Source organism: Thiocapsa roseopersicina (assembly GCF_900106925.1).
GTDB classification, from domain to species: Bacteria; Pseudomonadota; Gammaproteobacteria; order Chromatiales; family Chromatiaceae; genus Thiocapsa; species Thiocapsa roseopersicina.
In genome coordinates this window covers 1-54,369 of the sequence record NZ_FNNZ01000025.1, presented here as the reverse complement: position 1 = coordinate 54,369, position 54,369 = coordinate 1, and the positions used below count along the sequence as shown (strand labels likewise).

Sequence of the window (54,369 nt, the reverse complement as noted above, 5' to 3'; positions counted from 1 at the left end):
CTGCCCGCAAAGGAGCGCCCTGACCCCACGCTGATCCGTTCAGCGGGCCGTAAATACACCACTGAGCGGTGTCCATGTAAAAGTCGCCATCAATCCCCTCGACAAACTCGTCCGGTGGGCCGCATCCATTCAAGATCGTGTTGCCATCGCTCCCTGCCGGTCCTACTGGTCCTTGCGAGCCATCCGTACCATTGGTACCTGCTGGACCTGCCGGACCTGTCGAGCCATCCGCGCCTGCCGGACCTGCCGGACCGATCGAGCCAACCGCGCCTGCCGGACCTGCTGGACCTTGCGCACCATCCGCACCTACGAGGGTGATCGGGTCGCCCCAGCCTGCTTCACTCTTTGGTCCATAGATGTCCTGTGTGGTGGTGTTGATATAAAAGTCACCGTTGTTGCCCGTTGCCGTATCATCGGGGGTGGTGGCGCCGCTCAGGACGGTGCGCCCATCCGTACCATCCGTACCATCCGTACCATCCGTACCATCCGTACCATCCGTACCTGCTGGACCCGCCGGACCTGTCGAGCCATCCGCGCCTGCCGGACCCGCCGGACCTGTCGAGCCATCCGCGCCTGCCGGACCCGCCGGACCTGTCGAGCCAACCGCGCCTGCCGGACCTGCTGGACCTGCTGGACCTTGCGCACCATCCGCACCTACGAGGGGGATCGGGTCGCCCCAGCCTGCTTCACTCTTTGGTCCATAGATGTTCTGTGTGGCGGTGTTGATATAAAAGTCACCGATGTTGCCCGTTGACGCATCATCGGGGGTGGTGGTGCCGCTCAGGACGGTGCGCCCATCCGTACCATCCGTACCATCCGTACCATTGGTACCTGCTGGACCCGCCGGACCTGCCGAGCCATCCGCGCCCGCCGGACCCGCCGGACCTGTCGAGCCATCCGCGCCTGCCGGACCTTGCGCTCCGGTCGCTCCGGTCAAACCTATTTGACCCGTTTCGCCGGTATCACCTTTTAGACCTTGCGATCCTGTCAATCCCTGAATTCCCTGATCGCCTTGCTGGCCCTTCGCGTTCCAGGTGATTTTTGTCTCCACGCCCGAACATTTTTGTCGAGTATTAGAGGTATCAATCAGCCGAATTGTTTTTAAGAAATTTGAGTAACAACCCGTGTAAACTCCGTTTGCGTCTGGAATGGCGGCTTGGGCGTTGTTGGTCATCGGCAGCAGGCCGATACAGGCGGCGGCGATCAATCCACCTTGAATCCTTCTGTTAACCATAAAATACTCCATGTTATAGTCATTTATCCCACATCTGGGGTCCTATGGAATAGCAGAAATGCGATAGAAATTGATCTGGCACGACATGGGTCCTGAGTTCGCGAATCACAATGACAGGTCATCTTGCCTGTCGGAAACGGATAGAGAGAGTCACCGCGTTAGGACAAGTTCGAAACAAAAAGTGCCAGCTCGTAAAAACCGTATCGCGTCATCGTCAAAGGGTTAACCGGCATAGCCGGCTGCAGGCACTGTAGTCCCCACGAAAAAAGTGCTTGCTATTACAGCAGAGTATACCGAATTATGAAGTTTTTTCATGTTGACTCCAATTAATATCATCCGGTTACATCGGAGGCTTTCGTCTGTTGGCAACTCGATGTGGCTATACGGAGTGGCCAAGGCGACTTCGCGGTTCTTGGGCGGCACGGACGCGGCGGATCAGCGCCAGAGCTCCGAAAGTCTTTTATGAACCAAGAGAACTACTTCACAGTTTGTAGACTCAAGGTGCACATGCAGATGTGAACGGCGTCACGTTTCAAAGAATCGAAAACTTTATCTGCACGGACACGGCCTTGCAGCTGCGCGCCATCGTCGGCCAGGCGCAGGAGATCGCGGCCCGCACCACGGACGCCAATATCATCCCCTTCGTGCCGCCGGCCATCCCCGGGCTCGGCAACTCCGGCGGCTTCTCCTTCGTCCTGCAGGACTACACGGGAGGCGATCTCCAGGAGTTCGCCGCGGCGATGCGCGGCTTCATCGTCGCCGCCAACGCCCGATCCGCCGTCGGCAGCGCCTACAGCACCTTCCGCGCCGATGTCCCCATGCTCTTTCTGGAGGTGAATCGGGACAAGGTGCAGACGCTGCAAGTCCCCATGACGGAGCTGTTCTCTACCCTCCAGGCCCAGCTCGGCTCCACCTACATCAACGACTTCAACAAATTCGGACGCACTTAGTGGGTCATGGCGCAAGCCGAGGGAGACTTCCGCAGCACGCCGAGCGACATCCTGCGCCTGTTCGGAGCATGGGGTCAAGTCTTGCGGGAACATGGGGTCAAGTCTCAATACGTAGGGAGCATCGGGGAGTGCTCGGCCTACTCAAAACCCCGATGCCTCCCTTTGAAGGGTGCCGGGAGGATGTCGCACGTCTAGCCTTTAGGATGCGATGAAGGAGCACGGGGTCATGAAGGAGCACGGGGTCAAGTCTTGAAATCACGCAATGCGAAGGGAACATCGGGGAGTGCCCGGCCTACTCACAACCCCGATGCCTCCCTTTGAAGGGTGCCGGGAGGATGTCGCACGTCTAGCCTTTAGGAGGCGATGTGCACGGTCTGGATCCGGGAGAATGCGGAAGACTTGGGTCAAGACTGGATCCCGATGCCCGCACGATCAACGCCGGCATCGCGGATGCACCGCCCGCGCGTTCCAAAACCCCGGATCCTACCGCGTAAACTCGCCCACGCTCCCGCCTCCGTCCGTATTACACAACGTCCTTATTTCGCAGTCATTACCCAACCCGTCAACCGACTCCCGCGCATTTTTTCTTGACAGAAATATATACGCAATATATATACAAGACTATGGAGTTCGAATGGGACGATGCGAAAGACGAAGCAAATATCAGGAAGCATGGAATCTGCTTCGCTGAGGCCAAGCATGTTTTCGACAATCCCGTTCTGACACGGATCGATGACCGCGCCGACTACGGCGAGGTTCGCGAGATCAGCCTTGGTCTGTTGTCGCCGGATGCACCTTTGATGGTGCTGCATACGGCGCGCGGTGAAAAAATCCGCCTGATATCGGCTCGAAAGGCAAGCCGCCGGGAAAGGGTGATTTACGATGACTATCGCGAAAGATCGTTTGAAACAGATTGAGTCTATTTCCGAGAAGGAGATCGACTACTCGGACATACCGGAAACCGATGAGGCGTTTTGGGCGAAGGCGGAGCTTCGTCTTCCGCAGACCAAGAAGGGCGTCTATCTACGGCTCGATCCGGACCTGATCGATTGGCTGAAACGCCAGGGTCCGGGCTATCAGACCAGGATCAACGCGATTTTACGCTCATATATGGAGACGCATGAGCCGCGCTGATTGATCCGCCTTTTTCGAAACGGACGCCGCGAACAGAGTCGCTGGTACCGTATAGCGATGGCAGAAGTGTTTGGCCCCCTCTCTACCTGGCAGTGATGACCGGCGCAGGATGATATGGATTGGATGTTCACCACGATTCTCGTCGGAGCCGGACTGATTGCCCTGTCCATTCTGACAAGTGCGTTGGCGTTTCGCTTCGGAACCCCCCTGCTGCTGGTGTTTCTTGGTATCGGACTTGTCGCCGGGGAGGACGGTCTTGGCCTTGTCTTTGACAATGCGGAGGTTGCCTATTTTCTCGGCAGTCTTGCGCTGTCAGTGATTCTGTTTGACTCCGGTTTTGGAACGCGCGTACAGACCCTGCGGCGTGCGGCGGGTCCCGCGTTCGTATTGGCTACGGTCGGTGTGTTGCTCACCACGATTTTGGTCGGCGGAGCGGCACGCATTTTGTTCGATTTGCCATGGTTGTATGCGCTGCTGATGGGCGCGGTCATCAGCTCAACCGATGCCGCCGCAGTATTTTTTCTGCTGCGTACCGGTGGCGTGAAGATTTACAAGCGCGTCCGCTCGATGCTCGAAGTGGAGTCTGGCTCGAACGACCCGATGGCCATTTTTCTGACTGTGCTGTTCATCGAGTTGATTCTCGCCGATACCGACGGCAACCTGATGGCGAGCTTTGTGACGGGTTTCGGTCTCCAGATGGGGCTCGGACTTGTGGCCGGGCTGCTCGGTGGCTACCTGATTGTCGAGATCGTCAATCGGGTCCACCTCGAAGAAGCGCTCTATCCGATCCTGGTCATGTCCTGCGCGCTGTCTGTCTTCGGGCTTACCGCGTCTTTCGGTGGTAGCGGATTCCTGGCGATCTATGTCGCTGGAATCGTGGCCGGGAATCGGTCGATGAAATGGGCCTCGGCCTTGCGTCGCCATCAGCAAGGCATGACCTGGTTGGCGCAGATCGTGATGTTTCTGGTCTTGGGGTTATTCGTCACGCCGTCTCAATTCGGCGCAGTGCTGCTGCCGGCGTTGTTGCTTGGAGTCTTCCTCATTGTCATAGGACGCCCACTTGCGGTTCTCCTGTGCCTGCTTCCTTTTCGGTACGACCGACAGACGATTACCTTCAGTGCATGGGTGGGGCTGCGTGGCGCGGTGTCGATTCTGCTTGGAATTCTGCCCACCGTAATGGGGGTCGAAGGCTCGGACATTTTCCTGAATGTGGCTTTCATTATGGTTGTGACGTCTCTAATCATACAGGGCTGGACGATCAAGCCAGCAGCGCGATGGCTAAAGCTCGTCGTGCCGTCCGGGATAGGGCCGCTCGAGCGTATAGAATTGGAGCTGCCGGGCAATCCGAAGCATGAACTGCTGATCTATCGAGTGCTGGAGGATAGCCCTCTTATTAGCCGTGCGGCCACCTTGCCTCGATGGGCACGCCCTTCACTCGTGGTCAGGAATGGTCGTTCGATGCAACCAGAGCACGCCGGAACACTGAGGGCAGGGGACTTCGTCTATCTCTTCTCACCCCCGGAATACACGACACTGCTCGATCGTTTGTTTGCGCAAAACAAGAGTCCGGACCAGAACGACAAAGAGTATTTTGGCCAGTTTTTGATCAATACGGATGCACAGATTGTCGACTTGCTCAACGCTTACGACCTGCACGCACCGAAGGAGCTTGCACCCGCTCTGACGGTCGGAGCGTTCATGACGTCCGAGCTCGGGGGGTTGCCGGTTGTTGGAGACCGCGTACCAGTCGGAACATTCGACCTGGTGGTCCGAGGAGTTCGCCAGGGAAGGATCATTACGGAGGTGGGTCTGGCGCTGCACCGTGAGAGCCGAGCCTCGGCGTATGTGCGTAAGTCTCAACAGCAGGCGAACAGTCTTCCCATGAAGCTTGCAAAGCTGTTGAGTTACAAGTCCTAGCGGCAACAAGGAAGACGCAAACAATCCGAACCCGGCTTCAGTCATTGTCGGGTGTAACCGCCACAAGTCGAATGGTCGATCAAAAAGGGGGCGTGCGGTTGATCTCGCCGCCAGTATGCAGTGTAGCGGTCATTGAAAGGGTTGCTTCGCAGGAAAGCGCAATAACCGCTGATGGCAGGGACTTCCGGATTGCCGCCCGAGCTGGGCGACAACTCCGTGGAACCGAGTTCCCTCCGAGCACTGCGAGGCGGGTGTCCGATTCGCGGCTCGCCATTTCTCCGGGGCATCAGTGAGCGCTGCGTGGCGTCATGGCAACGCTGATGCGACTTCGCTGACCGTCCGCGATGCTGCAGGTCATCGCGCAAGCCGAGCTGATCTTTCATGGTTGGACGATTCCCCGCCTGGCGCGGCGGCTCAGGCTCAAGGTGCCGGCGAAACCGGGCCCGGACGAGTGCCTGGAGCTGACGCCTGCGCCGGCGGACGGTCACGCCATCTCGGGCACCCGCGCGCTCGGACGTCGCGCGAGCGATCTGCGCAATTCCACCGATGCCCGGGCCGTGGCGGTGCTGGGCGACGACCGGATGCTCACGGCGTAGGTCGCGGGTCCCCTAGCCCCGGGTGACTGGCTCGATTTGGTTGCCAAGGATGCCGACACCGCGACGCTCGGCGATCTGCCGGTGTCTCGGGTAGCCCTTGAGTTCCTCGACGAGCGGGTGTTTCTTCGTTGATGTCGTTCTGAACGGCAGTGCGCCCCTCGGCGCGGTCGCGGCCCGATATGGCCATCCCGTCCGGGACGGGATGGAAGGCATGCCCTGGGAGCAATTCATGTGTGCCAAGCTCGACGAGCTGGCGGTCGTCGGGAACCGGGTTCGTTTAGGGAAACTCGAGCTTGTCATCCGCGACATTCGGGATGACAAGATCACTCGGGTCGGTCTGCGCATTCCGACTCACCTGGAATGATCAACTGTCTAAGGTGCCGCACCGCACCATGAGCCGAACAGGAGTCTGAGATGAAACGGTTCAGGAACATCCTCTTCGTCGTGGATCCCGAGAAGGGCTGCAGGTCCGCCTTCGAGCGTGCGGTCCTGCTGGCCGAGAACAATCAGGCGGAGTTCGTCGTCGTTGACGTAATTCCCCGCGTGAGCGCCGGATTCCGCCTTCGCGGCGGCGGCACAACTGCAGAGGAACTGCAGGCTGCAGCGACGGAGCAGCGCCTGCACCGTCTGGAGTCATTGATCAAGCCCTACGAGCCGCGGCTCGGCATCCAGCTAAAGATCCTGACGGGGACGCCCTACCTCGAGATCATTCGCGAGGTCCTGCGCAGCAATCATGACTTGGTGATCCGCCCGCCGGAGGATGCAGGCTGGTTCGGCCGTTTGTTCGGCAGCGACGACATGAACCTGCTGCGTCAGTGCCCCTGTCCGGTGTGGGCCGTCAAGTGCAAGGGCTCAGGGTCCTTTCGACGGATCCTGGCGGCAGTGGATGTGGACGAGAGCAGCCTGCGGCCCGAGGAGATGCGGCATGCGATGAACCTCCGGATCCTGGAGATCGCGGGGTCTCTGGCGCTGTCGGAATTTGCCGATCTGCATGTCGTCCATGTCTGGGACGCCATCGGCGAGATGCTCCTTCGCGGGACCGTTGTCAGTACCCCGGACGCTGAGGTCTCTGCCTATGTCGACCAGGTCCGAGAGCGCCACGCGAACTATCTGACGGTACTCCTGCAAGAGGTCACCGGCATCTTGGGAGCGGATGCGCTGGACTATCTAAAACCGAAAACGCACCTCGTGCGCGGAGAGGCCCGAAGGAAGATCCCGACGCTCGCACGCAAGATCGGCGCCGATGTTGTCGTGATGGGCACGGTCGGCCGTGGCGGTATCCCCGGCTTGCTGATGGGCAACACGGCCGAGGCCATCCTGCAACAGGTGGATTGTTCCGTGCTTGCGACCAAGCCACCCGGTTTTGTCACATCAGTTGCACTGGACGGCTGAGCGCGCGCAGCATCGCCGAAATTCGGCCCGCGTCGACGTCGAAATGGTTGTAGCCAAATCAGCTCTTGTCCAAGCCGTCCGACAAAGGTGTTGCACCCAAGTTGGACGGCTTTTCTCGTTGCGGCTCCGCAGCGGGGAGTCGGCGCGCGAGCGAGCGAAGACATCACGGTTGAAAGTAGACGATGTCTTCCAGACTCACCCGCCCTTTCGCCAGCCCCAACCGCATAGCCGGCGTTTGCTTGTCCATGCCAACGAGCACGTAGTTGTAGAAGACCCTGAACATTTCCAGGAGCTGCACAATCGAGCGCGGATTGTACGCACTGTACCCGTGCCAGACGCGGCGGTTGTTGCTGGCGGTCGCGATGGGGCGCTCCAGCAACGAGAGGCGCCGACGCACTTGCATGAAGAAGGTGTCGATGGCGTGCAAACTGGCCTTGTTGTAGAGCCGGGCTAAATGGTCCTCGTCATAGTCGTCATGGTCTGTCAGGTAGCAGACGGCCTTCTCAGGCTCGCTCATGCTCGGGAAGGGGTGCGTGAGCCACCGATCCTTCCAGTGACCGATAACGGACATGTCGGCGAGCGCTTCCTTGATGAGGAGCAAGCGTAGCGCCTGGCGATCCAAATCGGGGCGCTCTTCTTCCAGGGCGTGGAAACGCTCACGGCTGCGCTTCAGGGCATGCTTGCGATCATCGACGGTCATGTCTTTGTTGATGCGCACGTAGAAGGCATCGGCGGAGCGCTCAGTCACCCGTTCGGCGAAGGCGCCCAGCACGGCGGCGCGCATCCCCGAGTCCTGATCGAGGAACAGGCGGACTTTCTCCGCGCCCATGCTCAGGTCTCGCAAGAGGAAGCAATGGCCGTAGAGAGTGTATTCCGCATGGACCTGCATGCCACTCTTTGGCAGCTGCGTGGTCCGCCCTGGTTCCTCGAAGACCTCGACATCGGACCGAGACTCCGCGTCCTTATAGCGCGCGGCGACGGCGCCATTGAGGGTGCCGTCGGCGCTTGACAGAGCGCTCTTAGCCCTGTGCTGGGCCGCTGCGTAGTCGCTGGCCAACCATAAGCGGGCATGACGGCGGAACGGCATCTGCAACTCGCCATCGCCGAGGGTCGCGGCGTCCTGCTCGATGACGTCGGCCGCGACATCCGGGTCGAAGTTCAGGTGCATTCCGAACACATATCGGGTCACGTTGTCAGCGCTGCCGACGGCTGTGAGCTGGACGTTGCGCTTGTCTTCGCGTTGCGTCCAGTTCACGACGTAGTCCTGTCGGTCCACACCGATATAGAGCCGCGGGATCGAGAAACCTTCAAGCAGGCGCCGCTCCCGATGGCCGACGAAGGCCAGGCACTGACGATGAAGGAAGTCCAACTTCGGGTACAGCGTCCCGGGGGCGATATCGGCAATTTCACACAAGCGCCGGAATGGGCTCCTGTTCATCAAGAGCTGGAAAATCAGCCGGTTCTTGTGCGGCTGCTTCTGCCCGACGGTCGCGTCACCCACCGAAAAGGTCTTGGTGCAGGTGTTGCAGCGGTAGCGCTTGGAGCCAGAGCGGGTGGTGCCATAGCGGCGGTAGTGGGGTGAGCCGCGCGAGACTGAGATGCCATGATTGACACAATCGAAGTCAGGGCAAGATGGCTCCGGAGGCACACTCAGATAGACGCCAAGACGCTTGCGCTCCTCAGCGATGCCCTGGTTACTCTTGAGCGGCGGATACTCGCCGCAGGCATGGCACTTGAGCACCGGATACTGCCGACCAGCACTGACCACCGCATAGCGGTCACGTTGGGCGCCGCGCCCCGTGGTCTGGGCCGCTGGAATGCCATAATTCTCACAGCCGGGATTCTTGCAGAAGTTTACCTGGATCCCCTCGCATGCAGGCGGGATCCGAGGCATGAAACCTGCGGAAGAATTCTTCTCCAACGAATGATCCCGCTATCCCCAGTGAGATAGCGGGATCGTAGGCAGATGGCCACCCGAGCGCAACACCTTTGTCGGACGGCTTGGCTCTTGCCCCGATTCTTTCGTCAGGCGCGCATCAACATCTTACGCGAAGCCTCGGAGAGGCTCCTCGGGAGCTTATCAACAGCCCGATTCTTCGTCGGATCGAAAGCCATTCCAAAAACGACCGTTTTTGAGACGTCCACGCTCGGGGGTACCCTTCGGGGTGAGCCGCACCCTGCAACCTCAGAGCGCGCAACGGATCCAGAATCGGCGGCGTAGCAGTCCGCTTGTTTGCCGAAGAGAGGCACTGTCAGCGAATCCTACCTGCGTCTCCAATGCGTCCAGAACTGTCGCACACGACGAGGTGCCGAGCGGCAGGTCCGGGTCGGAAGCGGTCTGTCCCCATGCCGGTTCTGGTCGCCCCGAGCCGACTCGGTGATGGGGGGTGCACCCGACTTCTGAAATTTTGTTCAGTCCACCCCTGAAAACGACACTGTTGGCAAGGTATTTCTGACGGAAACCTTGGCCCGGAGGTTTTCCGTCGGCGAAATGGCGGCTGGTGATACGACTGTTGGGTCTACCCCATTTCGAGATGTTGTTGGGGCTGCCGCCGCCGAGTCGCGTGCGGATGCCGACGACGGTGGGGACAACGCCGTCGGCGACCAGCGCGTCGGCGGCCTCGTGGACCTGCTCGGAGGTGATGCCGGGACGTCCCATGACGTGACTCCGTAGGTGGTGGATCGGATCGCGGCGGGGTGCCGCCGTCGATAAATTAATAATACTTAATTAACGCCATATGTAAAGTTAAGATAAGGGCCGATTTCGGGTCGGAGGTCGGACACCGCTCGGTCCGCGGATGGGCGAGAATGCAGGGACCGTCGAAACAGCAGGACACCAACGCAATGAATCCCTATCGCCAGCCGGTCCGGTGCCAATGGCTGCGCGCGGGCCACCACGGCGGCGCTCGTGCGCTGCAGGATCTGGCCTTAGCACATCGACAACGGGCGTGCGTGGACGGTGGAGACGGGGCAGGTCTGCGGGCTGTCGGGCGAGGACCGGGATGCGGCGCTCTCGCTGTGCATGGACGCCTGATCCGCGGGGATCAGAGCGAGGCTTTCAGGGCGCTGTGTCGATCGGTTGCGGAAGCGTGACAGGGCGTGGGTGATGACTCGGAAGCGCACGACGGCGATCCGCAGTTTTGAGCGGGGTGCCGCTTAGGCCGAGGGTTGACCGCCGCCCTGCGGGCATCACCTTCGACGGAGTGACATGACGACATGAGCCAATCGATCGAAACCTCACCCCGCCTGTTGCTGGTCGATCGCAATCCCGAGCTGGTCTCGGTCCTGGCGTTGGCCTTCGGGGCGTATCCCGAAGTGCAGGTGCTCGAGGACGACATCCTGCGCGTCGCGCAGGGCTGTCTGGTCTCCCCGGCCAATTCGGCGGGCTTCATGGACGGCGGGATCGACCGGCTCTACCTCGAATTCTTCGGGCTGGACCTGCAGGCGCGGGTCCAGGACGCCATCCATCGGCGCTACAAAGGTTCCATGCCCGTCGGCGCCGGCTTGGCGGTGCCCACGGGACATGCGCGCATCCCCTACTTGATCGTGGCGCCGACCATGGCCTCCCCGGAGCGACTGGAGGATGCGCGCCCGAGCGGCATGGCCATGATGGCGGTGCTGGAGACAGCCTGGCGCAACCGCCGCGTCATCGATCGGGTCTATTGTCCCGGCCTGGGAACCGGGGTTGGCGGGCTGTCCCCGGCGGACGCAGGTGCCGAGATGGCGCTCGCCTACGGACGCTGGCGCACGTTGCGCCTCGGCGCCGGTGCCCATGAGGCAGTGAGCCGCACGTCGGGCGATCCGGCGTGATGAAATCGGCGCCCGAACTTGACACCTTTCGGCTCGTGAAGAGGACTCGACCATGATCCGGCCTTCGTTCCCGAACTGAGGCATCGGGTTCGATTCAACGCCGGTTAGGGGAAGGCAACAGGGATGAGCTTGTTGAACGGATCGCTCGACAAGACATCGAAGAGCGATGCCGAGCAGGCGGGCAGCGATCAAGCGAGCGTCATCGTCAGCTTTTCGTCAGCGCGCATCGGCTATCTTGCCCCCGAACCCGATTCAACCGAGGAGACACCCGATGATGAATCCACGTATCCCGGCCATGACCCTGGCCTGCTGCGCCCTCGCCGTTTCGCTCGGCGCTGTGGCCGACGACGACTTCTACGGCACCGTCGAGAGCCGACCCGCGGACGGCTCTGTCGGTGAATGGGTCATCGGCGGACGAACCTTTGCGGCTACCGCCGCGACCAAGATCGACACCGACGACGGTCCGCTCGACGTCGGCGCGTGCGCTTCCGTGGACAAGGAAGGCGAGCGCGTAGAGGAGATCGAGAGCGAGCCGGCGGGCAAGTGCCCGTGAGCGAATCGGAACGAAAGGCGAGGACTGCGACATGATCGACGCGAAGCGTTTGCTCGATGAATTGGTCGGCAGCGGTGTGGCGGGTGGCCTGGCCGGCGGTCTCGCCGGCGGGACGCTGGCCGGCCTGCTGAGCGGGAAGACGGGCAAGAAGGCCCGGAAGTTCGCCGGCTCCGCCGTGAAGCTGGGCGGGGTGGCCCTGGTCGGCGGGTTGGCTTACAAGGCGTGGCAGACCTATCAACAAGGCCAGCAGCCGGACGTCACGACGGCGATCGAGCCACCTCCGAGCGGTAGCGCCTTTCTGCCGGCGCCTGGCGATCCGCAAGGCGACACGACGCTCGGTGTGCTGTTGGCACGCGCCATGATCGCGGCGGCCAAGGCCGATGGTCAGATCGATGTCCAGGAGACCCAGACCATCCTCGGCCAGATCAATGGCCTCGCCCTTCCGGCCGAGGACAAGGCATTCCTGTTCGAGGAGTACGGCCGCCCGCTGGACATCGCCGGGCTGGCGGCGACGGTGCGCACGCCCGAGCAGGCGGCCGAGGTCTATACCGCCTCGACGCTGATGGTCGACCCGCCCTCGCCCCCGGAGCGCATCTACCTGAATGCGCTCGCCTCTGCGCTGGGTCTCGACGGCGCGCTGGCTGGACAGATCGAGGCAACGGTTGCCGTCAGTCGCACGGGGTAGGCGGAGGATCTGTCGCACCGGATGGACAATGACCCGAGGGTCCGGACGGGGTCCGGTCTGTTTGAGATAGGGAGAACGCGATGGGCTTGATGAACGGACTGCTCGGCAACGCCTCGAAGGTCGATGCCGAGAAGGCGAACAGCGATTACGCGAAGATCCTCGGCAACGGCGAGCAGATCGAGCACGCCTACCGGTTGGTACGCGATGCCGTCCTCTTCACCAACCGCCGGCTGATCCTGATCGACAAGCAGGGGCTGACCGGCAAGAAGATCGAGTATCTGTCGATCCCCTACAAGAGCGTGGTGCGCTTCTCGGTGGAGTCGGCCGGTCACTTCGATCTGGAGGCCGATCTCAAGCTCTGGACCTCGGGGATGTCCACACCGATCCAGAAGACCTTCAGCACGGCGGTGAACATCTACGAGGTGCAGGCGTTGCTGGCGGAGTATGTGGGGCGGTGAGTGTCGGGTGTCGGGGTGCACGACGGGTCGCCCGCGGATCCCGCGTGAGCGGCGTTCCGACCTCCGTGGCCTGCCGGTGAGATCGATCCCCCGACGTCCCGCAGCGCTCGCTGGCTCCGGGAAGGAAAACAATCGGGAGTGATCGGCTCGACCTTGAGCGGAGAACGACATGCTTGGTGACCTGATCCGGACCGAGCGTCTAATCCTGCGGCCGATCGGTGTCGAGGATCTGACCGTGGTTCAGACCGCGGCCGGGCGACGCGAGGTGGCCGATACCATGATCTCCATTGCGCATCCGTTCGCGACGGAAGACGCCGAGCGCTATGTTCGATCCCGCGTCGCCGCGATGCAGCTGGGGCGCAGCGCGGCATTCACGCTGCGCACGCACGCCTCGGCGGCATTCGTTGGATTCGCCGAGCTCCGTCCGGGACATCGACCGCGAGCATTCTTTGGCCGAGCCGAGCTTCTGGCTGGCGGTCGAATTCAGGGGACGCGGGTTCATGGCGGAGGCACTCGCCGCGGTCCTGCGCTACGCGTTTCTGGATCTGGACCTCAACCGGGTCTATGCCTACCACATGGTCCGCAATCCGACGTCGGGGCGGGTTCTATCGCGCTTGGGCTTTCAAGTGGAAGGGTTGTTGCGGCAACGGGTTCGCAAGTGGGGCCTGTTCGAGGACGTCGTCTTGCAGGCGCTGTTGCGGTCGAATCGGCATGACTCGGTCGGTCCGTCCGATTGACCTCCCGGGTCTCGGGTGCGCTATGCTCCCCAAGTATATGAACCCTGCGACCTATACACCTGACCAGCTTCTGGGCCCGCTCAATGCGGTCGAGCGCAAGCATGCGCCCGAGCATCTCTATGTCGCGGGCGATCTCGGGATCCTGCAGTCCGGAGCGCGCGTTGCAATCGTCGGTGCGCGGCAAGCCTCGCCGGCCGGCTTGGCGCGCGCGCGCAAGCTCGCCGCCCGGCTGGTGCGCGAGGGTGCCGTGGTGGTCAGTGGTCTGGCGCTGGGGATCGACACCGCTGCGCATACCGCGGCGATCGCGGCCGGCGGGCGGACCATCGCCGTGATCGGTACCCCGCTGGAGCGGGCCTACCCGCGCGAGAACGAGCTGCTCCAAGCGCGCATCGCGTCGGATCACCTGTTGGTGTCCCAGTTCCCGCCGGGGACCAAGACCCAGCGGTTCCACTTTCCTCAACGCAACCGCACGATGGCACTGATCTCGGACGCAACCGTGATCATCGAGGCCGGCGAAACGAGCGGCTCGCTCTCGCAAGGCTGGGAGGCGCTGCGCTTGGGGCGGCTGCTCTACATCACCCATGCGGTGGCCAGGGATCCGGCCTTGAAGTGGCCGGCATCGATGCTGGACTACGGGGCGCGGATTCTGAGCAGCGCCTCGCTAGGCGACTTCCTCGACGCCTTGCCGCCGCGCGAACCTGTTTCGGTCAATGCCGCCGTTCCCTTCTGAGGTCGAGTTCGGCGCTGTACTTCAATACGCGGTACGCGGCCAGAGTCCTTTATCCCGGCGCTCTCGGGATGTGCGCACGGCGATCAAGAACAATGGCGTTCTCGGTGGTGTGGCGGTGATCGGGCGTGCCGCGCTGCGCGCTAGAGAGAACATCGAAGCCGGCGGTTGTCTCTCCCGGTTTCTGGGGCCGGATGTGACTCTGTTTCCGATGCCCCGGAGCTCGCTGATCAAGGAAGGCTCGTTATGGCCCGCAATGGTGATCTGCGAGGCGCTGCAAGACTGCGGAATCGGTGGCTCGGTCTTGCCGTGCCTGAGCCGGTCCGAGGCGATCGGTAAAGCGGCATTGGCGGCTCCGGGTCGACGACCTGATCCGCCCGAGCATTACCGCACCATCCGAGTCGAGTCCGTCAGGCCACTTGATCCCCAGACTACCCTGGTGCTCGTCGACGACGTCGTGATCCGCGGGTCGTCCTTTGTCGGCGTCTTGCCCCACCTCACCGATACCTTTCCGGGTATCCCGGTCCATTGCTTCGCGCTGTTGCGCACCATCAGCCAGGGCGAGATCGCGTAGATTTTGGACCCCATCGCGGGTCGGATCACCTATCGTCAAGGTCACCTCCATCGCGACCCCTAAAGACCGGCCGTCTCGGCTTGGTCCGATCACACTCACATGCGCTATCATAACTGGACGTTTATACAGCTCCGGTCATCCGTCATGCCTCGATCCGATTTCTCTGCCCGCGCCGCGCTCACAGCGCGGGTTCATCCGCTGCGTCCGGCACACCGATGATCGCGCACGCCTGCAGGCTCGCCCCGCTCCCCTGCCCGCTCCCGCTCTTCGGCGCGCGCATCCCGGCCGGCTTCCCCTCGCCGGCCGACGACGATCTGGAAGGCACCATCGATCTGAACGAGCAGTTGATCCGGCATCCGGCCGCGACCTTCTTCCTGCGGGTGCAGGGGGACTCCATGATCCACGCGGGGATTCGCGACGGCGATCTGCTGGTAGTGGACCGCTCGCGCGAGGCCAAGTCCGGATCGATCGTGGTGGCCGCTGTCGATGGGGAGCTGACCTTGAAGCGCCTGAAGATCGAGGGTGAGCGGGTCTGGCTGGTTCCCGAGCATCCGGACTATGCGCCGCTGGAGATTCGGGGCGAGATGGGATTGATGATTTGGGGCGTGGTCGCCCATGTCGTGCATTCGTTCTGAGCTCACGGTCGCTTGTGATCTCCTTTCCCGACGGAGCTTGTCGGGCCGTTGCCCATCCGCAGTCCTTGAGGTGTCCGATGTCGCGTCCTGTTCTTGCCTTCCTGTTGCTGCTCCTTTCAGCTGTCGTGGGTGCCGGCGACGCGCTGGAGGGAACCTGGTCCGCGCCCAGTCTGTCGCGACCCGAGACCCCGATCGTGATCGGACTCCTGCCGGGCGGCATCGCCACCGAGCAGGTCGGCGACTACCGGGGCAGCGGGACTTGGACGCTGGAGGACGGGGCCGCCCGCATCGATTGGGGGAAAGGCTGGGTCGGTCTGTTGCGCCCAATGCCGGACGGTGGTCATCGCCTGCTGACGTGGAAAGCCGGCTCGTCGCTGGCCGGCCCTCCCGATGACGATAAACCCGCCGTGCGTGTCGAGCCTGCGGGCGATTGAGATGACGCTGGAACGGATCGCTGCAGCCCCCGTTGTCGTGCGGTCGAGAGAGGTCACGTCATGTTCGCCCTGGTCGACTGCAACAACTTCTACGCCTCCTGCGAGCGGCTCTTCCGGCCGAGCCTGGAGGGGCGCCCGGTGGTGGTGCTCTCCAACAACGACGGTTGCGTGGTGGCGCGCAGCAACGAGGCGAAGGCGCTCGGCATCCCGATGGGGGCGCCCTACTTCCAGTACGCCGAGGTTTTGCGCCGCGCCGATGCTGCGGTCTTCTCCTCGAACTATGCCCTCTACGGGGATTTGTCGCGGCGGGTGATGCAGGTGCTGGCGAGGTTCGCCCCGCGCATCGAGGTCTATTCGATCGACGAGTGCTTTCTGGATCTGGCCGGGGTCCGGGATCCTACCGCCCTGGGTCTGGAGATCGCCCGCACCGTTCGGCGCTGGACCGGCATCCCGGTGGCGGTGGGCATCGCCCCGACCAAGACGCTCGCAAAGCTCGCCAATCGGCTGGCCAAGAAGGGCCAAGGTCCGGCCGGTCCGGTGCTTGATTGGTCTGAGCTGCCGGACCCCGACGCCGTGCTGGCCGCGGTTCCGGTCGAAGACCTTTGGGGCATCGCGGGTCGCTCGGGGGCAGGTCTGCGCGCGCTCGGCATCGCCGATGCCCGGGCGCTGCGCGAGGCGCACCCGCAGCGGCTGCGCGCGTCCTTCGGCGTGGTCGTCGAGCGCATCGCCCGGGAGCTGCGTGGGCAAGTCTGTCTGGCGCTGGAGGAGGTGGCGCCGCCGCGCCGGCAGGTCATGGTGTCGCGCAGCTTCGGTGCCGCGGTGACCGCGCCGGCCGAGCTGCGGGCGGCGGTCACGGCGTTTGCGAGCCGGGCCGGGGAGAAGCTGCGGGCGCAGGGGCTGGTCGCCCCGGCGCTGACGGTGTTCGTGCAGACCAATCCCTTCGATGCGGGTCGGGCGTTCTACGCGAACGCCGCGACCCTGGGTTTCCCCGTGCCGACGCAGGACAGCACGGCGCTGGTGCGGGCCGCGACCCGCGGGGTCGACCGGCTGTTTCGCGGCGGCGACGCCTACCGCAAGGCGGGCGTGCTGTTGTCGGATGTGGTCCCGGCCGGTCAGGCGCCGGCGGATCTGTTCGCCGAGGTCGGGGAGGAGGAGCGCGCGCGGCGCCGCATGGCGGTGCTGGATGCGGTCAACCGTAAGTACGGGCGCGAGACCCTTCGGTTCGCGGGTCAGCTGTCGGGGTCCGGCTGGCGGCGACGCTCGGAGCGCGGCTCCGGGGTCTCGACGACGCGCTGGGCGGGGTTGGCGACGGTACGCGCGGGGTGAGCCCGACGCGGCGTTCGAAACGGATCATGGGCTATTCGAGGGACGATCATGCGTGTCATCTACTTGGCAGGACCGCTCTTCACCGACGCCGAACGCGACTGGCACCGCAAGACCAAACGCCTCCTGCTCGAGCAGGCGTCCCGACGGGGCGAGCCCGTCGAGATCCTTTGGCCGTACGAGCTGATCACGCCCGAGGAGATCGCCGCCTCGGGGGCCGAGGCACGCACGGAGATCTTCCGGCGCTGCAAGGCCGGGCTCGACGGTGCCGATCTGCTGATCGCCCTGCTCGACGGCACCCAGGTCGACGACGGGACCGCATGGGAGATCGGCTACTTCTTCGCGACCAAGGCGGCGGGCGCAAGGATCATCGGGATCCGCACCGATTTTCGGCGCGCGGGCGAATCCGCGCAGGCGATCGTCAATGCCATGGTCGAGATGGCGTGCGACGCCATCGTGAACACGCAAACGGCGCTTGGCGACGCGGTGTTCGGGCCCGACCGCGTTGACGCCGGGTGCGCCGAAGTGCAGGATTCAGCCGTTATCGGGCGCGCATGATCGCGAATCTGCGGCTAAACTCCCCGAACAGACCATCACCTCCAGGAGATCGAGATGGACGATGTGTTGCAACCGCTCCGTAGACAGATGCGTCCCACCTGGCACCCCGAGTTGGAGCCGCTCGACCCGAGCGAGGAGCTCACCGTCGAGCTGCCGCTGCTCGGCTTGGTCAGCGCCGGTCAGCCGGTCGTCGCGGTGGAGGAGCGGGAGACCCTGCTGGTCCCGGCCCGTCTGGTGAAGCGGCATGCGGCGGAGCGCAGTTTTGCGCTGTACGTACGCGGCGATTCCATGACCGACGACGGCATCGACACCGGCGACCTGGTGGTCGTGGAGCAGCGCCCGACGGCCGAGAACGGCGAGACGGTGGTGGCCCGGATCGACGGCTATCGGGTCACCCTCAAGCGCTTTTACCGGGAGCTCGACGGGATTCGGCTGCAGCCGGCGAACGACGCCATGGACCCGTTGGTGTTCGAGGAGGGCGAGGTGGAGATCCTCGGGGTGGTGTCGGGAGTGGTGAGGGCGGGGTGAGTGAGGTTGCCTCGGTATTTTCGAAGCAGAGGCCCATTCTGACGGGATGAAGTCCACCAAACTCGACTCGCGTCCGGAATTGTCGTCTTGACCATTGCGAGCCTGCGTCTCGGCATCGGGCCGTCCCTCGTCAGTGCGTGCGCGTGTTCTCGCCGGATATCGCCGCGATCAGCTCCGCTCCCTCGTTGCGCACGTTTCCGACCGCTCGTGTGACCGGGTGAAGCGCGAGCCGTGCGTCCGGACAGGGGCCGAGGAGGTCGCTCAGCGCATTCGGCTCGCTCGCCGGATCGAGCCAGCGGGCCGTGGCGTCGGGAGCGAGAATCACCGGCATGCGATCGTGCAGCTCCCGCATGCGGTCGTTGGCCGCGGTGGTGACGATGGTGAAGCTGTCGATGATCTCCCCGTCGTCGGGTTGGGTCCAGCGCTCCCAAAGCCCGGCGAACGCCAGGATGCTGCCGTCCGAGGCATGGATGTAATAGGGCTGCTTGCCGTCCGGGCGCTTGGCCCATTCATAGAAGCCGTCGGCCGGGACGATGCAGCGACGCTTGCGCAAAGCAGAGCGGAATGACGGTTTCTCGGCCAGGGTCTCGGCGCGGGCGTTGATCAGGCGGTTGGCGATGGTCTCGTCTTTCGCCCAACTCGGAAGGAGACCCCAGCGCAGCGTTTGCACGACCCGCTCCCCGCTCGGACGTTGGCGGATGACCGGCAACCACTGCATCGGGGCGGCGTTGAAGCGCGGGCCGAGGTCCGCGATGTCGAGGGTCGCGCCGAAGATCTCGGCGATATCCCCGGGCGAGGTGAATTGGGCATAGCGTCCGCACACGGATGTATCTCCCTCCGGCTCGGTTTTCGGTTGATTGCTCGCCTGAGGGACAACGCATCGATCCTCGCGCAGGCCGCATGCCCGGTCACTCGTGATCCGCGATCGACGTCTGCCCTTTCAGCATCTCGTAGTGGTTGCAGGCTTCGGCCTTGCGTCGACGTTGCTCGGCGGTGTTTTCTCCGAGCACCGCGACGCGCGCGAGCGAGCAGGCCTCGCGTGCACTTCGCAGGACGTTGGGTTCGCTCGGAGCTGACCATTCGATGGCGGCGATCGTCGGTTGATAGGACACCGCGGCGTTGCAGTACATCGTTTTCAGCTTGGCGTTGGACCAGTGGTCCGTCGGGTTGTTGTTCAGACGTCCGCAGGCCCCCCGGAACCAGTTCCGAGCCGCCTCGGTGCAGCCCGAATAGCGTGTGAGGTCCTGTCGGAGATCGGCGCAGACGGAGTCGTCCTGGATCTTCCAAAGGCGATGCTGAAAGGTGATGGAATACCCTTCATGCTCCACGACATGGGCTTGCACATCGTAATTGTTTTGGGCTTGCATCGAATTGGTCAAGGTCGTGGAAAAGGTGTTGAGATAGGCCGCAAAGGCGGCGGAAAGCGGATCCATCGGCTTCTCCGTGTTGGACGGTCCGGGTGCAGTCGAAGCACCTCGCGCCTGGTCAGTTTACCAACCTCACCGCTTCGTCGAGGTCGGAGTCGTCGGCATTTCCCGACGGCCGTGTCTGTCCCCAAGCTCGCATGACAGAATGTCATGATTTACACTTTCTGCGCTCTCGACGCCGCATGCCCCCACCAGGAGACCCACGGTCATGGATCCGACGCTCGTCCTCGCGCCACTCGTGAACGCCCTCTGGTGGCTGATTCCGCTTGCGCTCCTCGGCGCTCTGCTGAAGTCACCGCGGGTGAAAGGCATCTTGGGCGAGCAACTCGTTCGGTTTGCACTCCGGCTTCGGCTGGATCGCGCGATCTATCGGGCCGTCCACGATCTCACCCTGCCGACCCCCGACGGGACCACCCAGATTGATCATGTCGTCGTCTCGCGCTACGGGGTCTTCGTGATCGAGACCAAGAACATGAAGGGCTGGATCTTCGGCGGCGAGCGCCAAGCGCAGTGGACGCAGAAGATCTACCGGCACACGACCCGGTTTCAGAACCCGTTGCTGCAGAACTACAAGCATGTAAGAGCCTTGCAGGCGCTGCTCGACGTGCCTCCCGAAACCATCCACTCGGTCGTCACGTTCGTCGGGGCCAGTACCTTCAAGACCCCGATGCCGGAGAACGTGACGCAAGGTGCCCGTTTCATCGCCTACATCAACTCCTTCCGTGAGCCGGTGTTCAGCGAGGCGGCGGTCGAGGCCGTCCTGCGGCGCATCGCCGACGGCCGGTTGAAGCCGGGGGCGGCAACGAACCGAGCACACGTGCGCAGTCTTCAGACGCGAACGGATCCGCTGGCGGAGCGCCGCTGTCCGAAGTGCGGCAGCGCGCTCATCCTGCGCACCGTGAAGAAGGGACCGAGGGCGGGCGATCGGTTCTGGGGATGTTCGACGTATCCGCAGTGCCGTGTGATGCAGGCGCTCGGTTGAGGGGGTGCTCGGTCGAAGCCGCAACCGCTCTCATACGAGTTCGTTCCGGTACGGCTCGGCAAACAACGCGGGCTGCCCGCCGGTGTGCCAGAACAGGATGCGCGTGTCGCTCGGGAAGAAGCCTCGGCGGATGAGATCCAGCAGGCCGCCGGCGGCACGCCCGGTGTAGACCGGATCCAACAGGATGCCCTCGGTGCGGGCGAAGAGTCGGATCGCCTCGCGCTCCAGATCGGTCAGCACCCCGTAACCGGCTCCGCAGTAGCGATCATCGACGTGCACGTCCGCGGCGTCGAAGGCGATGCGCGGACCCAGCGCCACGCTTGCATCGCTCGCCAGGGCGGCCACCTGTGACGTCAGCGCGGTTGCCGGCTCGTCGATGCTGATCCCGAGCAGTGTCCCGCGGTAGCCGAAGACACGCTGCCCCAAGACCAACCCGGCCTGGGTGCCGCCGCTGGAGGTGGCGAAGACCATCCAGTCCACCTCGACCCCCTGCGCAAGGACCTCCCCCATCGCAAAGGCATAGCCCAATGCTCCGGTCGGACTGCTTCCCCCGTAGGGAACCAGGTACGGGGCTTGGCCCTGCGCCGCAGCGGTCTCGACGGTCTCCGCGAGGAGACGATCGCGGTCGCGGCGATCGGGCGTCGCGACGATCCGCGCACCCAGAAGGTAATCGAGGAGCAGATTGCCGGACGCCTCGTCCGGGCGCTCGCCGGTCAACACCAGGATGCAGTCCATCCCGCAGCGGGCCGCCGCCGCGGCGGTCTGGCGACAGTGATTGGACTGCCAGGCGCCCGCCGTGACGAGGGTCCGAGCACCCTGCGCCTGCGCCTCGGCCACCAGGAACTCCAGCTTGCGGGTCTTGTTGCCGCCGAGCGCAAGGCCGGTCTGATCGTCGCGCTTGATGAAGAGCCGAGGACCGCCGAGCAGGGCCGAGAGCCGCGGTAGCGGCTCGATGGGCGTGGGTCGGTGGGCCAGGCTCAGGCGGGGAATGGATGGGGCTGTCATCGGGGACTTCTCCGAAGAATAGTTGCTCGGTGTTCCCCATGATAAGGTCATAGCATCGGCGGCCTGCTTCCAGGCGGTGCGCAAGCGTTCGACTCCCCGGCGTTCCTTGACGATGTAAGCGATCTCGATCATGGTCGGGGCCAATGGCCGGAGGCAGGCGGGAGCATCAACCGATCGATGGCTCCTTTCGGAACGCCGCCGGCTGAGCGCATCATCGTTGCTCGGCCGCATGTTGGATCGACACGCGGCGGGGCTCATCGAGGAGTCCGTTCGATCATGACTGCTTCCCTCGCTCTCATCACCGGCGGTGCGCAAGGCATAGGACGCGCCCTGGCGCAGTCGTTCCTGGCCGAAGGGTGGAGGGTCATGGTGCTTGACCGCGATGCCGAGGCCCTCGACGAGCTGATGGCCGAGCTGGGGAGTCCCGCATTGCTCGGGCTGGCGACCGACGTGGGTGAGGAGACGGCGGTTGCCGCTGCCTTCGCCGCACTCGAGGCGTGGCAGGACCGGGCGGGCGAGCCTGCCGGTCTGAACCTGCTGGTGAACAACGCCGGTCTCGCTGATCCGGTGAGCGGCCCGCTCGAAGCGCTCTCGCTCGCGGGGTGGCGGCGCTGGCTGGACGGTCACCTGACCGGAGCCTTCCTCTGCACCCGCTCGGCCATTCCGGGGCTACGCGCGCGCCGGGGCGCCATCGTCAACATCGCCTCGACCCGTGCCCTGCAATCGGAGCCCAATTGTGAAGCCTACGCCGCGGCCAAGGGCGGGCTACTGGCCTTCACCCATGCCGCGGCGATCAGTCTCGGGCCGCTGATCCGCGTCAATGCGGTGAGCCCCGGCTGGATCGAGACGGGACCCCTGCAGAAGTCGGCCCACCGGCGCGCCGCGGACCAGCGCCCGATCGATCAGGCTCAACATGCGGTCGGGCGCGTCGGCGAGCCTTCCGATATCGTGGCGGCTGTCCGCTTCTTCGCCGGGCCGAGTGCCGGGTTCATCACCGGCCAGAATCTGGTCGTCGATGGCGGTATGACCCGCGCGATGATCTATGCGGAGTGAGCTATAGACGGTGCGTGGGTGTTGTCGGTCACTTTAGTTCACGGGAAGTCCTCAGAGTAACCCGCGCTGACTCTACCGGATTCGTCCACCGCTTTTGCGGCTGCCTGCGGTCCAGTTGGTCTTGGGTCGGTTCAGGCGATCCTAGCGGCAGCAACCGGCCACAAGCCGTCGCACATCGGCGAGCGCAAGCGCGCCGAGGCGCAGCTGCGCGAGAGCGAGGCGCGGCTTCAGGCGACGCTGGAGAACCTGACCGAAGCGATCGTCGTCTCGGATCCGCTGGGCAACATCCTGCATTGGAACGAGCCCGGTGCGGTCATGTTCGGGTACGACAGTCCCGAGCAGTGGCGGATGCCGTTGGCCCGCTTCGCCGAGACGTTCCGCCTGACGTTGCTCGAAGGCGCTGAGCCCTTGCTCGGCGCGCCCCTGCAGGGCGGGCAGGTTGCGCGATCCAGGTGTCGAGAGCCTCCGGACATCGCTCGGCGCCGCGTCCGCGTCGGCGGCGTCGTCATCCTCGGCGTCCCTGCCCGTTGCGCCGAGCGGGCCTGCCCGGAAGGCTGCCTCGAGCGTGTGGGCAGGCGGCACGCCGGCCTGGCGTCTGCACCCTCTTATCTTTGGTGAAACAAGGCCCGCTGTTCTCCCCTGCCGCGGGCGGCTTCCGGTCAGGGCAGGCAGTACCGTCGCCCCTCCGTCGGTCGGCGCGTCGCACGCTACTCGTGCAGAGTGCAACCCTTCAGGTCTTCCGCATTGCTGTTCGGTCGTCGTGTCATGCGTCGATCCGTAATCGTTCGGGACGGGCGTACTCGCTCATCCATCGGGTGGATGTCGCCGGACGTCGCAAAACGCCGCTCGGGTTTCATTCGTGGCTCACTGTTCTCCAATGCATTACCGCAAAAGCGGTTGCCGCGTCTTACCGATCGGCATTCCCGTTTCATTTCCGGAACCTATCCGTTCTTCGGGTCGCGTCTGTTTCTCTTCCCCGCGATCGACAGCCGTTTTCCATGCCGTCCGGCCCCAGGAGGTGAGCACCCGTCATGCGCAGGGCACCTCCCGGAAAGACAACGTTTCGGTCATTTAAACGCCTGGCGTTGCACCGCCTCGACGCCGAGAATGCCGAGCGTTCGCTGTCGCCTTCTTGTGCGCCGATTGCGGATCTCTTGTGATCCTTGTCATCGGAAGGCATCGGGACGGCGACCGCGTGAAGTGCGTCTGTGTACCGCCAGTGCATTCGCAGTGAACCCAACGGGCGGAGCCATGTACGTCGTCGGATTGGATATCGGCTATTCGAATGTGGAGATCGCCGCAGGGCCTCGCGGAGCGCTGCCGCGACTCATCGTGCGCCCTGCCGGGGCCGCTGCGCGGGAGCATCCGGGCGAGCGCATCGGCGCGGAGGAGGAGGCCCGAAGCACGGAGGGCGCGGCCGCCGATCGGCCGGTCCCGGTCGCTCTGGACGGCTGCCCCGGGCGGCGGCGATCGAGTCCGAGCGCGTCGAGGACTGGCAGCGCTCGCTGCACGAAGACGATCCGGCTACCCCAAGCGATCACGCCCTGGCCCCGGCCCTGGCCCTGGCCGCGCTGCGGCTGACGGGGCAGTCCGCCATCGATCGGGTCGTGACCAGGTTGCCGGTCGCCCAAGCCGGCGACCCTCGCCGTCGGGAGCGCTGACGCGCCTCCTGACCGGGCGGCACGGCAGCGGCGAGGCGCGCCTTGAGGTCGGGGAGGTGCGGGTCGCTCCGCCGCCGATCGGCGCCTACCTCGATCTGGTCTATACCGCCACGGACGAGGAGATCCTGGAGCGCATCGAGACCGGCGCCGATCGACGCAGATCTGCCGGCCGGACACCGGAACCGCCTTGTCCGGATCGGCCGTACCGCGAGCCCGTGCCGGGTCGGACGCCGAGCGTCGGCCCCGATCCCGAGTGCCCGAAGGCTGCATGGGGCCCTCTCGCGTTCGGCCTGCACGCCAATCGAATAACCCTCGGAGTTGACCGGAATCCCGCCCGCCTCGTGAACCCTGCCAACCCCGAGGTCGTCATGCATCCTGCCCACCGTCTGGTTTCGGCTCTACTGATCGTCATCGTGGACACCGCGGCCTTCGCAGTCCCCCTTGAGTCGGTGCTGCTCGCGTACATTCTCCTCGCGCGTCCCGCTTGGGTCCGGGACCGGGTGGATCGGCTCTATCGCGGGGTTCCGCGCTAGGTGGCGTAAGGTTGCGTGGTGCCGCGGAAGCTACAGTCGTGGCGCATCGGGAGGTCGAGTCGAGCTTGAGCGCCGCCGATGGCGACCATAATCCGCCGGAGTAAAACCCTTACCGTGGAGCGAAGCGGGTACGCGGCATGCGATCTCGGCTGCTGGTTCGCCGTCGATGGATTATGGTCGCCAGTGGAATGCGAGGAGGGTTCGCAACGGGAATGGGCCACGGAGACCGCCGCCCTGTCGCGACCTGAGGGAACCAGTTCAAGCTCGGCCGGCGACCCGGTACGCGGGCATTGCTGTCGATCCAGTTCACGTGGTCGGGCGAGGAGACGACTCGGAACTACCGCTCGGTTGCACGTCCAGGGCGACCGCTCCGGACGCGTTCCTGCCTGTCGCGTTGGTCCAGGTGAGCGGCTCCAATCGGCCATCTGCGGTCACTGATTGATGCCCCTTAGGCGACCGCAGTGGTATCCAAAGCCGACGGTGGAGTCCCAAAGCGCGTGGAATGCGGTGAGTACCCGAACCGCAGCAAACGAGAGCGATGCGGCTCCTTCGTCACCACATCCTGCGCGCTGTTGACCCCATCGGCGCCTTGGTCGATCTTCGTGCGCGAGGGCCGATCGCTCTCAGCCTTTCCGACTATCTGCAATTCCGATGGTAGACCCTGACCCCAGCCCCCTGTGTGGCCCCTTCCCTTTTTCGGGCGCGTTCGACACCCGTTGACCGGGGGAGAGCGGGGGCATCAAATGAATAGGCAGACGTCGGCCTTGCGCGCCTCGGCCAGGTAGCTGGTTGCGCCGATCCATTCCGCGATCTCCGGGATAAACTCGTCCTGCCGGTAGTTGAACAGGTCGACGGTCATCTGACAGGCGACCATCCTGACCTCCGACTCGATACAGATATCGCGCAACTCCTTGATGCTGGCAACGCCCTTGGACTTGAGCGTCTGGTTCATCATCGACGTGGCAAAGCTTTCGAAACCGGGCAGGTTGCCGGCCAGGACGTTTGGGATCGGCAAGTTGATGCATTTGAGCCATTCGGGTCCGAACGGCATCTTCATCGGCATGGCCGGGTTGCCCAGGGGTGAGACCTTGAGTGACAAGTCCTTCTTGAGTAGCTCCAGGCCATAGAAGGTGAAGAAGATCGAGGCATTCCATCCCAGTGCGGTGGCGGTGGAGGCGAGGATGAGGGGTGGATAGGCCATGTCCATCGTGCCCTTGGTGGCAACGATGGCGAGCGACGGGATCTTTGCCGCCTCGCGTTGCGCCAGCTTCTCGTCCAGGCGTTGGTCGAGCCAGGCATCCAGGCTTGCCAGATCGGCGGGAAGGGCCTCGGATGAGTGCTCGACGGGGTTCAGTTTCGCGACGTTCATGGTGTGCTCCGTAGTTCGGTGACTTCGATCATCTGACGGGGATGGATGCGGTGAGCGCGGTGCACCGCATGGTCTTGGTACCTGGAGCCGAGGCTCCGTCATCGGCGCCTTCCCCGGCCGGCATGTCCTGATCCGCTCAGGTCTTGCGGATGACGAACTCGTAATCGCTGCCCGCTTGTTGGGAAGACAGCAGGCGGTTTCCGGTCTGCTCGCAGAAGGAGGTCATGTCTTTCACGGAACCGGGGTCGGTGGATACCACCTTCACGGTTTCGCCGGATTGCAGGGCGTTCAGCGCCTTCTTGGTGCGCAGGATGGGCAGGGGGCAGTTCAGGCCGCGGGCGTCGAGAACTTGGTTGGTTTGCATGCTCTTTCTCCTCTCGGGTTGGTGCGGCAGGGCCGCGCTAGCTGACCGGTCGGTCAAGTCATTGGCTTAAAAAAAAGCCCAAGCGGGCTTTCAGTCACGTTGTTTCAGTTCAGTGGTTCAGTTCGATTCTCAAAGTCTTGATGGCCGGACCCAGGACCAGGATGACGTCCGGGTCGTTGCGGGTTTTCGCCAGCAGGATGATGCCTTCCAGGTAGGCGAGCATGGCGCTGGCGGTAGCCTCGGTGTCCATGGCCGCGAGGGCGCCGGCCTGCACGGCCTCGTCCAGGGTGGCGCGGAACTTGTCCCTGGCCCGGTCGAACACGGCGTTCAGCTTGGCCCGCATGACGTCGTCGCGGGTGCTCATCTCCAGAGCCAGGTTACCGAACAGGCAGCCGGGCATACGTCCCTCGATGTCGGTGGCCGCCTTTTGCCAGTAATAGGCGGCATCGACCAGGTAATCCAGGCGCTCGACCGGCGGCAAACTTGGGTCGAAGGCCTCCGCCACGAAACCATGAGCCCAATCGTCGGCCATGTCGTCGATGACCGCCATGGCCAGGCTGTGCTTGGATGGGAAGAAGTGGTAGAAACTTCCCTTTTGTACCTTGGCACCCTCGCAGATCTCCTGGATGCCCACGTCGGCGTAGCTGCGGCCGTGGAACATCTCGCGGGCGGTGGCGAGGATGCGGGTGCGGGTGTCGGTTTCGAGGTGCATGTTGCGCATCATAATAGACCGGTCGGTCAAGTCAAGCCGCTTCTTCGAAAATGAAGATCCAGGCATCCCGCGATCCCTTGCGGAGGTGCGTCGGAGCGCAGGCCGCTCATTGCACATTGCTTCCAGAGGTCCGCACGGAGAGACTGCGGCCAGACCGAGGAATCGCGCGCGCTTTTTTCGTCTCGATGGGCGAGTCGTCCGTGATGACCGGTTTCCATTGCAGAGCTGCCACACTGCGCAGCAAGGTGAGTGTCGGCGGTGGGCCGGTTGCTGCCCCAACTGGAATGGGCGTGGTCAGCGGGGTGTGAAATTTCCCGACACCCGCGAGCCGGCTCGGGCGGATTTGCGGTCTGAGGCGGGAGCGGCCGATCAGGTGCATCTTATCTCTGCGTGTACTCATTTCTCGGAGTCGGCCCGAAGCGCCGTTTACCGGCGCTGCTCCGGCGACCTGCCTACGCTCGTTGCTGTCGGTCGCTGAAGGTGGGGCTTCCGGGAGAATGCGCCTCACGCGGAACCGGCACCGGCACCGGCGAGGTAGGCGCAGTTCAGGCGAAGCTGAGGTATGGCGAGCAAGCCAAGAGGTCTGCTGGTGAGTTCCGGCAGGCAAGAACGCACCTTTACGCAAGTCAAGATCCATTTGGCCCTTCCCCTCGACCTAGCTCCGTACAGAGCTTGTAAATCGGACATTACCGTACGCCATGACTACAAGGCTCGTGCAGAAGCATGCGACCAAAGGTTCTCGGGAATTTGAGCTTGTCGATGACGAGATTCGGTACATCATCAAGTCGCCGCTCAGAACGGAGTCTTTGAGCGTCGTTTTGTACGTCTTGGACCCTGAGCCTCTGATATCGGGTTCGACGCTTTCGTTTGTCAGCCTGGTGAACAGAGAGCCACTGGTTGAGTTGTTTCTCGATGAGCCTGACAGGGAGACCTTTAATCAGTTCGTGAGCACGATGCGGCGACGGATTATCGAGGAGGATTTCGGCCGACTTCGCGTCCCGGATAAAGGCGTCGATGTCAACGTCGACCGAGTCACTGAATCAATTGATATGCTGCGCAGATACGTGGACCCGCAGGAGATCGATGCCTTGCTTGCTGCCTTGGAGGAGCTAAAGCAGACGCCGGATAGCCCGCACTGCCTGCACCGCGTCGCGGAAGCATTCAATGAGCTCGGTATTGCGCAAGGCCAGGTGCTGCTCTATGCGCCTTACATCAATTTCCTGTTGTCGGGAGCCGGTGCAGAGAGTGACCGCGCAGACACCGAGAAGTAGGCCGATCGACATCTCCTTTCGCGACGCGATCGCTTCTCTAATTCGAGATCATAATGACTGAAAAAGTAGAGATCTACGGCACAAGCAACGGCAGGAAATGCGTTGACGTTCGGGCGTTGTTGGACCGATACGGCATCGAATATGTCGACCATATGATCGATTTGATGCCGCTTGAAAAAGACGAGATGTTCAGGCGCTGCGGGCTCAAGTACTACCCCCAGATATTCATCAACGATGAACATATCGGGGGAGAAGAGGAGTTGATGATGCTGGAGGCCGACGGCCGGTTGCGGAAGCTACTGGGTTTGCAAGAGCAGTTTTAATCCCGGATTCGAGACTGACGTCCGCGAGAGGGGTGTAAAATTTCCTGACCCCACGCGGTGAGACTGTGCAAGTATTCGCCTTTTAGAGCGACTTCAGAGATAGCGCCCCACTTTTGCAGGTTGGAGATGCTTGAAAACGCGCGCGCGCCCTACTTGGATAGCAATTCACGGGCTAATGGGTACGACTCTCCCCACCGGCATCGTCGGCCAAGAATACTTGCACAGTCTCGGTTCGTGGGGATGTCCGCTTCGGGGTCGAGAACAGACCCTTCCGCCTCATCTCGGCCGGTGCCGCAGTAGGGAAAGATCGGCGGAAGTCAGATGAGCGAAATTCGGGACGAGATGATGTTGGAAACAACACGTGGGTCCTCAGACGCCCTCGGGCGGCGGACTGGTCTCCCTCCAAGGTAGCCATGTCCGTAGTCTGGGGTACGGCGTATCCCTTTTCGCTCCGTGGTTGCTCCCTGCGCTCCTCATCCTGACCTCCCGATAAGGCGCGCGTTATTGGTCCTTCGGTTTTTCCGCTCTGATCTGAGACCCGCTTTGATGAGCATTCGTATTTCAAATCAGGTTATTGCTTGGGCTCAAAAGGCATTAGAGTCGAATCATGTCGACACGTTCACAAAAGATGGATGCATAAAGATTCCCGAACTTCCAGGGTTTGTCTTCTGCAAAGAGATCTCTGAAGTTCATGCGCTGCTTGGCTCTTTCAAGTTGAATGGAGAAACGTATTACCTTCATCAAACCATATCGTAGGGATCGAACAATGTATTCGCATTGAGACTGGATTTTAGGCGGCTCAACACTGAGCCATGAGGCTCCTGTTCGCTCCGGGGCGCAGTCGTTCGCCATCCGTGGCTGTGTTCCGGAGGCGTTCGAGCGGACAAGTTGCCCCAAACTCCGTACCTCCGCCCCGGAATGAGCCGCCGACGCATGTTTCGACGGTGCGACTGGCGTTTGCGTGAATCTGTTCACCCGTCCCCGTCGCGGACTGGTCTACCCTCCAAGGTACCCATGTCCGTTGTCCGGGGTACGTCGTGTCCCTTTCGCTCCTGCGTTTGCTCCCTGCCCTCCTTGTCTTGACCCTCCCGATCTTCCCTCCAGCCCATGCCGACACCCTCCTCGGCACGGTCGTCCGCATCCTCGACGGCGATACCGTCGAGGTGCTCGATGCGCACAAGGATCTGCATCGGACCCGCTTGGCCGGGATCGACGCCCCCGAGAGCAAACAGCCCTTCGGTACCAAAGCTAAGCAGCAACTCTCGGCACTCGTCGGTGGCGAGGTCGTCAGCGTCGATTGGCACAAGCGTGACCGTTACGGCCGCATGGTCGGCACGCTCATGCTGGATGGTGCGGACGTGAACCTGGCACTTGTGAGAGCCGGCTACGCCTGGTGGTATCGCGAGTACGCCGGCGAGCAATCTCCGAGCGACCGGCGGCTCTACGAAGCGGCCGAGAAGGCGGCTCGGAGGGATGGGGTCGGACTCTGGGCCGACCCGCGGCCGATCGCGCCCTGGGATTGGCGCGACGGCGGCGGGAAGACGGCCGTGCCCGCGAAGCCGAGCTCGGGTGCCTGTCCGTGCGATTCCGGGCGGCTCTGCACGGGACCACGGGGCGGGATCTACTGCGTGCGGGAGAGCGGATCGAAGCAGTATTTCCCGCGGGATTGATCGGGACGCGACGGGGTTGCCGATCCCCGGCCTTATCATGCCGAAGGTCGCCGGTCTCTTCGCTCCGGCGACTCTTTCGATCAACCACAGACCTCGAGGACATCCGAGCATGCAGATCGCACTCTTTGGCGCGACCGGTGGAACCGGCCGGCAGGTTCTGGAGCAGGCTCTCGCGTCCGGTCACACCGTGACGGCATTGGTGCGCGACCCCGCCAAGATCGAGGCGCGGCCCGGCTTGAACGTCGTCTGCGGAGATGTGCTGGATCAGGAGGCGACCAGCCGCTGTGTTCAAGGAGCAGATGCCGTGATCTGCGTACTGGGCTCCGGGGTCGGCACCGAGCCGGTCGAGGCGCACGGCACGCAGCGCATCATCGAGGCCATGCAGACCAACGGGGTGCGCCGGCTCGTCGCTGTGACCTCGCTCGGGGTCGGTGACAGTCGCGAGCAGGTCAGCCCGGAGTTCCGGCAGGCCATGGACACGGTGTTGCAACCTATCATCGCGGCCAAGACCGAGCAGGAGCGCCTCATCCAGGCGAGCGGACTGGACTGGACCATCGTGCGGCCCGGCGGGCTCGGTGACGGACCGCGTACCGGCGACTATCGCAGCGGCACCGACCCCACCTTGATGGCCGGACTCGTCAGCCGGGCGGATGTGGCCGAGTTCGTCATGCGCCAGCTGTCGGACGTTTCTTACCTGCACCAATGCCCGGCGGTGACCTGAGTCGGCTGGATCGGTTCGGGAGGCCGACGCGGGGTGGCCGGATGGTGAGGTATCTATTCGCCGCAAGGTCAGCGAGCCGTGTGCTCGAGCGCGGTTAAGAGGTTTGCGTATCCCGCAGGACCGCTTCGAGGTCGGCCTCGGTGACCGGCAATGTCAGCACGGCATGGATCCTGAAGAGTTCGGCCAGTCGCGGAATATATGGGGCCTGTTCTTTACCGACCAGCACGATCGTTCGTGCCGACGGTGCCTGTTTGCGCACGGCCGCGAGAAGGACGTCCAGGTTGCTGACATTCGCACCGGCGTAGTTGTTGCCGAAACCGTAGAAGAACTCCGCCACGATCCAGTCCGGCGTCATGGACTTGAGTGCTTGCAGCGCCTTGCGTTGCGAGGCGAGCTTGGCCTGGCTGATGCCGAGACGCTCATAGAGGGCGTCGAAGCGAGGATGGTTCGGAGATTCGATGATCGAGAAGAGCGTGGTCATGCGGCCAACCATCTTTCTGCACGGAAAGTCTTCAACGCTGCCTGAGACCGTCGAATCGTGCAAGTCGGCGGAGTCGTTGCGTCGTTGCTCGCAAGGCGGCCACCGACGCCTTCGCCGTGACGCCATCGGCTTGTGTGCAAGTACCTTGATCGAGGTGCTAACCGATGAGGATTTTCGGAGGACTGGATAACCCTCACAGGAAGCTCTATTCTTGGGGTATATGAGGAAATACTCCAAACTTGGAGCATATAAGATGAGTGCACTCCCGCATCCCCACACCGGTTTCGATCCGGAGCGACTCTCCAGTGCCGCCCTGCAGGCCTTCTTTAATCTTTCCGCACGTTGGGGGCTCACGGCCGCTCAGGAGCGGATTTTGCTCGGCATCCCACCGGAGTCGACCTTCTTCAAATGGAAGGCCGAGAAGACGGCCCGGCGGCTTGGGCGGGACGTCCTGGATCGCATCAGTTACCTGCTGGGTATCGCCAAGGCGCTGAACATCCTCTTGCCGTCGCCGCGTGCGGCCGACGAATGGGTGAAGAAGCCCAATATGGCGCCGCTGTTTCACGGGCAGTCGGCGCTTGAACGGATGCTCGGCGGCAGCCTGATCGATCTAGCGGATGTGCGGCGGTATCTCGATGCTCAGCGGGGACTCTGATCCGCAGCGCCCGCCCTGTTGCGATCTGGACTGGACGCACCAGTACCGAATCGTCTCCTCGGAGTTTCCGCCCATCAACCTCTTCGAGACGTTGGTGGAACCGGACCTGATGGACGAGCTGTTCTATCTCGAAGGGCTGACCAACGAGCGCTTGCGCGACGAGGCCGGGGATATCGCACTGGTCGATCGCGAAGACCGTGTCTGTGGCCCCGGCTCGACGCCGGTGATGGCCGCGTTCACGCACATCGGCGTGGCCAGCCGATTCAGCGACGGTAGCTTCGGCGTTTATTACGCGGCCAAGACCCTGCACACGGCGATCGAGGAGACGCGCTACCACCGCGCCCGGTTTCTTGCCTACACGCGAGAGGATGCCGGGGAGATCGACATGCGGGTCTACGTGGGCGAAGTGGCGAAGCCCTTGCACGATGTCCGGGGTGCGGACTACGACCATCTGCATGACCCTGACGATTGGCGGCCATCTCAAGCGTTTGGCTTGGCGATGCGCGCGGTGCGGTCCTGGGGGATTGTCTACCGGTCGGTGCGGGATCCCGGAGGAGAGTGCATCGCCGCGCTGCGGCCACCCGCCGTCACCATCCCCCGGCAGGGTCCCCACCTTTCCTATGTCTGGGATGGCACCCGCATCGTGCGGGTCTACCGCAAGACGCTGATCCAGTCGTCGTGACAGCTACCCTTGATCGGCTGAGGGCGCGGCTCGAGAGGTTCGTTTGGCGATTCCGACGGGTTCCCGTCGGTCGCGTGACGGCGATCTTCGTCGCCGATGCGGCAGGGGCGCCGATGCGCTCCTCCGAGCGGACCCTGGCGCTCGTCGACCAAGGGTTGGCGGACGATCGCTATGCCCTGGGCCGTGGCTTCTGGCGGCTCACCGACGGCTGTCAGGTCACCTTGATCCTGGCCGAGGAGCTGCTCCGTGCCGAGCGCCGACATGGACTGCCGCTCGACGCCGGGCAACACCGGCGCAACCTGGTGGTATCCGGGCTGGTCGGGGTCGAGCTACGGGGCCGCAGCCTGCGGATCGGCGAGGCGGTGTTGACTTGGCACCGTGTGCGCCCGCCCTGCGGGTATCTGGATCGGGTCGCTGGTGCCGGTATGGCCAAGGCGCTCGGGCGTTACGGCGGGCACTGCCTGCGCGTGCGCGAGGGTGGGCTGATTCAGGTCGGCGACGAGGTGACCGTGGTCTGACATCGAACGAATCGGCGGGCCGGCAGATCCGACAGGTTGTGTCGCATCGTCGTGCGACGATTCCCGCATCTTGCATCCAACCCCGCTGCTGGCCTGCTCGCGCCGTCGGCCGGGTACCCGGCTCCGCAGAGGCTGTCGTGTTGCTGCACGAGCAAAGGTCACGCTGAGACGATGAAGGGGCTGCTAACGAAGCGTGGATGTACTATCATCGGCGTCGCGATGTGTCCGATGAGACGGCGAGAGGGGCGTGAGCTCAAACTCATTCGCCTGCTGGCATCGTGATGGGTTTCGATCAGCCCGCGCACATCGCATCGGATGACTTGCCGAGCCTGTGACTGGCTCACTGCGGCACCGCCGGACTCCTCGCGAGAGTTAAAGGGACGTAACTCATGATCAAGCAGTCGTTGCCTTCTTCGCCGTTTGCCACGGGCCGGCACGGTCGACTCCGCGCGAGACCGGCCAGCGGTCGGGGAGTTGCATCGGTCCAGCGAGCGCACATCGCGACGTCTGGATTCACTCTTATCGAGCTCATGGTGACCCTGTCCCTGCTGGTCATCCTGGTCTCGCTGGGTGTTCCGAGTTTCCGCACCTATACCGCCAACAGCGCAACCACCGACGCCTCCAACATCGTGCTCGGCGCGATCAACCAAGCGCGTCATGAGGCGGTGACGCGGGGCCTCGCGGTCTGTCTGTGCCAAAGCGACGATGGGTCGAGCTGCGGGGATTCGACCGCTTGGCAGAGCGGGTGGATCTTGATCGAACGCGCCTGCGCGAGCCCGAGTGAAGTGCTCGGGGTACAGCCGTCGATTGATCGGGCGACCATCGTCGGGAGCACCGCGGCGATCGATTTCACATCCCGTGGGTACGTTCTCGGCAACGTCGTTTCGTTCACGGTATCCGCCCCGCAGGGCACACGCACGCGCCACGTTTGCGTGTCTCGGATCGGACTCGCCCGAGTCCAGGAGGCGGGCTGCTAATGAAGCGCTGTCTGCAAAGTCGCGAACGCGGCGTCACGCTGATCGAAGTCCTGATTGCAACCCTGGTCCTGTCGATCGGAATGCTCGGCCTTGCGGGGCTCTATCTGAACGCCCTGCGGGCGAGCCAAGACATGCGCTTTCGTGTCCTGGCGAGTATCGCTGCCGAGGATATGGGCGAGCACATTCGCATCATGGGCGATGCCGGTAACGCGGATGCTTACCTGATCGAATGGCAGGCCGACCTTGGAAATCGACTCCCGGGCGGACAGGGGGCCGTTGTTCCGGGCACGGATACCCATGTCGTCACGGTGACGTGGGACCAGCGTGCACGAGCGAGGGATGCCTCCGATGCGATCGCACCACGTCAGTCATTCAGCCATGAAGTGAGGCAATGGCAATGACGAGCCAGCGCGGGTTCACCCTGGTCGAGCTGTTGGTTGCCATGACCCTGGGCCTATTCTTGACCGGCGGGATTATTCAGGCGCAACTTGCGGCGCGCCAAGTGCTCGCCATGCAAACCGCGCTCAACCGCCAGAGCACCACCATTCTGGCGGCTGGCGACCTCCTTACGCGCCATATCCGTGAGGCCGGCTACGGTACATCGGCCGGAAATGCCCTCTCGGGTACGCCTAACCGGATTACCGTTTCCTACAACTACTCCATCGATCCGTCGTTGCCCGGGCAGGACTGTACCGGGACCCCGCTGACCGCGGTCAGCACCGACACCTTCCTGGTCTCGACGCGTGTCATCGACGGGGCGACGGTTCCTTTTCTCGGGTGTGAACCCAACGGCGGCTCGGTCGAGCTGTTGGTACCCGATATCGACAGATTGGCGTTTCGTTACTACGTTGCCGGCGATCTCAGACCCGCCAACGAGATACCGACGGATTGGAGCACGGTCAATGGTGTCCGGCTTACCTTCACCGCTCTCGGCAATCCTGCCGGCGGTGTTCCGGATCAAGAGGTGGTCCTTTCGGTCGGTGTGCGCGCACGTATCCTTGCAGGCGGAGCGCAGCCATGATGATTTCCGACCGCTCCTCATCGCTCCCGTCGCAACGCGGTGTCGTCTTGCCGATCGCGCTGATTATGCTGACCGTTATGACGCTCAGCGGGGTGTCGGCGATCGCCGTTAACCAAAAGAACATGCGTATCGCGGCGCATCAGAGCCAGTATCTCGATGCCTTTCTGGCGGCCGAGGCCGGACTGCAGGCGGCTGCCGATGCACTTGAGGCGGCTGTTTCCGGTGGTTTGGCGCCGCCGACCGACGACGCGATTTGGACCGGCTCGGCGATCACCGACAGGATCCCGTCGATCACTTGGACCGATGCCGGCAGTGCCGAGCCATACGGTATCGATCGGCTGTCCGGCTATTTCGTCGAGGATATCGCCGATGTGGGCGGACTGGTGCGGTTGCGCGTGGTCGGACTCACCGAGGGTATCGGTCCCCGTGAAGGGCGGACTCTGGTGATGACCTTCGAGCCCGGGTCATCCGGTACCGCATTGTTCGAGGATGTCCTAACCGCCTGTCGCCACGTCGATGTCACCGGCAGCGGGAGTATTCGAAGCTACGACTCGCTCGCGCCGGAGCTCGGAGAGCTCTACAGGGCCAACATCTCCAACCGACTCGCAGGTGGGCGGATCGAGTTGAAGGGCAACGGCTCCATCTTCGGTTCCGCCAGATCCACCGCGGGCGGCAACATCGGCGGTACCTTGATGGGCGAGTTCGTCGCTGGCGGCAACGTCACCACCGACAGCGGAACACGGATCTGCGGACGCATTTCCGCCACTGGCGACGTGAGCACCTCTGGGAACTTCGCACTTGGCCCCTCGTCCCACAGCGACTGTTCGCATGTGTCCTTGGCCACACCTGCCGGTATTCAGGGTCGCAACGTGTCGCTGACGGCCAGCGCCGAGGTCGACGGCAATGTCGACGCTCACGGCAACCTCTCTGCGAGCGGTAATGCCAAGATTCACCACGATGCCAACGTTGCCGGTAACTATAGCCTCAGTGGCAGTGGGACGGTCCTAGGCACACTGACCTACGGGGGCTCGGGAACCTTGCAGGGCGGGGGCTCGATCGGCAACCTGGTGCACCGTCCAGGACTGGTCGTGCCGAGTGCGTCCGGTGTTCCGACGCGCACCTGCGAGCCCGCCGGCGTCAGTATCCGCGAGCTGATGACGGCCAAACGCCCGACTACTGACGCTATTCTCAGCGGCAACTTACGGAAACTCGACGATAACTCCTCCGATCAGCTCGTTCCCTATCTACGCGCCCAAGGTCGTTTCGCGCCCGGCGTACAGCAGAACCTGGATACCGACCCGAACATCACCGTCGCCATCACCGGCAACGTCGATCTGCAAGGTTGGCGAAACCTCAACTTTCCGGCGAACCGGAATGTCACCCTGCGTGTCGACGGCAACTTCGGGATCGGCGGGAGTGCCGGTATCGTGATTCCGAGCAACGTCGACGTGACACTCTGGGTCGGCGGCGACGTCAATCTTGCAGGTTCAGGTAGCATCATCTTAGGGGCAAACTCGACGTTGTCGCTCTACGTCAAAGGCGAGTCGAAGCTCGGCAACAACCCCTTCCACTTTCCGAACAATCGTTCGGTAGTCGAGCGTACGGACGATGATGGCCAGACCTATATGGCTCCGTCCGTTGCCCTGTACTCCGACATCCATGCGTCGGACGGGGTGCCCGGCCACAAGGAAGATATCAGTGTCACCGGCGCAAGCGCGATCTACGCGGCAATCTACGCCCCCTATGCTCGCGTCGACATCGGCGGGAGCGGCGAGTTGCGCGGTGCCGTGTGGGCACACGATATCAAAGTGTTCGGAAGCGGAGGTTTGCGCTACGACGTCCAACTCGCGAGGGCGCAAACGGGCGCGGGAGGGGGCGGCGGCAGCGGTGGCCTGACCCGATTGAGCTGGAGCGAGGCGGTTCACTGATGCGTGATTCGGCATTCCCAACACCGTTCCGGCGCAAGCGCTGCAGGGCGCCGTGGGGCTTTTCGTTGATCGAGCTCATGATGGTCGTCGCCGTCCTTGCGGTGCTGGCCGTGATTGCCGTCCCGGCTTATCTGGAACACCTCGACCGGAGTCGCCGTGTCGACGCCATGAATGCACTGTTCGCCATCTCCGAACGCTTGGAAAGCTGCTATGGCGAGACGCGCCGTTTCAACAGTGTCGGCTGTACGCCGGGGCTTCCGATGGACTCGACGGATGGCCACTACGCCATAACAGGGAGCGTGACAGCGGACACTTACTCCCTGGTCGCGACACCCCTCGGAAACCAGCTCAGCCGGGACGGCGAACGCTGCGCGACCATGGGTCTCGATCACTTGGGACGCCGCAGCGCGACCGGCACGCTCGGGGATGGATGTTGGCGGTGATCCGAGGATGCGAAGACGCGCAACTCTGATGTCCTGTGTGGTCTTGGTGGCTGCCGGTGCCGTGACGGCAACGTTTGCATCGGCAGACACCGAGATTCGCCGCCCGATCCCCGGCACCAATACCCCCGACTACGGCGGGCCGCTCTTGATCGAGCGCAACGGCGTCGTCTACCCGGCGATTCCAGGTAAACGCACGCCGGATTATGGCTCCGATGATCGTCTGATCATCCGCGACGGCAAGGTCTACGATGCCATCCCCGGGACCAACACGCCGGATTATGGATCTGGGCGGTGGTTGCTGCGGGAACGCTGAAGCGGTTTCGGGGAGCCCTTTCCCAATCGGGGGCAGATCGAGTTCGGGATAAGCTGGAACGGGGTTTCCGTGCCGGCCAGGTTGGGTTGCCGCTTCGATGCCGTCTGGTTTGATCCGATCTCGCTGATGTGACGCAGTGCTCTGTTGTCCGACCAAGGGGCGCTATCATCAGGCCAGAAGCACTTGGCTGTTCAGAGCCTTGGTTCGATCGATGCACGGAGTCACAAGCGTGCAGTCGCGGCATTATCTTGCCGCCGGATATGCCTGGGAGTAATATTTTTTCCCGATTTCTCAGCACCTGTCGTTAACAACGGTGTCGGACGGGAAACGGATTCGATGGAGCCGGAAGGATCTCGATGAGTCTTGGACAGATAAGGATGTGTGATTGGTCGGCCGCTGCGTTGTGCTTTTCGCCGACTGTCGGCGGATCTGGACCGGCGCTTGTAGGCCGGCTTTGCCGACCAGTGATCCGGAACCTCATGCCGAGGTGTGCCCCGAGTGCGGTTACGGGCGAGAGGAATGGTCATACGCTGGCCCGTAGCGTTCCCGACCGAGTATCGTTCATTCACGTTGCAGACGCCGATAGCGTCCAGCACCGCTCCCATTCTCCCCCTCTTGCTAGTAGTCACTCTGCGTCCGTTTCAGTTCTTCTGGCTCCGAGCTTGACGAACCTCGACTTCATATCTGACTACAACGGCCCAGGTTCATCATTCGGTGGGGCGATCCTCAACGGGCGTTAGGCGAAGTCCTGGAACGACGTGTTGGATACCTCACGCCCTAGTTGCCGCGCAAGGCATTGCCAAGGAACAGATTGTGAACGGAACGCTAAGTTCGGATTCCGGCATACGTACCTAAATCGAATCATGAATTGACATTCAAGAGTTTACAACAAACAGCTACTTCGCGAATAACGGCTCTTTCAACGCAGGTTCGGGAAACATTATGGACGACCTTGAACAACTTGTGGAATTTTCACGGACACTCGGAGTCGAGGCTCAACCGCCTACAGGCGATCTGATTTGCGCCTTCGTCGGCGAGTGGAACGCCGGGAAAAGTTCCCTTCTGAACGCACTCGCCGAGGTTGACCTTCCGGCGCGGCCTACCCCGACCACCCGGGCATTGGTCCGAATCGCTCGGAGCACTCAGGAGGAACCTTGGGCCACGGTGACGGACCTAGAGGGCCAATCCACGTCCTTTTCCGGGCCCGCGGCTCTGGATGTTCTGAACAGGTCAATCGAGGATCTGGCGGAAATCGCGGTCAGTCTCACGGACGTCGATATTCCGCCTGGTGTCGTCTTCATCGACACGCCAGGCTTCAATGATGAAGATCAAGTCGTTTCGACACGCGCCGCGACCGTGCAGGCTGATATCGTGGTTTTTGTCGTGCAGGCGAGTGGCTCCGTCATCAACCAGACGCAGATGGATTTTATCCATCAGGTTCTTCTGACGAAGGGCAATCTGGAGGACATCCTGTTCGTCGTGACCCATGCCGATCTACTGGAATCTTCCGTCCAGCGATCGGAGATCGAGGACCGTTACCGAGAGCAGTTCGGCGCTGCGGCGTCCACCCGCCTGTTCCTGGTCTCTGTCCGCGAACCGAACGAGATCGAGGTATTCAAGGGGGCCTTGTACAGACTACTGCGCGAACGCCAGCCGGGCCTACTGATGGAGCGACGCGCGCGGCTGCGGAAACAACTGACGATTCAGATACCCCAGGAGGTCGACCGCCGACGAGCCCTATTGGCCCTGCAGCGTGATCAGAACACGGAGAAGGCCAGGCATCTGGAAGAGCAGATCAACGAGGCGCGCGAGAAAGAACGCGCACAACGCAGCGAACTGCGTGAAAGCCATCGTGTCCGCCAGCGCGCTGCGATCGACAGTCTCAGCGATGCCGCCGACGCGACTCTCAGAACTATCGAAAGCCAAATTGACGATCTGGATTTCGAGCGTCTACAGGCCAAGGGCGAAGTGCAACGCATCGTCCAAGAGTCGCTCCTAGGGGATTTCAAGCCAAAGGTCGAATTGTGTTTGAAGGATCTGCTGAACGCATTGGAGACCGACGTGGACGGGGCACAACACTTTTCCTCGGATTTGCTGAGGGGCCTGTCCATCCAACTGCCCGCCTATGATTCACCGCTTGCCAAGATCGGTGCGGAGCACCTGTTGCCGATTGCCGCCATCGGTTCGATCGCAGTTTTTGGCTGGCTCAGTGTTCCCACATTGCTCCTGGGTTTCCTGACGCTGAAGGCCCGCGATATGGGGCTGACGCAGTTTGACCGAACGGGTCTTTTCGACCGAGGTGTCGAAGGGTTGAGGGACATGGCGACGGGCGCATTCCGCCAGAGCGTCAAAATGATCGTTGCGCGCGCCGTGAACGGCTATCGCGATCAGGTGATCGACTATGTGCAGCGGACGGTCACCGAGGTCGGCGAGCGGGCGCTAGCACAGATCAACGGTGTCGAGGCTCTGGAGCGGTCCTATTGGCAGCTTCGCGACAGCTCGTCCCGCGTCGAGCAGGAGATCTTGCTGGACCGGATCAGTCACATCCTGACGGCTGGCGGCGTCAACCCATCCGTTGCGGGAGGCCAAGCATGACAACCAATCTGACACGCCGAGCCGAGATGCTCGACATCTACAGCGATCTCTACGAACAAACGAGCGAGGCGATCTCCGATCAGGAACGGACCGAGCTTGAAGGCGGGGCCAACCGCCTGAGGGGGCAGACCTTCACGATCTCTTTCATCGGTCGTTTTTCCGTGGGCAAATCTCTTCTCATCAACCGTCTGTTTCTCGGCGAAGACGTTCTGACCTTTAACCTGAAGCCGACGACGGCTCGAACGCTCCTCATCCGCTATGGCGAAAGCCCCGCATTATCGTTGGTCTATCCGGACATGGAGGGCGCCGAACATCGTGACGTCCTCGTACCACCAGGCGGCGAGCTCAAGGCCATCGCTGCGGCGATCATGGAACACACCACGCACCTGGGTTCCCCTGCAGGTCATGAATCGGGTTACTTCCAGCTCGATTGGCCGAACGGTCAATTTTTCCGGGAAGGCGTTCAACTCTTAGACACCATCGGGACCGAGGACATCGACGACCGCTTCATTGATCAAACCTACAAGGCGATCAAGAGCAGCGACGCTGTCGTCATGACCCTGAGTATGACCCAGCCTTTAACCGACTCGGAGCGCCGGTTCCTTGAGCAGCATCTGGCAAGGACTGGCAAAAAGGTTTTCTTGGTGGTGAACAAGGCGGATGCGCGGTCTCCTGAAGAACAGGAGATGGTCCTTAAGGATTTGAACCAGCGCTTCGGTGCCCTGTATCGAGAGAGCGAGATACGGGTCGCGGAACGCATCTTCGCCGTCTCGGCCAAGACCGGTGAGGGTCTAGAGACGCTGCGCGAGCGATTGGTGCATTTCGTCACTGAAGAACGATTGAGCGAGATTCTCCAAAGCCACGCTGAATGGCTGAGAGGGCGCCTGCATGTTTGGTCGATGGACTGCCGGCAGACGCTGACCGGCTATGAGGCGAAGAAGGCCGGAGATGACGATCAGCTGCGCATCGCGGGGGACAAACTGCGTGCCTTGGCCGAACGTTTGCACCATGAGCGTGAAAGATTAAACGATCTTCGGATCGATCTCACAGAGGAGCTTAATCGGCTGATCAGCGATCTACGAGATCGTTGCCTTAGGGAGCTCAAATCGCTCGATCAGCAGGGCGCAAGCGTCCAGGTGATTGGTACTGACCTGGCCATGGCTTTTGCTGATGGCATCGCTGGTGTGACCACCCATGTCCAACACAGTGCGAGGAAGGCGCTTCAGTATCGCATCGGAAAACTGGCAAGCATTGACGCCCCGAGCCTTAAGGAACTAGGGGCGAGCAATACCGGCATCCCCGACGAACTGATCTCGAATGCTGGAAAGGCTGCGGGTCTCGGTGCTATCGCGGTTGGTGGAGGGAATGTCTTAATTGCTCTGCAAGTCGCGATGGCTACCCCGGTCCCTTGGTTTGGCCTCGGTGGAACGAGCCTGACGACTCTCTTTGCTGGGGCACTGTCACCTTGGGCAATTCCCGTTATCCTAGCAGGCGCGGCGATTTTTTGGGGAAGCGGCGAGTATCGGGAGACCAGGAAACGGCAGAAGCGCGAGGCATGGATCGCGTCTGCAAGGCAGAGCCTGGATAAGGATTTCGTTGCAATAGAATCACATCTTGGAGAACAGTTGGGTCAGTACATCGATGCGGTGTGGCAGCAAGCCGAGGAACGCGTGTCCCAAGAGAGAAAGGCATTGGAGTTTCTGATCGCCGAGACCGACCTCACGACCTTGGACACACGTATCAGCACGATGCGTAGCGAGGAACAAAGGCTGAACGACATCACACGGCGGCTTGATACCCTGCTTCCAAAGGTCGCTTGAGTGATGGGCACGCACTGGGTCGAACGTTTGTTCAAGACGCGAGCGGATGAGGAGTACGGTGATCTCCCCTTCAGTGACAACGTCCAGGTTCGGCGTCTAGCGGATGCGGAGAGGCTGTTAAAGTCGCTCCGCTTCGCGGATCCAGGCGTTGAGACGGAGCGTCAAACGCTGCTCGATGAGATCTGCCGGACCTTTCGCCGGATTTCCGAGATCCAAGTCACAGTGGTGGTGGCGGGGGATTGGAACGCGGGTAAGTCCACGCTGATTAATGCGTTTCTGGGCGAGCATTGGTTACCGGTGAATGTCACCCGCGAGACCGTCACGATCAATCGTATCGTCGGGGGACCGTATCGCAGGATTCGCGTCCTCTTCCTGGATGGACGCGCCCCATGGCAGTTGCCACACGATTACCCAAATGCGGACTTTGTGCATAGCAAGATCAAGGAGCTTGGTGAGCAACACCGGGACGTCATCGAACGGATAGACGTTTTCTATCCAGACCATTCCTTTCTGAAGTGGGTGGCCTTGATTGATACGCCGGGGCTGGACTTCTCAACAATAGACGATCGTGTCAGCCAACCCTTGATCGACGACGCGGACGTCCTGCTCTGGGTGATGCACTTGGAAGGACCTCGTCAACTGGATCTGACGGCCCTGCGGGCCTTTCGCCGTGGCAACCCTGGGAACCGCGTGCTGGCGGTCGTCAACTATGCGGACCTACTCGACGACGACGAACGAGCGGAGGTTCTGGCCGACAAGAAGGAGAAAATAGGCGACGATGCGGACGCAGTTTTTCTGGTCTCGGCCAAGAACGACTTGAAGACCAGGGACAGTGATCCGGGTTTCCGGGAGCTACGCACCTATCTCAACGAGCACATCCTTCCGAGCTACGGTGAGGTGCGGCATCGGCGACCGAGTCTCCTCGCCCGCGAGAGGATAGAACAAGTTGCCGCTTTCATTGATCAGTTCGGCGACCGGACGCTCAAATCGCATATTCCTTACCGGCTCGGTGGCGAGGATTGTTGGACCGCGTACGACCTGGCCTATGCGGTGGCAGGCGGATGGGAAGACGCGTTGGCGGGTCTTGGGGACGGACGCATCACCGCTTGGCTGCGCACTGACATTGGTGAGGAAATCCTTGCAGATGCCGTGGATCGTCTCATGGAGAATGGCGCTCTCACTCCCGACGAGCGGGTGATCTATCTCCAGACCATCCTGGCTCCAGGAAAGCCTTTGACTTGGCGCGGAATCGAGATCAATCGTTCGGACTTGTTCGACCTCGCTCGACGTGCGAGACACGACAAATCGGCGATGAACATCATCCGCGAGATTTACCGCAACCGTGTTTTGCTGATGTGTTCCGAGGCCGGGAATTCGGATTACGCCGCGATACAGCGCGGATGGGAATGCGCCGTCACACTCTGCGAGAAAATCCAGAGGAGAAAGAGACACTGTATACCGCGGTGGGTGACCGACAACTCCAACCTCGATCGAATTGTGGCCCGACTTCTACTGTTTCAGTTGGACGTGGAACTGCTCGAAGAGATGCGTACGACGCTAGGACAGGGGGATTATCCGAAGTTGCAATCGACAGTTCGGTGGTATCGATGTCTTGGGGATCCGGAGAACGGTCCACCTGAGATTGCGGCGTTGCTCATGGAATTGGCTCCACTTGCGCGCCGGGACGCTTGTTGGTGCAAGACCCAAGAACTGAGAACGGTTGCGGCCTATGAGGACTTTCTGAGGCGCTACCCTAAAGGACCGTTCAGCAAATCAATTAGAGAAGAGCTTTCTGCTCTACTGAGGAAGGAACTCCTGCAAGACCGCGATAACCCCGGTCTACGCTGTCGCTACCTGGCCGTGAGAACTAGGGAACAACGCATCCAGGACGCAGGCATGTACACGGTGTTCGGGTTCACTTGGAACGACGAGCTCACTCGGCTGTCGAGTAAATATGGACCGCTGCCACCCGGTGATCTCACCGAGGAGAACGCTAGCGAGAGGCTCCTCGGGGCATGCTGTGACGGGGCACGCGTTCCTGAACCAGAGATTACGGGACCAGTTCAAAGCCCTTTTTCGGATGTGGCGACGCAGTGAGGCCGCAAGCCATATACTTCGCCAGTCCAGTTATGCCGGGCGTGCCCACGAGATGGAGATGCGGGTGAAGCGACCCGTCGGCCCAGACCGAGACAGCCCCTGGGGTTCCTGCCTGTTTCAGCAGTGTTGGAAGAGCAATGATGTCGCGGTGATGCATTGCGCACCGTGATCGAACTTCCGACCGTCCGGCGCCCGCCACGTGGCCAGTTGCCCATCGAACCATCGGCCTTTGTCGAACACGATCTGCATGCATCCGGCATCGGTCAGGCGCCGCGCACAGGCGAGCCCGGCCATGCCGGAGCCGATGACTGCGATTCGCTCTGCCTTGACCATCATGTCACCCCATGGTCCGCGAGAACCGCGGAGTCGTCCGTCGGATCTTGCGGTAGGCGTGCCCAATGGTGTTCACCTTCCGGATCCTTGTTCTTCAACCGCCGAGTGGCGCCCGGTCGATCGCCGAGAGCTCCCGATTCACCTCGAAGAGCTTGGCGTTGACGTGCGGGATCCCGAAGCCGACGAGCCGCTCGGTGTGCATCGCCAGATAGGCTTCGGCGCTGGGGCGGTCCTTGAAGAGATAGATTCCCCCGGCCTCGCTCGTCTCGGGGTTCTCGGTCCAGATCTTCCAGATCAAGCCCGGCTCTTGCGCGATGGATTCGGCGAGCCCCTGCATGGTGGCGCTCATCTCGGCGCCCCAAGGGCCTTGGAAGGGGAAGTCGATCTGTAGGAGGATGGGCATCTGGATCTCTCTTTGGCGCGGTTACGGGTACCGTCAAGAACAGATTGCTCCGATCGGAGATCGGGGCTTTAGGAGAACATTCATGAAACGGATTGTGTTGTTTGTCGTGCTGGCGTCCGTGGCGGTGACGGTCATGTCCTCGGAAGATGACGCTATCGTGCGCGAGGTACTGAACCGTCTCTATGATGGATACGATCGTACCAACGCTTGTTGGGTGGCGCGAAGTGCGGATGATCCCGGACGTGCCGATTGTCTGTCGATCGATCGGGTCGACCGCGTGGAGGCCGACACCGGCCCCCGTTTGTATGTTCTGTTGACGGGGCGGGCCTTTGACCCGCGCACCGGCGAGAATATCGATTCGCATGTGACCCGTGGCCTCGTGGGCGCCCTGGTGATCGGTTTTGGCCCGGACGGTGTGGAGCTCATCGCCGGCGAGCCGCGTCTGAGCTCGGGTGGCTGGGGGGTCGCCCCGACCGATTGGAACTTGATCAAGCTGGCGCCCAGCGATTATTGGGGCTGGGTGAACCGCGATGGCTTTCTAGGTCAAGGGATTCTCGTCGAGTCCTACAGCATCCTGGCGCCCCATGGTCGCCGTATCCGTGATCTCGGACCGATCCATGCCTCCTGGAACAATGTCGGCGCTTGCGGAGAAGCCGGCGAGGTCTGTCCAGTCACCGACATCGACACCACGCTGGAGGTGGATTCCATCAATATCGGCGCAACGGTTTTTCCACTTCGCATCACCCTGACCGGCCAACTCGATGGACGACAGCTCACGCCCAAGACCTGGGATATCCCCTTTGATCAGACATCCTGGTCCTACGTCGAGCCGGACGACTGGCCGTTGGCTGATGTTGAAGAGTGATGGGGGTATCGTTCGGTTCAGGCAAGAGACGCATCCGATCCCGGATCTGCGCTACCCTCCCGGAGCGCGAATCGCTACCGGGAGCGTCAGATCTCCGACCTCACATCGATAACGACCTCATGAATCGCAAGGCCCTGCTTGAGGAGATCCGCCGGCGCAACCGCGCTCACCTCTCTGCCTTGCTCGCTGCGTTGGAGCGCGTCAATGCTGGTATCCGCCTAACCCGTTCCGATCATGAGGCCGTGATCGACAGCCTGGAGGACGGCAACGCGAGCATGGCCCTTGAGGAGCCCGATCGGGCCGAGCGTGCGCTGGCGGCGCGGGTCTTGGACCTGTGCAGGCAGATCCACGTCGCCGAAGCGCAGCTGAAGTGAGCCTCTCGCTGCCCGCGGCGGCGCGAGGCAGGACGCGGACCTACATCATGCTCATGCCGCCGAACATGGCCGTGAAGATCGCCATGACGATCGCAAACAAGACGGAGAGAATGATGATGGCCGGAATGGACGCGATGGCCGCCTTCACCATGAAGGCCACCATGGACCAAAAGGGCATCTGGATGTCGACGACGGTGACGCGGTTGTTGACTTCGTTCATCGGGGAAACTCCATGTGATCGGTGATCCGTTGAATGGCGGTGCGATGGTACACGCTAAGCCATCATGCCGAAATCCGGATGACCGGGGTGAGGGAGCTACCCGCAGCGTGCCGCGCAGGGACCTCCGGGCGATTGCTCCGGCGTGGGCCGGCGCGCCGAGGATGCCGTGATGCGGTACCCACACCGTAAAGAGGATGTGCGATGACGCCGGACGCACCGCTGACCGACCTGGCGTCGCTGCGCCGTCGCTAAGATGGCTTCCTGCTCGATGCCTACGGGGTGCTGCTCGATGGGGAGCGTGCCCTTCCGGGGGCGGCCGCGCTGCTCGCTGACCTGGAGCGCGACGGTTGCCCGTGGCTGGTGGTCACCAACGCCGCCAGCCGGCTCCCCGAGACGCTGAGCCGGGGATTCGCCGCGGTGGGGTTGGCGATCCCGCCCGAGCGCATTCTGACCTCGGGTGCGCTGTTGGCCGATCCCTGCGTGGCCGGCGATCTCCGCGGGGTGCGCGCCCTGGTGCTGGGACCGGAGGGGTCGCGCCGCTATGCCGAGCGAGCGGGCGCCATCGTCGTGCCCTTCGAGGAGGATGTCGACGCCGAGGCACTCATCGTCGCCGACCAGCAGGATCTGTGCTGGCCCGATCACCTGGATCTCGCGCTGAGCCTGCTGGTGCGCCGCCTCGATGCCGGCGCGCCGCTGAGGCTGCTGCTCTGCAACCCCGATCTGATGTATCCGGTACGCCCCGGGCGGGTCGCCCTCACGGCAGGGGCGTTGGCCGCGATGCTGGAAGCGGTCATCCGCGAGCGCTGGCCCGAGCGGGGCATCGGCTTCACGCGCCTGGGCAAGCCGAGCCGCGCGATCTTCGATGCGGCCTGCCGGCGGCTCGGCGCGTCCCGGCCGGTCATGCTCGGGGATCAGCTCGCGACCGACATTGCGGGCGTCCTGGGCGCGGGGCTCGACGCGGTGCTGGTCGGCACCGGGCTGGCGCCGGGGAATGGGGCGGGCGGGACTGCGGTACGCCCGACCTGGGTGCTGCCGTCGCTTGCGAGTGGGTCATCTTACCCGTCCTCCTCTTTGCTCAGCGCAGCAGACGATCCGCGCCGAAGTGCTCGACCTCATCCGGGTGGCGGATGACGTCAGGGTCCGACCGGACGCGATTCGGCAGGGCGGCGAGCGGGACATTCTCGGCGACGAAGCGCCGACCGATGGCGTTGTTGTGATAGTCCATGGCACGCTCGTCCGGGGTATTGCCCGGTCGCAGCTCCTGGGCATCGGTGACCGTGGTTGCGAATGTCGGCCCGAACGCGCGGGTCAGCAGGAAGCTCCAAATCACATGGCGCATCGCATCCTGGAGCCAGACATCATCCGGCGCGTACTGCGTTGCGAGCGTGCGTGCCTGATCGGTCAGCATCAGGAGAACGGGCGCCCGCAGCGGGTAGAGCGAGACGATCTCGATTTGCTCGGGGACCAAGTCCAGGCCCTTGGCCTGCGCGATTGCCCGGATGTCATCCTCGCGGAACCGCAGCTTGAAGGTCTCGCCCGCGCGCTCGGTGTAGAGGGTTGCGACCCGGTCGACACCGTCGATGACGAGGATGACATCGCCGCTGAACGCGACTTCGCCGACCGCGTGATTCTCGAAGAACAACGCCTTCAGCTTCTCGCGGATCGTATTCGCGGCCTGTCGCGGGTCACCCAGCGGAAGATCGCCGATCGCCAAGCGGACGTTGGTAAAGCGGTCGAATGGCAACTGCGGAGGACGATCCGATGAATCGAGGCGAACCTCCACGCCGGTGGCCTGAATGGCGCCGCGCAAGCTGAACGGGTGGGTCAGTCGCACCTCGAGGGTGGCGATGTCCAGCTGCGAGCGCAGCTGAATCCGATCCCGTGGGTTCAGATCGAGCCGAGCCTCCAGGTCGCTCAGCTCCAGGCCGTTTAGCCAAGGCGAGATCCGTAGGCCCGAGAAGGCGACATCGCTCAGCCCGATACCGATCGGCTCCAGTCGGGCCTGCAACCTAGGAAGTGCCTCGCGCGCGAGTGAGGGGGCCAACGCCGAGGTCAGGATCCAGACCAAGGCCCAAAGGCTCCCGACGAGCAGCAGCAGGATGAGGAGTCGGTGTGTGTGAACTTTCGACGACTGACGGTGCATGGTGAGGCAGCGGGATCATGGAGGGCCGCGGGCGGGCGCCTCGGCGGGTGGATAGGATACGTCACAACGGTCGAAGTCACCGTCATCCGCCGTGAGAGCGGGCCTGACCCCAAGGTTTCGGCTGGGCATCCTCGATGCCGGCAACCTCCCGGACCATGCGTGCTCGGGCTCCCGGCGGGTGATCTCGAAGGGGAGTCGGAGGCCAACCGGGGTCTGGATACGCCCGCGCATGCCGGGACCGATCAGGTGCGACGGGGCAACCACCGCGCGAACGCTCGGCCCCCAGATCGGCCATTCGCGCGTGTCGATCAGGATGCGCCAGACGATGCCGGCGGGGGCTTCGACGATGCGGTCGACCTTGTGCATGGAGTCAGCCCTCGGCGGGTTTCTCGAACACCATGAAATGCTGCGTGGGCAGGATGTCGAGGCTCTCGACCCAGCGCAGACCGACGGCTTCGAGCTCGGTGATCGCCTGCTCTTGGGTCATCTTGTGCAGTGGCTTGATGGGGACGCGTGGATCCTCGCCGCGGTACTCGATCAGGAACACCCGTCCGCCCGGTCGCAGCGCGCTGCGGATGCCCTGCATCATCTCGTAGGGATAGGCGAACTCGTGGTAGGCATCCACGAGCAGCACGGCATCGACACTATCCGCCGGTAGCTTGGGATCATCCTCCGTGCCGAGGACCGGGGTGACATTGGTGATTGCGCGTCGCTCGATGCGCTTGTGCAGGACCTCGAGCATCTCCGGTTGCACGTCGACCGCGTAAACGCGACCCGTCGGGACGGCCTCGGCGATGCGGAAGGTGAAATAGCCGGTTCCGGCGCCGATGTCGGCGACCTGGGCATCGGGCGCGAGCCCCATGCCTTCGACCACCCGATCGGGTTGCTCCTCGACGACACGGGTCCTCCGTTCCAGCCAGGCGGCGCCTTGGTGACCCATGACCTGTGAGATCTCGCGGCCGAAATAGGTCTTGCCGATCCCGTCGCGGCTGGGTGTATGGAAGGTGTAGATGTCATTGGCAGACAGCACCGTCTCGGCAGGCGCGGGCGCGGCCGCGAGCAGGCACAAGCCGGCGATGAGGAGGATTGATCTTCGGCGGCTCATCGAGGCGATCTCCCGTTGGTGCGGGCATCCGAGTGTGGATGCGACGCTTCGACCAATGCGGGCATTGGCCCGCGAAACTACCCCACGGGCCCGGGCGGCATAGGCGAACGATGCCGTCCGTGGCACACTCCCGGCCTCAAGGACCAACCCAAGGCCGAGCGGAGCATCCGTGCCCGCCAGTCAGCGTTTTGCCATGGAATGCCCAGCGGCGCTTCTCCGAAGAACCCCGGACTCATTCCGCAGATCCGGGACCGCACGATGCCCAGCTCCACATTGCATCCGAGCTTTCTCGCTCGGCTTTTTGCCGACGGTGTCGGCGACCAGCCATTGGCCGAGATCGGCCCAGGTGCGCTGACCGTCTACGATCGATCCCGGACCCAACGACTCCTTCACACTCAGATCGAGGGGGTTCGCGTAGAACGAGGTCTGTTCTGGTCGACCTTGATCGTTCAGCCTCAAACGGGGGCTGCGTTGCGCCTTGCCGGCGTGTCCAAGAGCGCCGCACAACACTTCGTCGAGGCGTTCGCGGAGGCCGGACAGGTCTACAAAGAGGCTGTCAGTTTACTCAAGCGCGAAGCGACCCGCGCCACCGTGGTTGCCGAGTGGGTCCAACGCGCGGAGGCCGGCGAGTTCTGGGTTGCCCATCATCGGATCACGCGTGCGAAGGCCGATGCCGCGATCCTGGCGCCCGTGCTGCGCATTCCCGCTGAAGAGATCACCTCGAGTCCGGGTCTTGTCGAGGCGTTGAGGGTACTGCAGGGCTTTGCGAGCGACTCCACGGGCTTCCGAGTCCGGGCGAACCAGGCCTTTGTCGATGCCGAGCTGAAACGCTACGACGGCTACTTCAACACGGTCGAGTCGAGACCTCTGACCCGCGCGCAGCGACTGGCCGTGGTCGTCCACGAGGACAACACGCGTGTCATCGCAGGCGCCGGCTCGGGCAAGACCAGCGTCATGGTCGCCAAGGCCGGATACCTGCTCCACAAGGAGCTGTGCAAGCCTCGCGAGTTGCTCTTGCTGGCCTTCAACCGGGACGCGGCCGAAGAGCTGCGAACGCGCCTCAAAGAACGATTCGGCCTCGACTTGCGGGTGAGCACCTTCCACGCCCTGGGCCTCGACATCATTGCCCGGGCCACTGGCACGAAACCGTCGTTGGCGTCCTGGGCAGGCAATGACCGTGAGTTCAGGGAGCATCTGCAAGCGCTGCTGACCGAGACCATCTGCGACCCGGCGACCTCGGATGCAGCCCGCGCCTACGCGCAGAGCCACTTTGCGCCGTACCACAGCCCGTTCGAGTTCAAGAGCGAAGGCGAGTACTTCGACTACCTCAGATCCGTCGACATGGTGAGCCTCAACGGCGAGACGGTGAAGAGCTTCGAGGAAGCGGAGATCGCGAATTTCCTGTGCTTGAACGGCGTGCCTTACCGCTACGAGGCCGATTACCAGCATCCGACCGCCGATGCGGAATATCGCCAGTACAGGCCCGATTTCTATCTGATCGACGCGGATCTCTACATCGAGCACTTCGGAATCGCGAGGGATTGGTCGACCGCGCCTTACGTCGATCGGGCCGAGTATCACGCGGGCATCGATTGGAAACGCGAGCTCCACCGCAAGCATGGCACCCGCCTAATCCAGACCTACAGCTACCAGAAGAGCGAGGGGACGCTCCTGACGGAGTTGGAGCGGCAGCTACGCACGGCTGGTGTCGTGTTCAAACCGATCTCGGCGGAGCAGGCGCTGGAGCGGCTCAATTCGGGGCATCGCATCGGCGTGATGACCAAGCTCGCCGGCACCTTTCTCAACCACTTCAAAGGGGGCGGCTATCGGCTCGATGATCTGCGCCTTAAGGCGCGCCGACAAGGCGACAAGAATCAACGGGTCGCGGCCTTCCTGGATCTGTTCGAGGCTGTCTACAATCGTTACGAACGCCGCTTGCGAGCAACGAACGAGATCGACTTCAACGACATGATCCTGCGCGCGGCGGATCACGTCGCTTCGGGTCGTTACCGGTCCGAGTACCGTTGCATCCTGGTCGACGAGTTCCAGGACATCTCGGCAGGTCGTGCGAAGCTGATCAAGGCACTCAAGGATCAGGGGCAGGGCCACCGGCTGTTCTGCGTGGGGGACGACTGGCAGGCGATCTACCGCTTCGCCGGCAGCGACATCGCCTTGATGCGCGACTTCGAGGAGCATTTCGGTCCATCGGAGACTGTGCCCCTCGACCGCACCTTCCGGTGCAACGCCGGCATCAACGCGGTGGCGACCCGCTTCGTGCTCGCCAATCCGGCCCAGATCAAAAAGACGGTCGCCGCTGAACGGCCCTCGACCGGCGCCAGCGTCCTGGTCCATCGCTCGGGGGAGAACGCCATCGATCCGGTCGGCGATGCATTCTCGGAGATTGCTCGACGGGCCGACGGCGCGAAACGTAGCGTCTTGCTTCTCGGGCGCTACGGTTTCCAGAGCGACGGTTTGCCGTGGAGCGCGATCGGACGCGACTATCCGAACCTCTCCGCGTCGTTCAAAACAGCCCATGGCGCGAAGGGACTGGAAGCCGACCATGTCATCGTGCTGGGCATGCAGGCCGGACGGTATGGATTTCCCTCGCAGATCGCAGACGACCCCCTGCTTGGCTTGGTGCTGGCGACGCCCGAAAAGGCGCCTCATGCCGAAGAGCGGCGTTTGTTCTACGTCGCCCTGACGCGAGCCCGACATTCCGTTCACCTGATCGTCGACGAAGGGCTGCCGTCGGTCTTCGTCGCGGAGATCCAAGCCTTCGGGGTCGATGTCGAGACGCGCGGCGGAGCGTCGGCCGCCCCCGTGAAGTGCCGACAATGCAAGACCGGGATCATGCTGCTGCGCAGCGGCCCATCGGGCAACTTCTACGGGTGCTCGCATTACCCGCGGTGCACACGAACGGAGCCGGCTTGCCGACGCTGCCAACGCGGGTTCCTCGTTCCCGATTCCTCCGGGAAGCGGCACAACTGCAACAATGCGCTCTGCGGTTACAGCGAGCGCTCATGCCCGCGCTGCGGGACCGGAAGACTGGTCGAGAGGAGCGGCAAGAAGGGCCCCTTCCTCGGCTGCACCAACTACTACGGCGGCGGTTGCACGCATACGGAGGATCTGTAGGACTCCGGTAACCGAGGAATCTCGATCGGGTGTTCCACAATCGTTACAGGCGTCCCGCGCTCAGGACAACTTTGGGCATCGACCACACCGAGAGACCGATATGGCTGAAGGATTCACCGCAAAGCAGGGCCAGTATCTGGCCTTCATCTACAACTACTCGGTGATGTTCGGCCAAGCTCCGGCCGAGGCCGATCTGCAGCGCTTCTTCGGGACAACACCCCAACCATTCATCAGATGCTCGTGACGCGTGCGGAGAGGGGGTTGATCAGCCGCACGCCGGGGAAGGCGCGCTCCATCCTGCTCTTGGTCGACCCCGAGGAGATTCCTCGGCTTGAGCGGCCGAATTCGGCGAGGGCTTGAGAAAGCAGTGGGTCGGTGATCCGCACTTCCGGCTGCTGGGTGGTTCTCGCATTGCGACATTGGCGGGCAGGTGGAGGGAGGCATACTGAGTCGACCCAGACCAGCCGTTGGGCGCTTCATCCCGGGCGACCGTTCCGGTGGCTTCGCGGACTCCCGCTGTGGACCTAATGGGTGGCTGAAATGTCCAATTCCCGCCATAGAGCCGAGGCGACTTGGTTCGTGGTTTCAGGGTCTAATCATTTCCACCAGCGCGGCCTTGTCAGACCGCCACGTCCACTCGGTCTATGGTTGCAATGGGCCGACGTTCCGAAGTTGATGAACCAGACCTTGCCGGAGAGGCGTCCGCCTGCTGCCGCCTGAACCGAACCGGCGGCAGCGCTTGCCTCCCCAAGCAAGCTGGTCAAAGGCTGGGTCCGAAAGGACTAACAGTTATAAGCACCTACCGCGCAACGCCGTACCGTGCGACGCCCCACTGAGTGCGGTCAGCGATTTTGATGGTTTCGCGATCAAGTTGCGTGATAGGGGTCGGCGAAGCGCTCCCCCGGTCTCGCGCGGCCGGGGTGTGGGC

At 62.8% G+C, this 54,369-nt stretch carries 61 protein-coding genes (1 of these 61 only partly in view); 45 read left to right on the top strand and 16 right to left on the bottom strand.

Translation table 11 applies throughout. From position 1 onward, the window contains the following. Window positions 1-1,246, bottom strand: partial view of a collagen-like domain-containing protein gene (locus BLV04_RS20150; protein ID WP_093036687.1) — the 5' portion only. It extends 521 nt beyond the left edge of the window; 1,246 of the gene's 1,767 nt are visible here — the first part of the coding sequence; it begins with the start codon at window positions 1,244-1,246; its stop codon lies off the left edge, out of view. A 557-nt stretch (window positions 1,247-1,803) separates the two neighbouring features. Between BLV04_RS20150 and BLV04_RS20145 the strand changes: the two genes are divergently transcribed. The 7 genes from BLV04_RS20145 to BLV04_RS20120 all read left to right on the top strand — a co-directional run bounded on the left by BLV04_RS20145 (window position 1,804) and on the right by BLV04_RS20120 (window position 7,223). Further along, window positions 1,804-2,184 carry an efflux RND transporter permease subunit gene (locus tag BLV04_RS20145; protein ID WP_175534721.1) on the top strand — a complete coding sequence of 127 codons (381 nt, stop codon included), beginning with the start codon at window positions 1,804-1,806 and terminating at the stop codon, window positions 2,182-2,184. 623 nt (window positions 2,185-2,807) lie between these two features. Continuing rightward, window positions 2,808-3,101, top strand: a complete 294-nt coding sequence (locus BLV04_RS20140) for a BrnT family toxin (protein WP_093036681.1) — start codon at window positions 2,808-2,810, stop codon at window positions 3,099-3,101. Beyond that, window positions 3,088-3,318 (top strand): BrnA antitoxin family protein, encoded by a 231-nt coding sequence (locus BLV04_RS20135; RefSeq protein WP_217633749.1) that lies wholly within the window; start codon window positions 3,088-3,090, stop codon window positions 3,316-3,318. The genes BLV04_RS20140 and BLV04_RS20135 overlap by 14 nt, the downstream gene beginning before the upstream one ends. A 114-nt stretch (window positions 3,319-3,432) precedes the next feature. Next, window positions 3,433-5,235, top strand: a complete 1,803-nt coding sequence (locus tag BLV04_RS20130; RefSeq protein ID WP_093036675.1) for a potassium/proton antiporter — start codon at window positions 3,433-3,435, stop codon at window positions 5,233-5,235. 344 nt (window positions 5,236-5,579) lie between these two features. Further along, a complete protein-coding gene (locus tag BLV04_RS20125; RefSeq protein ID WP_093036672.1) occupies window positions 5,580-5,831 on the top strand; it encodes a hypothetical protein in 252 nt (83 codons plus the stop codon). A 211-nt stretch (window positions 5,832-6,042) separates the two neighbouring features. Then, a complete protein-coding gene (locus tag BLV04_RS25755; RefSeq protein ID WP_245731966.1) occupies window positions 6,043-6,195 on the top strand; it encodes a hypothetical protein in 153 nt (50 codons plus the stop codon). A 50-nt stretch (window positions 6,196-6,245) separates the two neighbouring features. Beyond that, window positions 6,246-7,223 (top strand): universal stress protein, encoded by a 978-nt coding sequence (locus BLV04_RS20120; protein ID WP_093036669.1) that lies wholly within the window; start codon window positions 6,246-6,248, stop codon window positions 7,221-7,223. Between the two features lie 163 nt (window positions 7,224-7,386). Here BLV04_RS20120 and BLV04_RS20115 read toward each other — a convergent pair whose 3' ends face one another. Both BLV04_RS20115 and BLV04_RS25750 read right to left on the bottom strand, forming a co-directional pair. Then, a complete protein-coding gene (locus tag BLV04_RS20115) occupies window positions 7,387-9,144 on the bottom strand; it encodes a hypothetical protein (RefSeq protein ID WP_217633748.1) in 1,758 nt (585 codons plus the stop codon). A gap of 264 nt (window positions 9,145-9,408) precedes the next feature. Next, on the bottom strand, window positions 9,409-9,882 hold the full coding sequence (locus BLV04_RS25750; protein WP_245731965.1) for a DNA-binding protein: 474 nt from the start codon (window positions 9,880-9,882) through the stop codon (window positions 9,409-9,411). Between the two features lie 557 nt (window positions 9,883-10,439). Here BLV04_RS25750 and BLV04_RS20105 point away from each other — a divergent pair. The 12 genes from BLV04_RS20105 (at window position 10,440) to BLV04_RS20050 (ending at window position 18,245) form a co-directional block, all read left to right on the top strand. Then, a complete protein-coding gene (locus BLV04_RS20105; protein WP_093036663.1) occupies window positions 10,440-11,033 on the top strand; it encodes a macro domain-containing protein in 594 nt (197 codons plus the stop codon). Window positions 11,034-11,304: 271 nt separating this feature from the next. Beyond that, on the top strand, window positions 11,305-11,586 hold the full coding sequence (locus tag BLV04_RS20100) for a hypothetical protein (RefSeq protein ID WP_093036659.1): 282 nt from the start codon (window positions 11,305-11,307) through the stop codon (window positions 11,584-11,586). Window positions 11,587-11,617: 31 nt separating this feature from the next. Next, window positions 11,618-12,271, top strand: coding sequence for a tellurite resistance TerB family protein (locus BLV04_RS20095; RefSeq protein ID WP_093036656.1), 654 nt, complete (start codon window positions 11,618-11,620; stop codon window positions 12,269-12,271). A gap of 80 nt (window positions 12,272-12,351) precedes the next feature. After that, complete coding sequence (locus BLV04_RS20090; protein ID WP_093036653.1) at window positions 12,352-12,729, top strand: PH domain-containing protein; 378 nt, start codon at window positions 12,352-12,354, stop codon at window positions 12,727-12,729. A gap of 323 nt (window positions 12,730-13,052) precedes the next feature. Then, entirely contained in the window at window positions 13,053-13,466 is a 414-nt protein-coding gene (locus BLV04_RS25345) for a GNAT family N-acetyltransferase (protein WP_281241873.1), read from the top strand. Between the two features lie 22 nt (window positions 13,467-13,488). After that, the gene (locus tag BLV04_RS20080) at window positions 13,489-14,196 is read left to right on the top strand and encodes a DNA-processing protein DprA (RefSeq protein ID WP_245731964.1); all 708 of its coding nucleotides are present in this window, start codon (window positions 13,489-13,491) and stop codon (window positions 14,194-14,196) included. Between the two features lie 70 nt (window positions 14,197-14,266). Further along, the gene (locus tag BLV04_RS20075) at window positions 14,267-14,767 is read left to right on the top strand and encodes a hypothetical protein (protein WP_139191977.1); all 501 of its coding nucleotides are present in this window, start codon (window positions 14,267-14,269) and stop codon (window positions 14,765-14,767) included. Between the two features lie 215 nt (window positions 14,768-14,982). Continuing rightward, window positions 14,983-15,402 carry a LexA family protein gene (locus BLV04_RS20070; protein ID WP_093036647.1) on the top strand — a complete coding sequence of 140 codons (420 nt, stop codon included), beginning with the start codon at window positions 14,983-14,985 and terminating at the stop codon, window positions 15,400-15,402. A gap of 77 nt (window positions 15,403-15,479) precedes the next feature. Then, entirely contained in the window at window positions 15,480-15,836 is a 357-nt protein-coding gene (locus tag BLV04_RS20065; protein ID WP_093036644.1) for a hypothetical protein, read from the top strand. 60 nt (window positions 15,837-15,896) lie between these two features. Beyond that, window positions 15,897-17,162, top strand: a complete 1,266-nt coding sequence (locus BLV04_RS20060) for a Y-family DNA polymerase (protein WP_093036641.1) — start codon at window positions 15,897-15,899, stop codon at window positions 17,160-17,162. 48 nt (window positions 17,163-17,210) lie between these two features. Next, on the top strand, window positions 17,211-17,717 hold the full coding sequence (locus BLV04_RS20055; protein ID WP_093036638.1) for a nucleoside 2-deoxyribosyltransferase: 507 nt from the start codon (window positions 17,211-17,213) through the stop codon (window positions 17,715-17,717). A gap of 54 nt (window positions 17,718-17,771) precedes the next feature. Continuing rightward, window positions 17,772-18,245, top strand: coding sequence for a LexA family protein (locus BLV04_RS20050; RefSeq protein WP_093036635.1), 474 nt, complete (start codon window positions 17,772-17,774; stop codon window positions 18,243-18,245). A 130-nt stretch (window positions 18,246-18,375) separates the two neighbouring features. Here BLV04_RS20050 and BLV04_RS20045 read toward each other — a convergent pair whose 3' ends face one another. Further along, window positions 18,376-19,068 carry an SOS response-associated peptidase gene (locus BLV04_RS20045; protein WP_093036632.1) on the bottom strand — a complete coding sequence of 231 codons (693 nt, stop codon included), beginning with the start codon at window positions 19,066-19,068 and terminating at the stop codon, window positions 18,376-18,378. Between the two features lie 85 nt (window positions 19,069-19,153). Continuing rightward, window positions 19,154-19,678 carry a hypothetical protein gene (locus BLV04_RS20040; protein WP_093036628.1) on the bottom strand — a complete coding sequence of 175 codons (525 nt, stop codon included), beginning with the start codon at window positions 19,676-19,678 and terminating at the stop codon, window positions 19,154-19,156. A gap of 202 nt (window positions 19,679-19,880) precedes the next feature. Here BLV04_RS20040 and BLV04_RS20035 point away from each other — a divergent pair, with 202 nt between their 5' ends. Next, complete coding sequence (locus BLV04_RS20035; RefSeq protein ID WP_093036625.1) at window positions 19,881-20,654, top strand: nuclease-related domain-containing protein; 774 nt, start codon at window positions 19,881-19,883, stop codon at window positions 20,652-20,654. A 30-nt stretch (window positions 20,655-20,684) separates the two neighbouring features. Here the strand turns inward: BLV04_RS20035 and BLV04_RS20030 are convergent, their stop codons facing one another. Further along, window positions 20,685-21,659: a D-cysteine desulfhydrase family protein gene (locus tag BLV04_RS20030; protein WP_093036699.1), complete on the bottom strand. Its 975-nt coding sequence runs from the start codon at window positions 21,657-21,659 to the stop codon at window positions 20,685-20,687. A 276-nt stretch (window positions 21,660-21,935) separates the two neighbouring features. Between BLV04_RS20030 and BLV04_RS20025 the strand changes: the two genes are divergently transcribed. The 4 genes from BLV04_RS20025 to BLV04_RS25735 all read left to right on the top strand — a co-directional run bounded on the left by BLV04_RS20025 (window position 21,936) and on the right by BLV04_RS25735 (window position 24,906). Next, window positions 21,936-22,712: an SDR family oxidoreductase gene (locus tag BLV04_RS20025; RefSeq protein ID WP_093036622.1), complete on the top strand. Its 777-nt coding sequence runs from the start codon at window positions 21,936-21,938 to the stop codon at window positions 22,710-22,712. Window positions 22,713-22,778: 66 nt separating this feature from the next. Continuing rightward, window positions 22,779-23,330 (top strand): PAS domain S-box protein, encoded by a 552-nt coding sequence (locus BLV04_RS26105; protein WP_371828657.1) that lies wholly within the window; start codon window positions 22,779-22,781, stop codon window positions 23,328-23,330. Between the two features lie 633 nt (window positions 23,331-23,963). Next, a complete protein-coding gene (locus tag BLV04_RS25740) occupies window positions 23,964-24,293 on the top strand; it encodes a hypothetical protein (RefSeq protein ID WP_245731962.1) in 330 nt (109 codons plus the stop codon). Window positions 24,294-24,429: 136 nt separating this feature from the next. Further along, window positions 24,430-24,906, top strand: coding sequence for a hypothetical protein (locus BLV04_RS25735; RefSeq protein ID WP_245731961.1), 477 nt, complete (start codon window positions 24,430-24,432; stop codon window positions 24,904-24,906). A 739-nt stretch (window positions 24,907-25,645) separates the two neighbouring features. Here BLV04_RS25735 and dsrE2 read toward each other — a convergent pair. The 3 genes from dsrE2 to BLV04_RS20000 form a co-directional block, all read right to left on the bottom strand. Beyond that, complete coding sequence (gene dsrE2 / locus BLV04_RS20010; protein ID WP_093036616.1) at window positions 25,646-26,275, bottom strand: sulfur carrier protein DsrE2; 630 nt, start codon at window positions 26,273-26,275, stop codon at window positions 25,646-25,648. Window positions 26,276-26,411: 136 nt separating this feature from the next. Beyond that, window positions 26,412-26,639 carry a sulfurtransferase TusA family protein gene (locus BLV04_RS20005; RefSeq protein WP_093036613.1) on the bottom strand — a complete coding sequence of 76 codons (228 nt, stop codon included), beginning with the start codon at window positions 26,637-26,639 and terminating at the stop codon, window positions 26,412-26,414. A gap of 109 nt (window positions 26,640-26,748) precedes the next feature. Next, complete coding sequence (locus tag BLV04_RS20000; protein WP_093036696.1) at window positions 26,749-27,351, bottom strand: TetR/AcrR family transcriptional regulator; 603 nt, start codon at window positions 27,349-27,351, stop codon at window positions 26,749-26,751. A 698-nt stretch (window positions 27,352-28,049) separates the two neighbouring features. Between BLV04_RS20000 and BLV04_RS19995 the strand changes: the two genes are divergently transcribed. The 4 genes from BLV04_RS19995 to BLV04_RS19980 all read left to right on the top strand — a co-directional run bounded on the left by BLV04_RS19995 (window position 28,050) and on the right by BLV04_RS19980 (window position 31,336). Next, the gene (locus tag BLV04_RS19995; protein ID WP_093036609.1) at window positions 28,050-28,622 is read left to right on the top strand and encodes a hypothetical protein; all 573 of its coding nucleotides are present in this window, start codon (window positions 28,050-28,052) and stop codon (window positions 28,620-28,622) included. 53 nt (window positions 28,623-28,675) lie between these two features. Next, on the top strand, window positions 28,676-28,945 hold the full coding sequence (locus BLV04_RS19990) for a glutaredoxin domain-containing protein (RefSeq protein ID WP_093036606.1): 270 nt from the start codon (window positions 28,676-28,678) through the stop codon (window positions 28,943-28,945). Between the two features lie 1,037 nt (window positions 28,946-29,982). Further along, a complete protein-coding gene (locus BLV04_RS19985) occupies window positions 29,983-30,615 on the top strand; it encodes a thermonuclease family protein (RefSeq protein ID WP_217633746.1) in 633 nt (210 codons plus the stop codon). Between the two features lie 109 nt (window positions 30,616-30,724). Then, window positions 30,725-31,336: an NAD(P)-dependent oxidoreductase gene (locus BLV04_RS19980; protein ID WP_093036603.1), complete on the top strand. Its 612-nt coding sequence runs from the start codon at window positions 30,725-30,727 to the stop codon at window positions 31,334-31,336. A 94-nt stretch (window positions 31,337-31,430) separates the two neighbouring features. On the opposite strand, the gene BLV04_RS19975 is transcribed toward BLV04_RS19980, so the two are convergent. Then, window positions 31,431-31,817 carry a hypothetical protein gene (locus BLV04_RS19975; protein WP_093036600.1) on the bottom strand — a complete coding sequence of 129 codons (387 nt, stop codon included), beginning with the start codon at window positions 31,815-31,817 and terminating at the stop codon, window positions 31,431-31,433. Window positions 31,818-32,070: 253 nt separating this feature from the next. Here BLV04_RS19975 and BLV04_RS19970 point away from each other — a divergent pair, with 253 nt between their 5' ends. The 12 genes from BLV04_RS19970 (at window position 32,071) to BLV04_RS19915 (ending at window position 44,866) form a co-directional block, all read left to right on the top strand. Next, window positions 32,071-32,472, top strand: a complete 402-nt coding sequence (locus tag BLV04_RS19970; protein WP_093036597.1) for an MbcA/ParS/Xre antitoxin family protein — start codon at window positions 32,071-32,073, stop codon at window positions 32,470-32,472. After that, window positions 32,453-33,154, top strand: coding sequence for an RES family NAD+ phosphorylase (locus tag BLV04_RS19965; protein WP_093036594.1), 702 nt, complete (start codon window positions 32,453-32,455; stop codon window positions 33,152-33,154). Before BLV04_RS19970 ends, BLV04_RS19965 begins: the two co-directional genes overlap by 20 nt. A 74-nt stretch (window positions 33,155-33,228) precedes the next feature. Continuing rightward, window positions 33,229-33,672 (top strand): MOSC domain-containing protein, encoded by a 444-nt coding sequence (locus BLV04_RS19960; RefSeq protein ID WP_342721918.1) that lies wholly within the window; start codon window positions 33,229-33,231, stop codon window positions 33,670-33,672. A gap of 389 nt (window positions 33,673-34,061) precedes the next feature. Continuing rightward, window positions 34,062-34,649: a GspH/FimT family pseudopilin gene (locus BLV04_RS19955; RefSeq protein WP_093036588.1), complete on the top strand. Its 588-nt coding sequence runs from the start codon at window positions 34,062-34,064 to the stop codon at window positions 34,647-34,649. Further along, complete coding sequence (gene pilV, locus BLV04_RS19950; RefSeq protein WP_093036585.1) at window positions 34,649-35,050, top strand: type IV pilus modification protein PilV; 402 nt, start codon at window positions 34,649-34,651, stop codon at window positions 35,048-35,050. The genes BLV04_RS19955 and pilV overlap by 1 nt, the downstream gene beginning before the upstream one ends. After that, window positions 35,047-35,670 carry a PilW family protein gene (locus tag BLV04_RS19945; RefSeq protein ID WP_217633745.1) on the top strand — a complete coding sequence of 208 codons (624 nt, stop codon included), beginning with the start codon at window positions 35,047-35,049 and terminating at the stop codon, window positions 35,668-35,670. Before pilV ends, BLV04_RS19945 begins: the two co-directional genes overlap by 4 nt. Beyond that, a complete protein-coding gene (locus BLV04_RS19940) occupies window positions 35,667-37,598 on the top strand; it encodes a pilus assembly PilX family protein (protein ID WP_093036578.1) in 1,932 nt (643 codons plus the stop codon). The genes BLV04_RS19945 and BLV04_RS19940 overlap by 4 nt, the downstream gene beginning before the upstream one ends. After that, window positions 37,598-38,041: a type IV pilin protein gene (locus tag BLV04_RS19935; RefSeq protein ID WP_093036575.1), complete on the top strand. Its 444-nt coding sequence runs from the start codon at window positions 37,598-37,600 to the stop codon at window positions 38,039-38,041. Before BLV04_RS19940 ends, BLV04_RS19935 begins: the two co-directional genes overlap by 1 nt. 7 nt (window positions 38,042-38,048) lie before the next feature. Then, window positions 38,049-38,354: a hypothetical protein gene (locus BLV04_RS19930; RefSeq protein ID WP_139191976.1), complete on the top strand. Its 306-nt coding sequence runs from the start codon at window positions 38,049-38,051 to the stop codon at window positions 38,352-38,354. A gap of 942 nt (window positions 38,355-39,296) precedes the next feature. Beyond that, on the top strand, window positions 39,297-40,949 hold the full coding sequence (locus BLV04_RS19925; RefSeq protein ID WP_093036569.1) for a dynamin family protein: 1,653 nt from the start codon (window positions 39,297-39,299) through the stop codon (window positions 40,947-40,949). Then, complete coding sequence (locus tag BLV04_RS19920) at window positions 40,946-42,769, top strand: dynamin family protein (RefSeq protein WP_093036566.1); 1,824 nt, start codon at window positions 40,946-40,948, stop codon at window positions 42,767-42,769. The genes BLV04_RS19925 and BLV04_RS19920 overlap by 4 nt, the downstream gene beginning before the upstream one ends. 3 nt (window positions 42,770-42,772) lie before the next feature. Then, entirely contained in the window at window positions 42,773-44,866 is a 2,094-nt protein-coding gene (locus BLV04_RS19915) for a dynamin family protein (RefSeq protein WP_093036563.1), read from the top strand. 117 nt (window positions 44,867-44,983) lie between these two features. On the opposite strand, the gene BLV04_RS19910 is transcribed toward BLV04_RS19915, so the two are convergent. Beyond that, window positions 44,984-45,202: an NAD(P)-binding protein gene (locus tag BLV04_RS19910; RefSeq protein ID WP_093036560.1), complete on the bottom strand. Its 219-nt coding sequence runs from the start codon at window positions 45,200-45,202 to the stop codon at window positions 44,984-44,986. A 91-nt stretch (window positions 45,203-45,293) separates the two neighbouring features. Next, the gene (locus BLV04_RS19905; RefSeq protein WP_093036557.1) at window positions 45,294-45,602 is read right to left on the bottom strand and encodes a monooxygenase; all 309 of its coding nucleotides are present in this window, start codon (window positions 45,600-45,602) and stop codon (window positions 45,294-45,296) included. Window positions 45,603-45,684: 82 nt separating this feature from the next. Here BLV04_RS19905 and BLV04_RS19900 point away from each other — a divergent pair, with 82 nt between their 5' ends. After that, window positions 45,685-46,467, top strand: a complete 783-nt coding sequence (locus BLV04_RS19900; RefSeq protein WP_093036554.1) for a hypothetical protein — start codon at window positions 45,685-45,687, stop codon at window positions 46,465-46,467. 119 nt (window positions 46,468-46,586) lie between these two features. Continuing rightward, on the top strand, window positions 46,587-46,841 hold the full coding sequence (locus BLV04_RS19895) for a hypothetical protein (RefSeq protein ID WP_093036551.1): 255 nt from the start codon (window positions 46,587-46,589) through the stop codon (window positions 46,839-46,841). Between the two features lie 40 nt (window positions 46,842-46,881). Here the strand turns inward: BLV04_RS19895 and BLV04_RS19890 are convergent, their stop codons facing one another. Next, on the bottom strand, window positions 46,882-47,061 hold the full coding sequence (locus BLV04_RS19890) for a hypothetical protein (protein WP_093036548.1): 180 nt from the start codon (window positions 47,059-47,061) through the stop codon (window positions 46,882-46,884). Window positions 47,062-47,322: 261 nt separating this feature from the next. On the opposite strand from BLV04_RS19890, the gene BLV04_RS19885 reads away from it, so the two are divergent. After that, a complete protein-coding gene (locus tag BLV04_RS19885; protein ID WP_281241874.1) occupies window positions 47,323-48,192 on the top strand; it encodes an HAD-IIA family hydrolase in 870 nt (289 codons plus the stop codon). Here the strand turns inward: BLV04_RS19885 and BLV04_RS19880 are convergent. From BLV04_RS19880 to BLV04_RS19870, 3 genes are read right to left on the bottom strand one after another with little or no spacing between them, the layout of a single operon-like run. Next, a complete protein-coding gene (locus BLV04_RS19880; RefSeq protein ID WP_093036542.1) occupies window positions 48,137-49,204 on the bottom strand; it encodes a DUF6973 domain-containing protein in 1,068 nt (355 codons plus the stop codon). The two genes, BLV04_RS19885 and BLV04_RS19880, sit on opposite strands and share 56 nt — an antisense overlap. A 15-nt stretch (window positions 49,205-49,219) precedes the next feature. Next, a complete protein-coding gene (locus BLV04_RS19875) occupies window positions 49,220-49,570 on the bottom strand; it encodes an SRPBCC family protein (RefSeq protein ID WP_093036539.1) in 351 nt (116 codons plus the stop codon). Window positions 49,571-49,574: 4 nt separating this feature from the next. After that, window positions 49,575-50,309 (bottom strand): class I SAM-dependent methyltransferase, encoded by a 735-nt coding sequence (locus BLV04_RS19870; RefSeq protein ID WP_093036536.1) that lies wholly within the window; start codon window positions 50,307-50,309, stop codon window positions 49,575-49,577. Between the two features lie 258 nt (window positions 50,310-50,567). On the opposite strand from BLV04_RS19870, the gene BLV04_RS19865 reads away from it, so the two are divergent. Further along, window positions 50,568-53,441, top strand: coding sequence for a UvrD-helicase domain-containing protein (locus BLV04_RS19865; RefSeq protein WP_175534717.1), 2,874 nt, complete (start codon window positions 50,568-50,570; stop codon window positions 53,439-53,441). Window positions 53,442-53,541: 100 nt separating this feature from the next. Then, entirely contained in the window at window positions 53,542-53,685 is a 144-nt protein-coding gene (locus BLV04_RS25730; RefSeq protein WP_245731960.1) for a hypothetical protein, read from the top strand. Window positions 53,686-54,369 lie beyond the last annotated feature (684 nt).

What these genes read in the sequence shown, in the direction of transcription:
- BLV04_RS19920 (WP_093036566.1), top strand. Translation starts at nt 40,946, where the DNA reads ATGACAACCAATCTGACACGCCGAGCCGAGATGCTCGACATCTACAGC.
- BLV04_RS20050 (WP_093036635.1), top strand. Translation starts at nt 17,772, where the DNA reads ATGGACGATGTGTTGCAACCGCTCCGTAGACAGATGCGTCCCACCTGG.
- BLV04_RS19890 (WP_093036548.1), bottom strand. Translation starts at nt 47,061, where the DNA reads ATGAACGAAGTCAACAACCGCGTCACCGTCGTCGACATCCAGATGCCC.
- BLV04_RS20105 (WP_093036663.1), top strand. Translation starts at nt 10,440, where the DNA reads ATGAGCCAATCGATCGAAACCTCACCCCGCCTGTTGCTGGTCGATCGC.
- BLV04_RS20035 (WP_093036625.1), top strand. Translation starts at nt 19,881, where the DNA reads ATGGATCCGACGCTCGTCCTCGCGCCACTCGTGAACGCCCTCTGGTGG.
- BLV04_RS19930 (WP_139191976.1), top strand. Translation starts at nt 38,049, where the DNA reads ATGCGAAGACGCGCAACTCTGATGTCCTGTGTGGTCTTGGTGGCTGCC.
- BLV04_RS20030 (WP_093036699.1), bottom strand. Translation starts at nt 21,659, where the DNA reads ATGACAGCCCCATCCATTCCCCGCCTGAGCCTGGCCCACCGACCCACG.
- BLV04_RS19935 (WP_093036575.1), top strand. Translation starts at nt 37,598, where the DNA reads ATGCGTGATTCGGCATTCCCAACACCGTTCCGGCGCAAGCGCTGCAGG.
- BLV04_RS19990 (WP_093036606.1), top strand. Translation starts at nt 28,676, where the DNA reads ATGACTGAAAAAGTAGAGATCTACGGCACAAGCAACGGCAGGAAATGC.
- BLV04_RS19945 (WP_217633745.1), top strand. Translation starts at nt 35,047, where the DNA reads ATGACGAGCCAGCGCGGGTTCACCCTGGTCGAGCTGTTGGTTGCCATG.
- BLV04_RS19940 (WP_093036578.1), top strand. Translation starts at nt 35,667, where the DNA reads ATGATGATTTCCGACCGCTCCTCATCGCTCCCGTCGCAACGCGGTGTC.
- BLV04_RS19975 (WP_093036600.1), bottom strand. Translation starts at nt 31,817, where the DNA reads ATGACCACGCTCTTCTCGATCATCGAATCTCCGAACCATCCTCGCTTC.
- BLV04_RS25345 (WP_281241873.1), top strand. Translation starts at nt 13,053, where the DNA reads ATGTTCGATCCCGCGTCGCCGCGATGCAGCTGGGGCGCAGCGCGGCAT.
- BLV04_RS19955 (WP_093036588.1), top strand. Translation starts at nt 34,062, where the DNA reads ATGATCAAGCAGTCGTTGCCTTCTTCGCCGTTTGCCACGGGCCGGCAC.
- BLV04_RS20070 (WP_093036647.1), top strand. Translation starts at nt 14,983, where the DNA reads ATGATCGCGCACGCCTGCAGGCTCGCCCCGCTCCCCTGCCCGCTCCCG.
- BLV04_RS19900 (WP_093036554.1), top strand. Translation starts at nt 45,685, where the DNA reads ATGAAACGGATTGTGTTGTTTGTCGTGCTGGCGTCCGTGGCGGTGACG.
- BLV04_RS20025 (WP_093036622.1), top strand. Translation starts at nt 21,936, where the DNA reads ATGACTGCTTCCCTCGCTCTCATCACCGGCGGTGCGCAAGGCATAGGA.
- BLV04_RS19865 (WP_175534717.1), top strand. Translation starts at nt 50,568, where the DNA reads ATGCCCAGCTCCACATTGCATCCGAGCTTTCTCGCTCGGCTTTTTGCC.
- BLV04_RS20060 (WP_093036641.1), top strand. Translation starts at nt 15,897, where the DNA reads ATGTTCGCCCTGGTCGACTGCAACAACTTCTACGCCTCCTGCGAGCGG.
- BLV04_RS20100 (WP_093036659.1), top strand. Translation starts at nt 11,305, where the DNA reads ATGATGAATCCACGTATCCCGGCCATGACCCTGGCCTGCTGCGCCCTC.
- BLV04_RS20095 (WP_093036656.1), top strand. Translation starts at nt 11,618, where the DNA reads ATGATCGACGCGAAGCGTTTGCTCGATGAATTGGTCGGCAGCGGTGTG.
- BLV04_RS20140 (WP_093036681.1), top strand. Translation starts at nt 2,808, where the DNA reads ATGGAGTTCGAATGGGACGATGCGAAAGACGAAGCAAATATCAGGAAG.
- BLV04_RS19880 (WP_093036542.1), bottom strand. Translation starts at nt 49,204, where the DNA reads ATGCACCGTCAGTCGTCGAAAGTTCACACACACCGACTCCTCATCCTG.
- BLV04_RS20000 (WP_093036696.1), bottom strand. Translation starts at nt 27,351, where the DNA reads ATGCACCTCGAAACCGACACCCGCACCCGCATCCTCGCCACCGCCCGC.
- pilV (WP_093036585.1), top strand. Translation starts at nt 34,649, where the DNA reads ATGAAGCGCTGTCTGCAAAGTCGCGAACGCGGCGTCACGCTGATCGAA.
- BLV04_RS19870 (WP_093036536.1), bottom strand. Translation starts at nt 50,309, where the DNA reads ATGAGCCGCCGAAGATCAATCCTCCTCATCGCCGGCTTGTGCCTGCTC.
- dsrE2 (WP_093036616.1), bottom strand. Translation starts at nt 26,275, where the DNA reads ATGAACGTCGCGAAACTGAACCCCGTCGAGCACTCATCCGAGGCCCTT.
- BLV04_RS20065 (WP_093036644.1), top strand. Translation starts at nt 15,480, where the DNA reads ATGTCGCGTCCTGTTCTTGCCTTCCTGTTGCTGCTCCTTTCAGCTGTC.
- BLV04_RS19915 (WP_093036563.1), top strand. Translation starts at nt 42,773, where the DNA reads ATGGGCACGCACTGGGTCGAACGTTTGTTCAAGACGCGAGCGGATGAG.
- BLV04_RS19925 (WP_093036569.1), top strand. Translation starts at nt 39,297, where the DNA reads ATGGACGACCTTGAACAACTTGTGGAATTTTCACGGACACTCGGAGTC.
- BLV04_RS25750 (WP_245731965.1), bottom strand. Translation starts at nt 9,882, where the DNA reads ATGGGACGTCCCGGCATCACCTCCGAGCAGGTCCACGAGGCCGCCGAC.
- BLV04_RS20080 (WP_245731964.1), top strand. Translation starts at nt 13,489, where the DNA reads ATGCTCCCCAAGTATATGAACCCTGCGACCTATACACCTGACCAGCTT.
- BLV04_RS19965 (WP_093036594.1), top strand. Translation starts at nt 32,453, where the DNA reads ATGCTCAGCGGGGACTCTGATCCGCAGCGCCCGCCCTGTTGCGATCTG.
- BLV04_RS25730 (WP_245731960.1), top strand. Translation starts at nt 53,542, where the DNA reads ATGGCTGAAGGATTCACCGCAAAGCAGGGCCAGTATCTGGCCTTCATC.
- BLV04_RS20005 (WP_093036613.1), bottom strand. Translation starts at nt 26,639, where the DNA reads ATGCAAACCAACCAAGTTCTCGACGCCCGCGGCCTGAACTGCCCCCTG.
- BLV04_RS20120 (WP_093036669.1), top strand. Translation starts at nt 6,246, where the DNA reads ATGAAACGGTTCAGGAACATCCTCTTCGTCGTGGATCCCGAGAAGGGC.
- BLV04_RS20055 (WP_093036638.1), top strand. Translation starts at nt 17,211, where the DNA reads ATGCGTGTCATCTACTTGGCAGGACCGCTCTTCACCGACGCCGAACGC.
- BLV04_RS19895 (WP_093036551.1), top strand. Translation starts at nt 46,587, where the DNA reads ATGAATCGCAAGGCCCTGCTTGAGGAGATCCGCCGGCGCAACCGCGCT.
- BLV04_RS19995 (WP_093036609.1), top strand. Translation starts at nt 28,050, where the DNA reads ATGACTACAAGGCTCGTGCAGAAGCATGCGACCAAAGGTTCTCGGGAA.
- BLV04_RS19905 (WP_093036557.1), bottom strand. Translation starts at nt 45,602, where the DNA reads ATGCCCATCCTCCTACAGATCGACTTCCCCTTCCAAGGCCCTTGGGGC.
- BLV04_RS19970 (WP_093036597.1), top strand. Translation starts at nt 32,071, where the DNA reads ATGAGTGCACTCCCGCATCCCCACACCGGTTTCGATCCGGAGCGACTC.
- BLV04_RS20040 (WP_093036628.1), bottom strand. Translation starts at nt 19,678, where the DNA reads ATGGATCCGCTTTCCGCCGCCTTTGCGGCCTATCTCAACACCTTTTCC.
- BLV04_RS19980 (WP_093036603.1), top strand. Translation starts at nt 30,725, where the DNA reads ATGCAGATCGCACTCTTTGGCGCGACCGGTGGAACCGGCCGGCAGGTT.
- BLV04_RS25740 (WP_245731962.1), top strand. Translation starts at nt 23,964, where the DNA reads ATGTACGTCGTCGGATTGGATATCGGCTATTCGAATGTGGAGATCGCC.
- BLV04_RS20125 (WP_093036672.1), top strand. Translation starts at nt 5,580, where the DNA reads ATGCTGCAGGTCATCGCGCAAGCCGAGCTGATCTTTCATGGTTGGACG.
- BLV04_RS19875 (WP_093036539.1), bottom strand. Translation starts at nt 49,570, where the DNA reads ATGCACAAGGTCGACCGCATCGTCGAAGCCCCCGCCGGCATCGTCTGG.
- BLV04_RS20130 (WP_093036675.1), top strand. Translation starts at nt 3,433, where the DNA reads ATGGATTGGATGTTCACCACGATTCTCGTCGGAGCCGGACTGATTGCC.
- BLV04_RS19910 (WP_093036560.1), bottom strand. Translation starts at nt 45,202, where the DNA reads ATGATGGTCAAGGCAGAGCGAATCGCAGTCATCGGCTCCGGCATGGCC.
- BLV04_RS25755 (WP_245731966.1), top strand. Translation starts at nt 6,043, where the DNA reads ATGCCCTGGGAGCAATTCATGTGTGCCAAGCTCGACGAGCTGGCGGTC.
- BLV04_RS20090 (WP_093036653.1), top strand. Translation starts at nt 12,352, where the DNA reads ATGGGCTTGATGAACGGACTGCTCGGCAACGCCTCGAAGGTCGATGCC.